44 protein-coding genes (1 of these 44 running past the window's edge) are annotated in these 57,671 nt (G+C 75.0%); 22 read left to right on the plus strand and 22 right to left on the minus strand.

The window, feature by feature from the left end:
• Positions 1–131: 131 nt before the first annotated feature.
• The 7 genes from ACFWEG_RS04025 to ACFWEG_RS04055 all read left to right on the plus strand — a co-directional run bounded on the left by ACFWEG_RS04025 (position 132) and on the right by ACFWEG_RS04055 (position 17,246).
• A complete protein-coding gene (locus tag ACFWEG_RS04025; RefSeq protein WP_387208902.1) occupies positions 132–764 on the plus strand; it encodes a TetR/AcrR family transcriptional regulator in 633 nt (210 codons plus the stop codon).
• Positions 765–787: 23 nt separating this feature from the next.
• Entirely contained in the window at positions 788–2,413 is a 1,626-nt protein-coding gene (locus ACFWEG_RS04030; protein ID WP_387208904.1) for an acyl-CoA dehydrogenase family protein, read from the plus strand.
• Positions 2,414–2,695: 282 nt separating this feature from the next.
• Entirely contained in the window at positions 2,696–5,260 is a 2,565-nt protein-coding gene (locus ACFWEG_RS04035; RefSeq protein ID WP_387208906.1) for a S8 family serine peptidase, read from the plus strand.
• Positions 5,257–8,208, plus strand: coding sequence for an FG-GAP repeat domain-containing protein (locus tag ACFWEG_RS04040; RefSeq protein ID WP_387208908.1), 2,952 nt, complete (start codon positions 5,257–5,259; stop codon positions 8,206–8,208). Before ACFWEG_RS04035 ends, ACFWEG_RS04040 begins: the two co-directional genes overlap by 4 nt.
• An 87-nt stretch (positions 8,209–8,295) precedes the next feature.
• A complete protein-coding gene (locus tag ACFWEG_RS04045) occupies positions 8,296–11,787 on the plus strand; it encodes an ATP-binding protein (protein ID WP_387208910.1) in 3,492 nt (1,163 codons plus the stop codon).
• A gap of 180 nt (positions 11,788–11,967) precedes the next feature.
• On the plus strand, positions 11,968–15,912 hold the full coding sequence (locus tag ACFWEG_RS04050) for a GEVED domain-containing protein (RefSeq protein ID WP_387208912.1): 3,945 nt from the start codon (positions 11,968–11,970) through the stop codon (positions 15,910–15,912).
• A 164-nt stretch (positions 15,913–16,076) separates the two neighbouring features.
• Entirely contained in the window at positions 16,077–17,246 is a 1,170-nt protein-coding gene (locus ACFWEG_RS04055; protein WP_387208914.1) for an SIS domain-containing protein, read from the plus strand.
• 27 nt (positions 17,247–17,273) lie between these two features.
• Here the strand turns inward: ACFWEG_RS04055 and ACFWEG_RS04060 are convergent, their stop codons facing one another.
• Positions 17,274–18,503, minus strand: coding sequence for a glycosyltransferase (locus ACFWEG_RS04060; RefSeq protein WP_387208916.1), 1,230 nt, complete (start codon positions 18,501–18,503; stop codon positions 17,274–17,276).
• Positions 18,490–18,747 (minus strand): hypothetical protein, encoded by a 258-nt coding sequence (locus tag ACFWEG_RS04065; RefSeq protein WP_387208918.1) that lies wholly within the window; start codon positions 18,745–18,747, stop codon positions 18,490–18,492. Before ACFWEG_RS04065 ends, ACFWEG_RS04060 begins: the two co-directional genes overlap by 14 nt.
• 121 nt (positions 18,748–18,868) lie before the next feature.
• On the opposite strand from ACFWEG_RS04065, the gene ACFWEG_RS04070 reads away from it, so the two are divergent.
• Genes ACFWEG_RS04070 through ACFWEG_RS04080 form a run of 3 tightly spaced genes read left to right on the plus strand, consistent with a single transcriptional unit; the run spans position 18,869 to position 20,208 of the window.
• Positions 18,869–19,309, plus strand: coding sequence for a DUF6325 family protein (locus ACFWEG_RS04070; protein ID WP_387208920.1), 441 nt, complete (start codon positions 18,869–18,871; stop codon positions 19,307–19,309).
• A 31-nt stretch (positions 19,310–19,340) separates the two neighbouring features.
• Positions 19,341–19,670 (plus strand): SHOCT domain-containing protein, encoded by a 330-nt coding sequence (locus ACFWEG_RS04075; RefSeq protein ID WP_387208922.1) that lies wholly within the window; start codon positions 19,341–19,343, stop codon positions 19,668–19,670.
• 31 nt (positions 19,671–19,701) lie between these two features.
• Positions 19,702–20,208: a DUF6069 family protein gene (locus ACFWEG_RS04080; RefSeq protein ID WP_387208924.1), complete on the plus strand. Its 507-nt coding sequence runs from the start codon at positions 19,702–19,704 to the stop codon at positions 20,206–20,208.
• Between the two features lie 47 nt (positions 20,209–20,255).
• Here the strand turns inward: ACFWEG_RS04080 and ACFWEG_RS04085 are convergent, their stop codons facing one another.
• The 14 genes from ACFWEG_RS04085 to ACFWEG_RS04150 form a co-directional block, all read right to left on the minus strand.
• The gene (locus ACFWEG_RS04085) at positions 20,256–21,509 is read right to left on the minus strand and encodes a cytochrome P450 (protein ID WP_387208926.1); all 1,254 of its coding nucleotides are present in this window, start codon (positions 21,507–21,509) and stop codon (positions 20,256–20,258) included.
• Complete coding sequence (locus tag ACFWEG_RS04090; RefSeq protein WP_387208928.1) at positions 21,506–22,912, minus strand: cytochrome P450; 1,407 nt, start codon at positions 22,910–22,912, stop codon at positions 21,506–21,508. The genes ACFWEG_RS04085 and ACFWEG_RS04090 overlap by 4 nt, the downstream gene beginning before the upstream one ends.
• On the minus strand, positions 22,909–23,586 hold the full coding sequence (locus ACFWEG_RS04095; protein WP_387208930.1) for an ATP/GTP-binding protein: 678 nt from the start codon (positions 23,584–23,586) through the stop codon (positions 22,909–22,911). The genes ACFWEG_RS04090 and ACFWEG_RS04095 overlap by 4 nt, the downstream gene beginning before the upstream one ends.
• Positions 23,564–23,887 carry a DUF742 domain-containing protein gene (locus tag ACFWEG_RS04100; RefSeq protein WP_387209005.1) on the minus strand — a complete coding sequence of 108 codons (324 nt, stop codon included), beginning with the start codon at positions 23,885–23,887 and terminating at the stop codon, positions 23,564–23,566. The genes ACFWEG_RS04095 and ACFWEG_RS04100 overlap by 23 nt, the downstream gene beginning before the upstream one ends.
• Before the next feature lie 322 nt (positions 23,888–24,209).
• Entirely contained in the window at positions 24,210–24,656 is a 447-nt protein-coding gene (locus ACFWEG_RS04105) for a roadblock/LC7 domain-containing protein (protein ID WP_387208932.1), read from the minus strand.
• Complete coding sequence (locus ACFWEG_RS04110) at positions 24,653–26,245, minus strand: ATP-binding protein (RefSeq protein WP_387208934.1); 1,593 nt, start codon at positions 26,243–26,245, stop codon at positions 24,653–24,655. Before ACFWEG_RS04110 ends, ACFWEG_RS04105 begins: the two co-directional genes overlap by 4 nt.
• Before the next feature lie 230 nt (positions 26,246–26,475).
• Entirely contained in the window at positions 26,476–27,462 is a 987-nt protein-coding gene (meaB, locus tag ACFWEG_RS04115) for a methylmalonyl Co-A mutase-associated GTPase MeaB (RefSeq protein WP_387208936.1), read from the minus strand.
• 5 nt (positions 27,463–27,467) lie between these two features.
• The gene (gene scpA / locus ACFWEG_RS04120) at positions 27,468–29,693 is read right to left on the minus strand and encodes a methylmalonyl-CoA mutase (RefSeq protein WP_387208938.1); all 2,226 of its coding nucleotides are present in this window, start codon (positions 29,691–29,693) and stop codon (positions 27,468–27,470) included.
• The gene (locus ACFWEG_RS04125) at positions 29,693–31,495 is read right to left on the minus strand and encodes a methylmalonyl-CoA mutase family protein (protein ID WP_387208940.1); all 1,803 of its coding nucleotides are present in this window, start codon (positions 31,493–31,495) and stop codon (positions 29,693–29,695) included. The genes scpA and ACFWEG_RS04125 overlap by 1 nt, the downstream gene beginning before the upstream one ends.
• A gap of 110 nt (positions 31,496–31,605) precedes the next feature.
• Positions 31,606–33,540 (minus strand): ABC transporter permease, encoded by a 1,935-nt coding sequence (locus ACFWEG_RS04130; protein WP_387208942.1) that lies wholly within the window; start codon positions 33,538–33,540, stop codon positions 31,606–31,608.
• Between the two features lie 318 nt (positions 33,541–33,858).
• Positions 33,859–34,665, minus strand: coding sequence for a molybdate ABC transporter substrate-binding protein (modA, locus tag ACFWEG_RS04135; RefSeq protein WP_387208944.1), 807 nt, complete (start codon positions 34,663–34,665; stop codon positions 33,859–33,861).
• A 71-nt stretch (positions 34,666–34,736) separates the two neighbouring features.
• Positions 34,737–35,132, minus strand: a complete 396-nt coding sequence (locus ACFWEG_RS04140) for a molybdopterin-binding protein (RefSeq protein WP_387208946.1) — start codon at positions 35,130–35,132, stop codon at positions 34,737–34,739.
• A 285-nt stretch (positions 35,133–35,417) separates the two neighbouring features.
• Positions 35,418–36,437 (minus strand): hemolysin family protein, encoded by a 1,020-nt coding sequence (locus ACFWEG_RS04145; protein ID WP_387208948.1) that lies wholly within the window; start codon positions 36,435–36,437, stop codon positions 35,418–35,420.
• Positions 36,434–37,819: a hemolysin family protein gene (locus ACFWEG_RS04150; protein WP_387208950.1), complete on the minus strand. Its 1,386-nt coding sequence runs from the start codon at positions 37,817–37,819 to the stop codon at positions 36,434–36,436. The genes ACFWEG_RS04145 and ACFWEG_RS04150 overlap by 4 nt, the downstream gene beginning before the upstream one ends.
• 284 nt (positions 37,820–38,103) lie before the next feature.
• On the opposite strand from ACFWEG_RS04150, the gene ACFWEG_RS04155 reads away from it, so the two are divergent.
• Positions 38,104–38,373: a GlsB/YeaQ/YmgE family stress response membrane protein gene (locus ACFWEG_RS04155; protein ID WP_387208952.1), complete on the plus strand. Its 270-nt coding sequence runs from the start codon at positions 38,104–38,106 to the stop codon at positions 38,371–38,373.
• A gap of 61 nt (positions 38,374–38,434) precedes the next feature.
• On the opposite strand, the gene ACFWEG_RS04160 is transcribed toward ACFWEG_RS04155, so the two are convergent.
• The gene (locus tag ACFWEG_RS04160) at positions 38,435–39,946 is read right to left on the minus strand and encodes a cryptochrome/photolyase family protein (protein ID WP_387208954.1); all 1,512 of its coding nucleotides are present in this window, start codon (positions 39,944–39,946) and stop codon (positions 38,435–38,437) included.
• A gap of 374 nt (positions 39,947–40,320) precedes the next feature.
• On the opposite strand from ACFWEG_RS04160, the gene ACFWEG_RS04165 reads away from it, so the two are divergent.
• A complete protein-coding gene (locus ACFWEG_RS04165; RefSeq protein WP_387208956.1) occupies positions 40,321–41,505 on the plus strand; it encodes a spore photoproduct lyase family protein in 1,185 nt (394 codons plus the stop codon).
• Positions 41,506–41,512: 7 nt separating this feature from the next.
• Here the strand turns inward: ACFWEG_RS04165 and ACFWEG_RS04170 are convergent, their stop codons facing one another.
• Complete coding sequence (locus ACFWEG_RS04170; protein WP_387209007.1) at positions 41,513–42,868, minus strand: diaminopimelate decarboxylase; 1,356 nt, start codon at positions 42,866–42,868, stop codon at positions 41,513–41,515.
• Between the two features lie 166 nt (positions 42,869–43,034).
• Positions 43,035–44,702, minus strand: a complete 1,668-nt coding sequence (locus ACFWEG_RS04175) for a helix-turn-helix domain-containing protein (RefSeq protein ID WP_387208958.1) — start codon at positions 44,700–44,702, stop codon at positions 43,035–43,037.
• 141 nt (positions 44,703–44,843) lie between these two features.
• Here ACFWEG_RS04175 and ACFWEG_RS04180 point away from each other — a divergent pair, with 141 nt between their 5' ends.
• From ACFWEG_RS04180 to ACFWEG_RS04210, 7 genes are all read left to right on the plus strand, one after another.
• The gene (locus ACFWEG_RS04180; RefSeq protein ID WP_387209009.1) at positions 44,844–45,251 is read left to right on the plus strand and encodes a cell division protein SepF; all 408 of its coding nucleotides are present in this window, start codon (positions 44,844–44,846) and stop codon (positions 45,249–45,251) included.
• Positions 45,252–45,270: 19 nt separating this feature from the next.
• On the plus strand, positions 45,271–45,624 hold the full coding sequence (locus tag ACFWEG_RS04185) for a nucleotide pyrophosphohydrolase (protein ID WP_387208960.1): 354 nt from the start codon (positions 45,271–45,273) through the stop codon (positions 45,622–45,624).
• A gap of 131 nt (positions 45,625–45,755) precedes the next feature.
• Positions 45,756–46,211, plus strand: coding sequence for a DUF6099 family protein (locus ACFWEG_RS04190; protein ID WP_387208962.1), 456 nt, complete (start codon positions 45,756–45,758; stop codon positions 46,209–46,211).
• Positions 46,212–46,310: 99 nt separating this feature from the next.
• Positions 46,311–47,234, plus strand: a complete 924-nt coding sequence (locus ACFWEG_RS04195) for an LLM class F420-dependent oxidoreductase (protein ID WP_387208964.1) — start codon at positions 46,311–46,313, stop codon at positions 47,232–47,234.
• A 648-nt stretch (positions 47,235–47,882) separates the two neighbouring features.
• Positions 47,883–49,112, plus strand: a complete 1,230-nt coding sequence (locus ACFWEG_RS04200) for an arginine deiminase (RefSeq protein WP_387208966.1) — start codon at positions 47,883–47,885, stop codon at positions 49,110–49,112.
• 152 nt (positions 49,113–49,264) lie between these two features.
• On the plus strand, positions 49,265–50,275 hold the full coding sequence (argF, locus tag ACFWEG_RS04205) for an ornithine carbamoyltransferase (protein ID WP_387208968.1): 1,011 nt from the start codon (positions 49,265–49,267) through the stop codon (positions 50,273–50,275).
• 186 nt (positions 50,276–50,461) lie between these two features.
• Positions 50,462–51,862 (plus strand): amino acid permease, encoded by a 1,401-nt coding sequence (locus tag ACFWEG_RS04210; protein WP_387208970.1) that lies wholly within the window; start codon positions 50,462–50,464, stop codon positions 51,860–51,862.
• 15 nt (positions 51,863–51,877) lie between these two features.
• On the opposite strand, the gene ACFWEG_RS04215 is transcribed toward ACFWEG_RS04210, so the two are convergent.
• Positions 51,878–52,318, minus strand: a complete 441-nt coding sequence (locus ACFWEG_RS04215; protein ID WP_387209011.1) for an ATP-binding protein — start codon at positions 52,316–52,318, stop codon at positions 51,878–51,880.
• Positions 52,319–52,642: 324 nt separating this feature from the next.
• Here ACFWEG_RS04215 and ACFWEG_RS04220 point away from each other — a divergent pair, with 324 nt between their 5' ends.
• Together ACFWEG_RS04220 and ACFWEG_RS04225 are read left to right on the plus strand one after the other, a co-directional pair.
• Positions 52,643–53,188, plus strand: coding sequence for a hypothetical protein (locus ACFWEG_RS04220; protein ID WP_387208972.1), 546 nt, complete (start codon positions 52,643–52,645; stop codon positions 53,186–53,188).
• Between the two features lie 764 nt (positions 53,189–53,952).
• Positions 53,953–54,891, plus strand: a complete 939-nt coding sequence (locus tag ACFWEG_RS04225) for a TauD/TfdA dioxygenase family protein (protein WP_387208974.1) — start codon at positions 53,953–53,955, stop codon at positions 54,889–54,891.
• Positions 54,892–54,985: 94 nt separating this feature from the next.
• Here the strand turns inward: ACFWEG_RS04225 and ACFWEG_RS04230 are convergent, their stop codons facing one another.
• Entirely contained in the window at positions 54,986–56,443 is a 1,458-nt protein-coding gene (locus ACFWEG_RS04230; RefSeq protein WP_387208976.1) for an MFS transporter, read from the minus strand.
• A 198-nt stretch (positions 56,444–56,641) separates the two neighbouring features.
• Between ACFWEG_RS04230 and ACFWEG_RS04235 the strand changes: the two genes are divergently transcribed.
• Positions 56,642–57,088 (plus strand): MarR family winged helix-turn-helix transcriptional regulator, encoded by a 447-nt coding sequence (locus ACFWEG_RS04235; RefSeq protein WP_387209013.1) that lies wholly within the window; start codon positions 56,642–56,644, stop codon positions 57,086–57,088.
• Positions 57,089–57,128: 40 nt separating this feature from the next.
• On the opposite strand, the gene ACFWEG_RS04240 is transcribed toward ACFWEG_RS04235, so the two are convergent.
• On the minus strand, positions 57,129–57,671 hold the end of the coding sequence (locus ACFWEG_RS04240; protein ID WP_387208977.1) for a UDP-N-acetylglucosamine 1-carboxyvinyltransferase. Its footprint extends 987 nt past the window's final position; the window shows 543 of its 1,530 coding nt (coding positions 988–1,530); its start codon lies beyond the right edge, outside the window; it ends in the stop codon at positions 57,129–57,131.

Below are 57,671 nucleotides of genomic sequence, written 5' to 3' on the forward strand. Positions count from 1 at the left end.
GGGCTGCCGCCCCGCACCCCCCGCTCACGGCTTCGTCGCGGAAACCTGCCTCTGGCCGGCGGCCTCAAGCGTCGGCGGGTCTTCGCACGATGCCTCTGGCGCGAACATCTGAACGATGGTTCACTGCTTCGATGGCATACCGCAAGACCCCCGCCGAACTCGGCCGGCTGGAAGCCGCACGCGAGCGTCTCGTCGTCTGTGCGACCGGGGTGGTCGCGGAGGTCGGGTGGGGGCAGGCGACGGTGGGTGCGGTGGCGGGCGCGGCGGGGATCGCGGCCGGGTCCGTCTACCAGCACTTTCCGTCGAAGGCCGCGCTGGCCGTGGAGGTGTTCCGGCGGGCGGCGGGGCGGGAGGTGGAGGTGCTGGGGGAGGTGCTGCGGGGGCCGGGGGAGCCGGTGGAGCGGCTGGCGCGGGGCGCGGAGGTGTTCGCGCGGCGGGCGCTGGAGAACCGCGGGCTGGCGTACGCGCTGCTCGCCGCGCCGGCGGACCCGGCGGTGGGTGAGGAGCGGCTCGCGCACCGGCGCCGGTACCGGGCCCTGTTCGCCGAGGTGGTCGGCGAGGGCGTCGCCACGGGACGACTGCCGCCGCAGAACGCCGAGATGACCGCCGCCGCCCTGACCGGGGCGATCGGCGAGGTCCTCGTCGACCCGCTCGCGGAGCCCGACGAGGCCGGGACGGAGGCCGTCGTCGCGGACCTCGTCGCCGTCGCGCTGCGCTGCGCGGGGGCCGCCGTACCGAAGCCGCAGCCGACGCCCGGACCGTAGCCCGACACCAGGAGGAACGCACCGTGTCCCGCACGCACGAAGTCACCAACCAGGCACCCCCGTTGATCGGCCACGACGCCGCCGACGACCCCGTACTCCTGGAGGGGGTCCGCCGGGAGGGCGCGGAGTGGGCGCTCGACGACCTGCACCGGATAGGCCGCCGCGCCACGGACGAGGACGTGCAGCGCTGGGCGGACCAGGCCAATCGCCACGAGCCGGAGCTGCGGACGCACGACCGGTACGGGAACCGGATCGACGAGGTCGAATTCCACCCCGCATACCACGCGCTGATGGAGGTCGCGATCGGCGAGGGGCTCGGCGGCAGCGCCTGGGCGGACCCGCGGCCGGGCGCGCACGTGGCACGGGCCGCGGGCTTCATGGTGTGGAGCGGTACGGAGGCGGGGCACGGCTGCCCGGTGTCGATGACGTACGCGGTCGTCCCCGCGCTGCGCCACGCGCCCGACCTCGCGAAGGCGTACGAGCCGCTGCTCACCAGCCGCGTCTACGACCCGGGCCTGCGCGCCCCCGCGGGCAAGCGCGGGCTGCTGGCCGGGATGGGGATGACGGAGAAGCAGGGCGGCTCCGACGTCCGCGCCAACACCACGACGGCGACCGAACAGGCCGACGGTTCCTGGCGGTTGCGCGGCCACAAGTGGTTCACCAGCGCCCCGATGAACGACCTGTTCCTCGTCCTCGCCCAGGCCCCCCGCGGCCTGTCGTGCTTCCTCGTGCCGCGCGTCCTGCCCGACGGCGGCCGCAACACCTTCCGCATCCAGCGGCTGAAGGACAAGCTCGGAAACCGCTCCAACGCCAGCAGCGAGCCGGAGTTCGACGAGACGGTGGCCTGGCTGGTCGGCGAGGAGGGGAAGGGCGTGCGGACCATCATCGACATGGTCACGATGACGCGCCTCGACTGCGTCCTCGGCTCCGCCGCCGGCATCCGCGCGGCGCTCGCCCAGGCGGCCCATCACGCCCGCCACCGCTCGGCGTTCGGCGCGAAGCTGATCGACCAACCGCTGATGCGCAACGTCCTCGCGGACCTCGCGCTGGAGTCCGAGGCGGCGACGACGCTCGCGCTGCGCCTCGCGGGCGCGGCCGACCGGGCGGTCCGCGGCGACGACGGCGAGCGCGCGCTGCTGAGGCTCGCGACGGCGGTCGGCAAGTACTGGGTGTGCAAGCGGCAGCCGGTCGCCGTCGCCGAGGCGCTGGAATGCCTCGGCGGCAACGGATATGACGAGGCGTCAGGTATGCCGCGCCTCTATCGCGACGCCCCGCTCAACGGCATCTGGGAGGGCTCGGGGAACGTCAACGCCCTGGACATGCTGCGGGCGTTGGCGCGCGAACCGCACTCTCTTCAGGCGTTCCGCGCGGAGGTCGACGCGGCCGCCGGAGCCGACCGGCGGCTCGACGCGGCCTGGCGCGAGCTGCAAGGGGAACTCGTCCTCACCGAGGACGCGCCCCTGCGCGCCCGCCGCGTCATCGAACGCGCCGCGCTCGTCCTGCAGGGCTCCCTCCTCGTCCGCCACGCGCCCGCCGCCGTCGCCGACGCCTTCTGCGCCTCCCGCCTCGCCGGCGACCGCGGCCTCGCCTTCGGCACCCTCCCGCCGGGCACCGACTTCGCCGGCCTGCTGGAGCGCCTGCCGGTCTGAGACCGGTTGCGGCGTGCGACGGACGCGGACAACGACGACCGGATCACCTTCGCCGGGTCTCCGCCGAGCTGGTCGACGGCCTCGGCGGCGAGCGCGGGACCTGCTCGCCTCGTCGACAGCCCCATGACCGCACGCGCCGTCCCGCCGGAGTAGCCGCGCGGCGGTCCCGCTCAGCAGGGCGCTGTCGGAGCTGCCCGCCTCGGGCCTCGCTCGTTGTAATGCCCATGTAACGGCCGCTCCCTAGCGTCCGTGCTCCCCGTTCCCGCCTGGAGGAGTACGTCGATGCAACTGGTCCGAGCGTCCCGGCGCAGAGGTGCCGTAGGGGTGGTGGTCGCGGTGGGTGCCGTGGCCGCGCTGATGGTGAGTCCGGGGCCCGCCGCGGCCGGGGAGGAGGGCGCGGCGAAGGTGGACGCCGGGCTGGCGCGCGCGGTTCAGGGCGATGGGCAGGCGTCGTTCTTCGTGGTGCTGAAGGACCGGGCCGACCTGTCGAAGGCGCGCAAGGGCAGGACGCACGCGGCGCGGGCGAAGGCCGCCGTGGGGGCGCTGCGGGCGGAGGCCGAGGAGAGCCAGCGGGGCCTGACGGCGTTCCTGGACCGGGAGAAGGTCGGCCACCGGGACTACTGGATCGCCAACGCGGTCCAGGTGACCGGGGACAAGGGCCTGGTGCAGAAGCTCGCCGCGCGCGACGACGTCGCCTCCGTCGTCCCGTCGCGGACCTACGCGCTCGACGACCTCACCGTCGGCGACGGCGGGCGGATCGCCAGGACCCGGACGGACGCGGCCGGCACGGACGCCGCCGACACCCCCGAGTGGGGGGTCGCCGACATCAAGGCCGACCAGGTCTGGTCGCAGTACGGCACCCGCGGCGAGGGCATCGTCATCGCCGACCTCGACTCCGGGGCGCAGTTCGACCACCCCGACCTCGTGAAGCAGTACCGCGGCAACAACGGCGACGGCACCTTCACCCACGACTACAACTTCTACGACCCGACCGGCCAGTGCGCTCCGGGCGGCGTCCCGTGCGACAACAACGGCCACGGCACCCACACCCTGGGCACGATGGTCGGCGCGAAGGGCGTCGGCGTCGCGCCGGGCGCGACCTGGATCGCGGCCAAGGGCTGCGAGACCTCGGCCTGTTCGGACGGGAACCTGCTCGCCGCCGGCCAGTGGATCCTCGCCCCGACCGACCGCAACGGGCAGAACCCGCGCCCCGACCTCGCGCCGAACATCGTCAACAACTCCTGGGGCGGCGGGAACACGACCTTCTACCAGGACATCGTCCAGGCGTGGAACGCCGCCGGCATCTTCGAGGCCTTCGCGGCCGGCAACGACGGCAACGGCACCCGCTGTTCGACCGCGCACGCCCCGGGAGCGCAGGCCCCCGCGTACGGCGTCGGAGCGTACGACGCCGCGGGGAGGATCGCCTCGTTCTCCGGGTTCGGCCCGTCCCTGGTCGACGGCTCCACGAAGCCGGACATCTCGGCGCCGGGCGTCGACATCCGCTCCACCTGGCCCGGTTCGGCGTACAAGGCGGAGTCGGGCACCTCGATGGCGACGCCGCACGTCTCCGGCGCGGTCGCGCTGCTCTGGTCGGCCTCCCCGTCGCTGATCGGGCAGATCGACGCCACCCGCGCGCTGCTCGACCAGGGCGCCCGGGACGTGGACGACACCCACTGCGGCGGCACGCCCGGCATGAACAACGTCTGGGGCGAGGGCAAGCTCGACATCCTCGCCTCCGTGGCCGCCGCCCCGCGCGACGCCGCGGCCGTCTCCGGCACCGTCACCGACAAGGCGACCGGCGCGAAGCTCCCCGGCGTCACCGTCACCGCGACCGGCGGGGCCGGCACCCGCTCCGTGCGCACCGGCGCCGACGGCACCTACCGGCTGTGGCTGCCGGCCGGCCGCTACGACTTCGCCTTCAGCGGCTACGGCTACGCCGACGGCTCCGCGAAGGCCGTCACGCTCACCGACGAGCAGGAGCTGACACAGGACGTGGCGCTGAGCCCCGTCGCCGCGCACCGCGTCACCGGAAGCGTCCTCGACGTGGCCGGCAAGCCGCTGGCCGGGGCGACCGTGGAGCTGACGGGCGCGCCCGTCCCGGCCGCCACCACCGACGCCACGGGCCGGTACACCCTGCCGCAGGTCGCCGAGGGCGCGTACCCGATGACGGTGACGCCCGCCGCGCCGACGCTGTGCAACGGCGTCTTCGAGGGCGAGCTGACCGTCGCCGGCGGCGACGCCGCCAAGGACGTCCGCACCCCGGCCCGCACCGACCGCTCGGGCAACAGCTGCGCGCCCGCCCCGTACGCGTGGATCGACGGCACGAAGAAGGTCGCGCTGAGCGGCGACGAGGACGCCGCGAGGATCACCCTGCCGTTCCCCGTGCGGCACTACGGCGTCTCGTACTCCAGCGCCTCGGTCACCACGAACGGCCTGGTCAACTTCCTGTCCTCGCGCGTCGGCGACTACCGCAACACCGCGCTGCCCACGAGCGGCCCGAACGGCGTCCGAGGCGTCGTCGCCCCGCTGTGGGACGACCTGACGCTCGGCAAGGGCGCGTCCGTGCAGACCGCCACGACCGGCGCCACGGGCGGCCGGAAGTTCGCGATCGTCTGGAACGACGCCGCCTACGCCGACGGGACCGCCGGCCGCGCCAGCTTCCAGGTCGTGTTCGACGAGGCGACCGGGGCGGCCACCTTCCAGTACCGGAAGGTCGCCGACCGGGGCGCCGGCGCCACCGTCGGCATCGCGGACCAGGCCGGCACCGACGCCCTGCAGTACTCCTACGACCAGCCCGTCCTCACCGACGGCACCGCGATCCGCTTCACCCAGGGAGCCACGTCATGAGACACCGTCAGCAGCGGCGGGCCCTGCGGCTCGCCTCCCTCCTGGTCGCGACCGGCCTGTGCGTCAGCGCGGCGCCGCAGGCGCTCGCCGAGGACGGCGGCACCGCCCTGCGGCTGAGCGCCGCCGAGGCGAGGACGCTCGCGGCGAACGTCGCGCTCGACCCGTACGGGAACGCCGACGGCGACCGGGACACCGTCAGCCCGCAGGCGCCGGACGCGCCGAAGGCGGTGGACGGGAGCCCGGGGAGCGGCGCTTCCGCGAGCGCGGCTTCCGGGGCCGACGCGCAGGCCGCCGTCGACCCCGCCACCAAGGTCACCCTGACCCCCACCGCCACCTTCGAGGGCGTGCGCGGCATGGGCGCGACCGTCCCGGTGGGGAAGAAGGGCGACTACTTCACCGTCCACAGCATGGGCTACGTCCAGCGCCATGCCGCCGACGGCAGCGAGACGTGGTCCCGCACCAGCTCGTCGTTCTACCCGGACTGGCAGGTCAAGCCGACCCAGGTGTGGCGGGTCGAGCCCTACCCCGCGCAGATCCTGATGGGCTACAACGCGGTCTCGCCGTTCGCCGCCACCTCCGACTCCGGCTACGCGACCGGGGACCTGTCCGGCGACGGGGTGCCCGACCTCGTGTTCTCCGCGCAGGTGGGCTCGCCGCCGTTCACCCGGCCGTTCACCGTGCCGGGCTCGCCGCTCAACACCGGCACCTTCGTGACCGTCCTGGACGGGTCCACCGGCCGGACGCTGTGGTCGAAGCTCTACAACCGGGCGTCGATGGTGAAGATCGCAGACGGCACGCTGCTCGTCGCCGACGCGCCCCGGCTCAGCGGCGACGCGAAGGTCCCGGCGACCGCGACCCTGACGCTGACCGGCATCCGCTTCGCGCCGGCGGACGGCAGGCTGACCCCGTCGTCCACCTGGACCTACGACAGCGGCGAGGCCCGGTACGCCAACTGGGGCGACGTCCAGGACCTCGGCAGGGGCAAGGTCGCCGCCTCCTGGAGCCTCCGCAAGGACACCGGGGTCACCCCCCGGGGCCGCACCCTCGTCCTCGACACGGCCGACGGCTCGGTGACCTGGCAGACCGACAGCCTGCTGTACGGCCGCAAGCTGCGCCTCGACGCGGGGCGCAAGCGGATCGTCGCCCTGGAGCAGGCCGACCCGACCGACGCGGTGCGCTACGAGATCACCGCGTACGACCTGGCCACCGGCCGGCGGGCGACCCTGGACGCGCGGGAGAACGTGGTGCCCACCGCGCTCATGGTCGGCGACGTCGCCGCGCGGGCGGGCGAGGAGTACGCCGTCGCCGAGTCCTCGCTGGACGAGAACCTGTTCGTCGCCGCGAGCACGGTCCGCGCCCTCGACGGGGCGGACCCGGGCCGGGCGGTGTGGTCGGCCACGGTCAAGCGGGACGCCGCCAACGGGCGTGACGCGGCGAGCATCTGGGGCCTCGCCGCCGCCGGCGGCCGCCTCGTCGCCTCCGCACAGGACGACCGCGCGATCGGCGGAGCCGAGAACCCCGGCGGCTCGCGGTTCGCGTCCCTGACCGTGTTCACGCCCAAGGGCGCCGTCGCCTGGCAGCACAAGGGCGTCACCGCCGCGCCGATGTACCAGGAGGTGTACACCAACGACGCCGGCGGCCACGTCCGGGTGGTCGACCAGTCGCAGAACATCCGGACCTACAAGCTGGCCAACGGCCGGTCCGAGAACGTCACTCCGCTCCAGGGCGACATCGGCGTCGCCGCGGCCGCCGACCTGGACCGGGACGGGCGCGACGACGTCGTCATGGCCGGCTCCTCCGACGGGGTGTGGGCGTACGCGGGCCCCTCGCTCGCCGGCGGCGCGCCGAAGCGGCTGTGGTGGGCCGCCGTGCCCGGCGCGGTCCACGACGTCCGCACCGGCGACGTGGACGGGGACGGGCGCCCGGAGGTCGTCGTGGCGGCCGACACCGCGACCGTCGTCCTCGACGGCCGTACGGGCAAGGTGCTGGCGACGATCGACGGCGGGGGCGCCTTCGTCCGCACGGTCGTGCTGGCCGACCTCGACGGCGACGGGGCGCAGGACCTCCTCGTCCCGACCGACGCCCTGCGCGCCTACCGCGGCGACGGCCACGCGCTGTGGACGTACGGCGCGCCGGAGGCGGCCGGCGAGGTGCGGTTCGCGGACCCGTCGGTGAACGACGGGACGGTGTACGCGTCGTACGCCTCGGTGAACGCGTTCGACCTTCAGGCCCCGGTGACCGCCGCCGTGGCGCTGAAGTCCCCGACGGGCGAGCAGCGCTGGTCCGCGGCGCCGGAGGCCCCCGCGGGCGCGGAGGGCGGTATCCGCACCGCGATCCCCGACGAGGGCGTCTTCGCCTCGAAGGAGATCCCCTACGCGGACGGGCACGCGGTGGCCTACCTGTGGGGGGTCCGCGCGCCGATCAAGAGGGACGGTACGACCGCGCTCAGCCCGCAGAACCACCTCGAGATCCGCGACGGCCGCACCGGCGAGGTGCTGCACTCCGGGCTCGCGGGCGGGCTGTGGACCCACAACGGCTTCTTCGCCGAGGACGGCGCGCTCTACCAGGCGGGCACGGCCGTGTACCGGCGGTACCTGGCCGACGGCGCGGACAAGAAGCAGGGCGTCACCCCCCAGTCCTACGGCGGTGCGTTCATGACCGGACCCGGCGGCCGCAAGCTGCTCGTGGGCGGGGCCGAGGCCGGACTCCACCTGTGGGACCCGAGCATCTTCGAGTCGGAGGACTCCTGGGCCCCCTCCGTCGGCAACGTGGTGCTCGGCGGGGCGCGCAACTTCCTCGCCGCGGACCTCGACGGCGACGGAGTGGACGAGGCGCTGTCCCTCAACGCCGACGACTACGGGCGGGACCGGTCGGCGGAGGAGTTCGGCGGCCGGTACCTGGTCACGGACAACGCGATCCACCAGGTGACGGTGTACAAGCTGTCCTGACCTGCGGCGATTCGCCCCTGGGTGCCACGGGCCCCCGGCTCTCCCGGCCGGGGGCCCGCTCCCGTGCTCGGCTAGAGTGCGTGCCTCATGAACGTAGATCCGCCGTCCGCCCCGCTGCTGAGGGTGTGTCTGCTCGGCGGCTTCCGGGTCAGCCGGGACGGCGGGCCCGAGGTCGCCGCGCGCTGGCCGAGGCCGAACGCGCGGGCGCTGGTGAAGCTGCTCGCCGTGACGCCGGGGCACCGGCTGCACCGGGAGCAGGTCATGGAGGCGTGCTGGCCCGACGCCGAACCGCGGGCCGCGGCGGGCCGGTTGCGGGTGGCGCTGCACGCCGCGCGGCACGCGCTGGAACCCGAACTGCCGCCGCGCGCCGCCTCGTCCTACCTGGTGTCCGACGGGGCGTTCCTGTTCCTGGACCCGGCCGTCGTACGGGTCGACGTGGACGAGGCGGAGGCCGCGGCGGAGGCGGCGCTGGTGACCGGGGACCGTGACGAACTGGGCCTTTCTGTGCGGGAGTTGCGCGGGGAGTTGCTGCCCGACGACCGGTACGTGTCCTGGGTGGAGGACCGGCGGGCCGGGCTCGTCCTGCTGCGGGAGCGGGTCCGGCTGCGGCTCGCGGCCGCTCACCTGGACCACGGGGCGCCGCGGGAGGCGGCAGCGGTCGCCGAGCAGATCCTGGAGGGCAGCCCCGCCGAGGAGCGGGCGCACCGGATCCTGCTCGACGCGGCCCTGCGGCAGGGGCGGCGGCGGGAGGCGGTCCGCGCCTACCACCGCTGCCGGGAGGCGCTCGCCGCGGAACTCGGTGTGGCCCCGGGGCCGGAGACGGAGCGGCTGCACCGGCTCGCCCTGGCCGCCGGGCCCGCCGCCGCGCCCGCGCCCGTCCTCCCCGCGCCGCTGCGCACCCGGCCCGCGACGCCGCTACGGGGGCGGGACGCCGAACTCGGCAGGCTGCTGGGGAGCGGCGGCCCGCCCGTCGTCCTGCTGACCGGCGAGGCCGGCGTCGGCAAGACCCGGCTCGCGGGGGAGGCGGCCCGGCGGGCGGCGGCGGAGGGGGCCGCGGTGCTGTGGGGCGGCGCGCGGGACGCGGAGGGCCGCACCCCGTACGGGGCGTTCGCCGAGGCGCTCGACGGGTGGCTCGCCGAACACGACGCGGCGGAGCGCGGGAGGGTCGGCGGGGAGTACCCGGAGCTGGCCGCGTTCCTGCCGTCCCTCGGGCAGGCCCGGGCCGGAGGCGGCCGCAGCCCCGAGGAGGAACGCGACCGGCTCTTCCGCGCGAGCACCGCCCTGCTCGGCGACCTCGCCGCGGCCCGGCCCGTGCGGATCGTCCTCGACGACCTGCACGCCGCCGACGCCGGCTCCTTCCAGCTCCTCGGCCACCTCGCCCGCCGCGCGGCCGAGCGCCGCCTGCCCCTGCGCTTCCTCGTCACCTACCGCGACGAGGAGCTGCCCCCGGACGACCCCCGCCGCTGGTCCCTGACCGCGCTGGTCCGCCAGGGCCTCGCGACGGAGGAGCCGGTCGCCCGCCTCGGCGAGCAGGCGTGCCTGGCCCTCGCGCGGGACGCGCTGGGGAGGGATCCACGGTCGCGGGCCGCGCAGGACCCCGGCCCGGGCGGTCGCGCCCCGGCGGCCGGGCAGGCGCCGAGCCGGGGCGCGGCGGCCACGGACGTGCCGGGTCCGGCCGGGGCGGATCGTGCCGGTGCGCGCGTGGCTCCCGCGGCCGCGGACGGGGTGGAGCCGGCCGCGGCGGAGGCGCGGTTGCGGCGGGTGTGGCGGTTGTCGCTCGGCAATCCGCTGTTCGCGCTCGAACTGGCGCGCGCGGACGACGCGTCCGCGGGCGAGGCGGGGGCGCCGACGGGGGTGCGGCAGCTGGTGGGGGAGCGGCTGGTGCGGCTCCCGCCCGACGCGCGGCGGCTCGTGGAGGCGCTGGCCGTCGCCGGCGGGCACGCCGCGCTGGGCGAGCTGCTCGACGTCGCCGAGCGCGGGCTCGTCCCGTCGCTCGGCCCGGCGGCCGCCGCCGACGCCGTGGAGGACGCGATCGGCGCGTCGCTGATCGAGGAGCGGCGGATCGTCGCGGCCGGCCGCAGCGAGGACGGGCTCGCCTTCCGGCACCCGCTGGTCCGCCTCACCTGCTACGAGCAGCTCACGACGGCCCGACGCCGTCAGCTCCACGGCGCGTTCGGCCGCGCGGTGCTGCGCCGCCGCCCCGACGCCGTCGACACGCTCGCCCTGCACTTCGCCCGCGCCGACGACCCCTCCGCTGCCGACCACCTGCGCCGCGCGGCCGAGCGCGCCGCGACCCTGTACGCCAACGACGCCGCCGACCGCTACTACCGCGAGCTGGTCGCCCGGCTCGACGTCGACGCCGCCCGCGCGCGGCTCGCCCACGGCCAGGTGCTGGCTCGGATGGGCCGGTTCGCCCAGGCCGCCGACGTGCTGCGGCCGGCCCTCGCGGAGTTCGCGCGGCGCGGCGAACGGGACGCCGGCGTCCTCGCCGCCGCCCGGCTCGCCGACGCCCTCGTCAAGGCCGGCGCCCCGGACGCCGCCGACGACGTGCTGCGCCGCCACCCCGCCCGCGGGACCGACGCCCCCGCCCCGCTGACCGCCCACCACCTCGCCCTGTCCGCCATCCGCTGGTTCCAGGGCCGCTACGACGACGGGCACGCGGCCGCGGGCCGGGCGCTGGCGGCCGCCCGGCGGGTGCCCGAGGCCGCGGGGCAGAGCCTGGTCGCCCGGGCGCACGTCCTGCAGGCCACCAACCTCGGTCTCGCGGGACGCTTCGGGCCGGCCTGCGCCGCGGCGGACCGTGCGCTGGCCCCGGCGGAGGCCTCCGGCGACCCGACGCTGCTCGGATCGGTCCTGTCCACCCTGCGGGAGAACGCCCGCCGGGCCGGCCGGCTGCACGAGGCGCAGGAGATCGGCCGGCGGGCGCTCGACCTCGCCGAACGCTCGGGCGCCGTGACCTCCGCCGCGTTCGAACGGGCCAACCTGGCCGAACTGTGGCTGCTGCTCGGCGACCCGGAGACCGCCCGCGGCTACGCCGAGGCCGCGGTGGAGGGCGCGGACTGGGAGGGCGCGAGCAGCCTGCCGTACACGCTGGCCGCCCTCGCCCGGGTCCGGTGGGAGGCGGGCGAGCGGACGGCGGCCGTGACGGCGCTGGACCGCGCGGAGGCCTGCGCCGCCGCGCGCGGCGACCGCCAGGCCGACGACGTCGTCTCCCGCGTCCGCGCCGAGTTCGCCCTCCTCGACGGGGACGCCGAGACCGCCCTCCGCGCCCTCGACGCGGCCGCCCTCGGCGCGCCCGTGCTGACCGCCTGGGCCGAACTCCTCGCCGGGCGGACCGAGTCGGCCCGCCTGCTCGCCGCCGCCGAGGCCGCCCGCGCGGCCCGCACCGGCGAGCGGCTCGCCGAGGCCGACGCGGGCGTGGTGCACGCCGCCGCCCTCGCCCGGCTCGGCGCGACCGCCGACGCCGACCGCACGCTGTCCCGAGCCGAGGAACTGTGCCGGGCCCTGCCGTACCCGGCGGGGACCCGACGGGTGGCCCGGGCACGCGAACGGCTGCACGAGGGGTGGGCGGGGCGCTGACGGGGCCGACGCGGCGCCGAGCGATCGACGCGGCGCTGAGCTGACCGGGCGGCGGGACACCCGGACGGGCGGAGCCATGCAGGTGCACCTGCGCGGCTCGTCACTGTTCGAACTCGATCATGACGGAGCGTCATGTCAGGCTGACGGAGTCCTGCCCGCCCCGCACGAAAGTGGCCCTGCATGACAGAACACGCGCGCCGAGGGGGACCCCGGCGCCGTCCCCCGCTCGCGCTGATGCTCGGCACCGCCCTGACGGTCGTCGCCCTGGCCTCCGCGCTGCCGGAACCGGTCAGCGCCGACGCACCCGAGCGCACGGAGGCCGCGGCCCGCGCCGCCGCGCCCGGGGTGCCCGCGGAGCCGACGGTCGTGTACCAGGAGGACTTCGAGGCCGGCGGCGACGCCCCGGTCCTGCTCACCGGCTACACCGGCGCAGCTCCGACGTCGATGACGTACACCGCCGATCCGAAGTGGCTCAGCGGCTGCAACGGCTGGGTGATCGACTACGCCAACTCGGCGAAGCACCAGCCCGGCATCAAGTCCTGCACGCAGGAGACCTTCTGGAACGACTCCCGGGCCCTCGTCCGGGACATCGGCCGCTACAAGAACCCCGGCGCGCCGGACGGCAACACCGGCGTCACCGCGTTCACCTACGGGCCCCCCGGCGCGAACAAGGTGCAGTTCGCGACGGAGAGGCCGATCCCGCTGCCGGCGAAGAACCGGTTCCTGACGTTCGCGGTCACCACGGCTGCCCGCAACTGCTTCGCGGCCGCCCCGCTCATGAAGTTCTCGCTGGTGAACGGCTCGGAGCGGATCTCCACGTCCACCAAGCCGCTCAACCCCTGCACGGACTCCAGGGCCGTCACCCCGCAGGGCGGCTCCTCCCGGGTGCTCGACGCCGCCGCCGACACTCCCTACCTGTTCACGGGCGACCAGCTCGGCATCGAAATGGTCAACGCGCAGGGTACCGACGCGGGCAACGACCATGCCTTCGACGACATCCGCGTCCTCGACGTCACCCCGCAGGTCGACAAGGCGTTCGCCGACGAGGCCGTGCCGTCCGGCGGCACCACCCGGCTGACGTTCACCGTCACCAACACCTCCGACCTGCTGGTCAAGAAGGGCTGGTCGTTCACCGACACCCTGCCCGCCGGCATGACCGTCGCGACCGCGCCCGACGCGCGGACGACCTGTGCGAACGGGGCCGTCACCGCGACGCCCGGCGGGACGTCCGTCCGGCTCAAGGGCGACCTGGACGCCGGGCAGACCTCCTGCACGCTGAGCGTGGACGTCACCGCTCCGCGGGGCGAGTACGAGAACTGCGCGGAGAACGTCGGGGAGCTCGTGGGCGTCAACGCCCCGGGCTGCGCCACCGTGCGGTTCGCCGACCCGCGCTACACCATCACCAAGACCTCGTCCCCGGCCGACGGTGAGCCGGTCGCGCTGGGCGCCGCGGTCGACTACACCGTCGTCGTGGAGAACCCCGGCGACGTACCCGTCCGGGCGACCGTCTCCGACGACCTCACCGCCGTCCTGGACGACGCCGACTACAACGCCGACGCGAAGGCCGACACCGGAACCGTCGCCTACGCCCGTCCGAAGCTCGACTGGTCGGGGACGCTCGCGCCCGGCGCGAAGGCCCGGATCACCTACTCGGTGACCACGAAGCAGTCCGGCGGCGACCGGCTCCTGACGAACACCGTCACCGGCTCCCCGCAGTCCAACTGCCCCACCGGTACGGAGACCGGCTGCACGACCAGCGTCGGGACGCCGAGCCTGGAGATCGTCAAGACCGCCGACCGTGCGAACGCGAAACCGGGCGAGAAGGTGACCTACACCGTGGTCGCCACCAACGCCGGCAAGGGCGCCTACCGCGACGCGCGCATCACCGACGACCTCACCGAGGTCCTGGACGACGCCGCGTACGGGGAGGACGCCGGAGCGACCTCGGGCGAAGTGGCCTATGCGGAGCCGGAGTTGACCTGGAGGGGCGACATCGCGGCGGGCGGGAGGGTCACGCTCACGTACTCCGTCACCGTCAAGGCCCCCGACGCCGGAGACCAGGAGCTCGCGAACGCCGTCACCGGCCCGCCCGGCTCCAACTGCGTTGCGGGCAGTGCCGATCCGGACTGCTCCACCACCGTCGGGATCCCGACGTTCGACGTCGCCAAGACCGTCGACCGGACGGCCGCGAAGTCGGGCGACAAGGTCGCCTACACCCTCACCGTCACCAACACCGGCAAGGGCACGTACACCGGCGCCCGGTTCACCGACGACCTGGGCGGGGTGCTCGACGACGCCGCCTACAACGACGACGCCACGGCGACGTCGGGTGAAGTGGCTTACAGCGAGCCGAAGTTGTCGTGGAAGGGCGACATCCCGGAGAAGGGGGCCGTCACCGTCCGCTACTCCGTCGACGTCGACGACCCGGCCGCCGGCGACCGGACGCTGGGCAACACCGTCACCACGGACGTCCCCGGCGGCCCCTGCCCCGCGGGCGGCACCGACCCCGACTGCGGGACCACGACGGACCTCCCCGCCCTGAAGATCGAGAAGACGGCCGACACGGCGCGGCCCCGACCCGGCGACACCGTCACCTACACGGTGACCGTCGAGAACGACGGCAAGGCCGCCTACCCCGGCGCCACCTTCACCGACGACCTCTCCGCGCTCCTCGACGACGCCGAGTACCAGGGCGACGCCGCCGCGACCTCGGGCGAAGTCGCCTACGCCGACCGGAAGCTGACGTGGGAGGGCGACCTCGCCGAGGGCGCCGTCGCCCTCGTCACCTACTCCGTCAAGGTGAAGGCCCTCGCCGATCGGACGGGCGACGGGAAGCTGGACAACCAGGTCGTCGGCGGCCCCGGGTCGAACTGCCCCGCGGACTCGACCGACCCCGACTGCCGGGTCGACCTGCCGTCCCGCGTCTTCGACTTCGGTGACGCGCCCGACAGCTACGGCACCACCCTGCGCGAGCGCGGCGCCCACCACGAGATCGTCCCCGGCCTCCACCTGGGTGCGGCGGTCGAGGCGGACGACGACGGCCAGCCCGACGCCGACACCGGACGGGACACCGCCGAGGACGCCCTGCCGCCCGTGGTCACCCACCAGCAGCACGCGGCCGGCCTCACCCGCACGATCCCGGTGACCAACACCACCGGTGAGCCCGCCGTCCTCGCCGGCTGGATCGACGTCGACGGCGACGGCGCCTTCGAGGCCACCGAGGCCGCCCGGGCGGCGGTCGCCGACGGCGCGACCGAGGCCCGGCTCAGCTGGGACGGCCTCGCGGACATGAAGCCGGGCACGAGCTACCTGCGGCTGCGGCTCTTCGGGGACGAGGCGGCCGCCCCGGCCCGCCGCGCCACCGCCGACATCCAGCCGACCGGCCTCGGCGGCCCCGGCGAGGTCGAGGACCACCGGCTCCTCGTCGAGGAGACGCACCTGAGCATGACCAAGACCGCCGCCCCGGCCTCGGTGGAGCCCGGCGGCACGGTGACCTACACCGTCGCCGTCACCAGCGACAGCACCGCCGAGTACACCGGCGCCACGTTCACCGACGACCTCACCGAGGTTCTCGACGACGCCGACTACAACGCCGACGCGGAGGCGTCGGCGGGCACGGTGACCTACGCCGAGCCGGAGCTGACCTGGAACGGCACGGTGCCGGCGGGCGGGACGGTGACGGTCACCTACTCGGTGGCGGTGGCCTCGCCGCTGCGGGGCGACGGGGAGCTGGTGAACGCGGTCACCGGGCCCGGCGGGTCCACGTGCGCGGCCGGATCGGGTGACACCCGGTGTGCGACGACGGTGGACGTGGTGCCGCCGGCGTCCCCCTCGCCGACCCCGACCCCCACCCCGACGCCTTCCGACCCCGCGCCCTCTCCGACGCCGACGCCGTCGCCGTCGCCTTCGTCCCCGTCCCCCGGATCCCCGACCCCGACCGCGCGCGACGCGTCGGACAACCCCCGCCGCCCCTCCGCTGCCGCTGACCCGTCCCCGCACGCCCGGCACGCGCTGCCCGACACCGGCTCCTCCTCCGCCCCCTGGTGGGCGGCGGCCGGCGCCGTGCTCGCCCTGACGGCCGGCGGCCTGCTGACGGCCGCCGCCCGCCGACGGCACCGCGACTAGCGCCCCGTCTCCTCCCACCCACGAACGCGGGCCGGTGTCCTCCGGGGCACCGGCCCGCGGTGCGTCGGCGCGGAAGAGGCCTGCGCCACCGGCCGGTTACGGTGGGCGCGTGCCGGTCAGTAGGGTGACGGCCGACGCCCCTGACACGTCCCCGAGGAGTACGCGTGACCACCGTCCCCGAGACGAGCGCCCCGCCCGCCGTGCCCTTCGGTGCGGAGCACACCGACCGCGAGATCCGCCAACAGCCGCGTGTGTGGGCGGAGATGCGGGAGCGGGTGCGCGAACAGCGCGACGCGCTCGACGCGTTCCTCGCGCCGCTGCTCGCCGAGCCGGGGCTGCGCGTGGTGCTCACCGGAGCCGGGACCTCCGCCTACGCCGGAGGCGTCGTCCGCTCGGCGCTCGCCGCCGTGCTCGGCGTCACCGTGGAGGCGGTGGCCACGACCGACATCGTCGCGGAGCCGGCCGGCTGCTTCGAGGACCGGGCGCGGCCCACGCTCCTCGTCTCGTTCGCCCGCTCGGGGCAGAGCCCGGAGAGCCTCGCCGCCACGGAGATCGCCGACCGGCTCCTCGACCGGTGCGCGCACCTCGTGATCACCTGCAACGCCGGCGGCGCGCTCGCCGTCGCCCACCGCGACCGCGCGGGCTCCCACGTCCTGCTGACCCCGTCCGAGGCGGAGGACCGCGGCTTCGCGATGACGTCCAGCCTCACCTGCATGCTCCTGGGCGCGCTCGACGCGCTGGGCCGCGGCCGGGTTCGCGGACTCGGCGCGGCGGCGCAGGCGGCGGCCGCCGTCCTCACCCCGGACTCCACCGCCCGGATCACCGCGTTCGCCCGCCGCGACCTGGACCGTTTCGTCCACCTCGGGAGCGGGCCGCTGAAGGCGCTGGCGGGCGAGTCGGCGCTCAAGCTGCTCGAGCTGACCGGCGGCAGGGTCGGCTCGCTGCCCGAGACGTCGCTCGGCTTCCGGCACGGCCCCAAGGCGTTCCTGACCCCCCGCACCGGCGTGCTGCTCTTCGTCTCGAACGACCCGCACACCCGCCGCTACGACCTCGACATCCTGCGCGAACTGGCCGGCGCGCTCCCCGCCGGGCAGGTCGTCGCCGTGGCCGGACGGGCCGACGGCCTCGCCGAGGCCGCACCCGCGGCGGAGGCCTGGTTGCTGCCGGGCATGTCGGAGGCCGACGACGCGGCGCTCGCGCTGCCCGCGGTGGTCTGCGCCCAGCTCGTGGCGCTGCACGCCTCGCTCCGGCTCGGCATCACCCCCGACAACCCCTTCCCGGCGGGCGAGGTCAACCGCGTGGTCCAGGGGGTCACCATCCACCCCCTGGACTGAGCGGACGCTCCCGGCACGCAGGCGCGGCTACGGCGGCGGTGCCGCCCGCTCCAGGTCCCACACCACCCGCTTCCTGCGCGGCCCCCGCACCAGCGCCGATGTCTCGGAGACGAAGGCCGCGGCGGCGTTGATGAACCAGTACGCGAAGGGGTACAGGGGCAGGAGCAGGCAGGCGTACCCAAGCCGGGGGTCGAGGCGGCGTTCGACGACGACGGCGACGGTGATCTGCAGGACGGCGACGACGGCGATGCCGACGCCCCACGCGATCATCCAGCGGAACTTCGTCTCCTCGTCGAACACCAGCCACTGGAATAGTGTCCAGGCGCCGACGCAGACCATCGCTAGGACCCAGAGGTAGGACAGCAGCGCCTCCAGGGCGACCGGCCAGAGGGGCGCGTTGCGGGAGCGCAGCAGGGTGCGGGCGTGGGTGCGCAGGACCTCGCCCTGGCCGCGGGCCCAGCGGGTGCGCTGCCGCCAGATGGTCCGCAGCGTCTGCGGGACCTCCATGCCGACGAGCGCGCGGGGCTCGTAGCCCGTCAGGTACCCGGCCTCCAGGAGGCGCCAGGTCAGGTCGATGTCCTCGGTCGCCATCCGCGGGTCGTAGCCGCCGACGGCGAGCACCGCGTCGCGGCGGAAGAGGCCGAGGACGCCCGCGACGACCCCGACCCGTCCGGCCAGCGCGTGCGTGCGGCGCATCAGGCCGATCGACGCGGCCGACTCCAGCACCTGCATGGCGGTGATCAGGCGTTCGCGGTTGGTGACCCGCGGACTGCCGGCCACCGCGGCGTAGCGCGGGGAGCGCCCGATCCGTGCGACCAGGTAGCGGACGGCGGTCGGGTGCAGATGGGTGTCCGCGTCCGTCACCAGGACGAGGTCGTGGCGGGCGCGGCGCATGCCGGCGTTGAGCCTGTCGGCCTTGCCCGTGTTGACGGGGTCGGCGACGACGTCCACCCGCGGGTCGTCCCCGGCGGCGGCGAGGGCCGCGGCCGCGGTGCCGTCGGTGGAGCCGTCGTCCAGGACCAGGATCTCCAGGCGCGGGTAGTCCACCAGGCGCAGCGCCTCGACGCACTGGGCGATCACCCGCGACTCGTTGAACGCGGGGACGAGCACGGTCACCCCCGGCCAGCCGCCGGGCGGGGCGACGGGAGTGGCGCGCTCGTGCAGGACGCGGAAGGCGATCCCGCCGACGATCCACGCCGCGGCCGTCACCACCGGGTAGAAGGCGACGTAGACGAGCAGCACGTCAAGGAAGGTCACGGCGCTCCCCCCGGCGGCGCAGCAGGATCCCCCAGGTGACGACGACCGCGAAGACGGCCAGGGAGACCGCGAACACGAGCAGCAGTCGGACCATGATGTCGGTGCGGTCGAGGAGGGCCACCACGAGCCAGCCGGCCGCCACCCAGATCAGCGCGCCGCCCAGGAACGCCCACACCCGGCGCTGCCGGGAGGCGGGGCGGGAGGGGGAGAAGGCGAGGCGGACCCGCGGCGGTGGCGTGGTCATGGCGTTCCCTCCGTGGCGCGACGGGCACGGCCCGCGCGCCTGCGACGGCGCGCGCACTCCTTCGCTGTCACCTTATGCTGCGTTTTGTCCGCATTGCACTTCAGGGGAAGGTGGTCCACCCGTGCCCAGTGGCCTGAACTCCGACCTCGTCGGTCCGGTCGACGTCGCGGTGATCGCGTTCGAAGGGAACCGCTTCAACGGCGACGTCGCCCCCGCGCTGCGCGAGCTCCAGCAGAGCGGGACCGTCCGCATCCTCGACCTCAGCTTCGTCCGCAAGGGCGTCGACGGCACCGTCGACGTCGTGGAGCTCGCCGACGAGGAGGTCGCGAGCGCGTTCGAGGCCACGGTCGGCGACCGGTTCGACCTGCTCAGCGACGAGGACCTGCAGACCGTCGCGGACGAGCTGCCCGCGAACTGCTCCGCGCTGGTCGTGGCCTGGGAGAACACCTGGGCGGCGCGGCTGGCGACGGCGATCGGCGCGTCCCACGGCGAGCTGCGGCTGCTCGAACGCGTCCCGAGGGACGTCGTCCTCACGGCCGTCGCCGCGCTCGACGCCGCCTGAGCCCCGTACGACGACAGGAAGGAACCCCACCATGCCCCAGCGATTCGGACGGCCCGGTCTGCTCGGCACCATGGCCCGCACCGCGGTCATCTCCGGCACCGCGAGCGCCGTCTCCAACCGGGTGAACCGCGGGATGGCCGAGCGGGAGATGCGCCGCGAGCAGCAGGCCGCGTGGGGCGCCCAGCCCCCGCCGCCGCCCGCCCCCGCGGCACCGGCGCCCGCCCCCGCCGCGCCCGACCCCGGCGCCGCGCAGGTCTCCGACCGCGTCGCGCAGCTGACCCAGCTCGCCGACCTCAAGGCCCAAGGGCTGCTGACGGAAGAGGAGTTCGCCGCCGAGAAGGCGCGCGTCCTCAACTCCTGACCCCCGTACCCCCGGAAAGGACCAGCCCGACGTGAGTGCCCCGAACAGCCCCTACGGACCGCCCAATCCGCAGTACCGCATCCCGCAGCCCTCCCCGGAGCCGCCCCTCGCGCCGGCCCGGCCGCGCGTCGACGCCGGACGGCTGTGGGCGGGCGGGGTGATGACCGCGCTGGTCGCCGCGCTCACCGCCGTCGTCGCGCTGCTCCTCGTCCGCGGGGTGCTCGGCATCCCCGTCTTCGCGCCCGAGGGCGACGGCGCGATGGGCAACGCCACCACCGGCGCGCTCGCCGGCGGGGCCGCGCTCGCCGCGCTCGCCGCGACGGGCCTGCTGCACCTCCTCGTCGCGGCCACCCCCCGGCCCGAGCGCTTCCTCGCCTGGATCGTCGCACTGGTCACCGCGGTGCTGGTCCTCCTGCCCTTCACCACCGACCTCTCCCTGGAGGCCTCGATCGGCACCGCGGTCGTCTACCTCCTGATCGGCACCGCCATCGGCACCCTGCTGTCGTCGGTGGCGCGGAGCGCGGTGCGCGGGGACTGACCCCGGGGCCGGCCGTCCCGCGACGGGCCGGTCGGCCCCCGTCCGCCTCACGCCCGCGGGCGGATCCGCACCGGCAGCTTGTGCACGCTGTTGCCCACGAAGCTGGCGTGGCGCGGCAGTTCGGCCTCCGTGACGGCGAGGTCGAGGTCGGGGAAGCGGGTGAACAGCCGCTCCAGGGCGACGGTCGCCTCCATCCGGGCCAGCGGCGCGCCCAGGCAGAAGTGGGCGCCGTGGCCGAGCGAGAGGTGGCGCGCGCGGCCCGGTCGGGTGACGTCGAAGACGTCCGCGTCCTCGCCGTGCGCGGCGGTGTCGCGGCCGGCGGCCGAGTACCCGGCGAGGACGGGCGTGCCCTGCGGGATGACCGTCCCGCCGATCTCCAGGTCGCGCTTGGGGTAGCGGAAGGGGAAGAAGCTGACCGGCGCGTCCCAGCGCAGCGTCTCCTCCACCACGTCCGCCCAGCTCGCCGCGCCCGAGCGGACCAGCTCCAGCTGGTCCCGGTGCGCGCACAGTGCCCGGACCGCGTTGGTGATCAGGTTCAGGGTCGTCTCGTGCCCGGCGACGATCATCAGCAGCAGGGTGCCGATCAGCTCCAGCTGACTGAGCCGGTCGCCGTCCGCCTCCCGCGCCGCGATCAGCGTGCTCGTCAGGTCCTCGCCCGGCTGCGCCGTCCGGGCGGCGACGACCCCGGCCAGGGTGGCCACCAGCTCCTTGTTCGCGGCCATCGCGTCCGCCGGGGCGATGTCGGTGGAGACGACCTGGTTCGACAGGTGGTGCAGCTTCTCGTGGTGCTCGGGGTCGACGCCGAGCAGCTCGCAGATGACGCCCATCGGCAGCGGCAGCGCGAAGTGCCTCCGCAGGTCGGCGACCCCGTCACCGGCCTCGAACGCGGCCGCCAGGTCGTCGAGCAGCTCGGCGGTCAGCGCCTCCACCCGGGGGCGCAGCGCCTCCACCCGGCGGGGGGTGAACCCCTTGCCCGCGAGCCCCCGCAGCCGCTTGTGGTCGTCGTCGTCCGCGGTCGTCATGCCTTGGACGGTGGCGAAGGTCCGCAGCGGCCAGCCGTCCGGTATCCGCCCCTCCTGCAGCGCGGTGAAGTGCGCGGCGTTCTTGGCGACGTCGGGATGGGCGAGGAACTCGCGCAGCGCGTCGTGGCCGAGGACGGCCATGCCGGCGACGTCACCCGGCAGGGTGACCGCGGCGACGGCCCCCTCGGCGAGCAGCTTCGCGTTCGCGGCGTGCGGGCAGCCGCCGGTCGGGTCGAGCCGGTGCGGGGCGCCGGGGGCGGGGGCGGGCGTGGTGGTCAACGGGGTCCTCCTGACTGCTGCCGCGCGGTGTGCGGAAGCGGCTGGTGCGGTGGTGGTGCGTACGGCGGCCGGGCGGGCGAGGGCGGTACGGGCCCGGACGGCGTCTGCGCGGCCCGGTCCTGCGCGGGGGGTGCGTGCGAGAGCTGCGGCTCGGTGAAGCGGACGGGCAGCGCCGCGAGCCCCTTGCTCCAGGGCGACTTGACCCACGCCAGCTCGTTCTCCGGCACGGCCAGCTCCAGGTCGGGCAGCCGGTGCCGGATGGTGTCCACCGCCGTACGGGTGATCAGCCGCGCCGGGTCCTGCGCGGGGCACGTGTGCGGGCCCGCGCCGAACGCCAGGTGCGAGCGGTTGCCGACGACCGGGCTGCCGTCGCCCGGCAGCACCTCAGGGTCGGCGTTCGCCCCCGCGAGCCCGAGCACGAGCATGTCCCCGGCCCGGATGTGCTGCCCTCCGAACTCCAGGTCGCGGGTCGCGTACCGGGCGGGGAAGTTCTGCGTCGGCGGGAACCGCCAGAGCACCAGGTCGAGCGCGTCGTCGACGCTCAGCCGGCCGCCGCTCAGCGAGGACCGGAAGGCGGGGTCGCAGAGCAGGATCCGCAGGGTGGTGGCGATCCAGTTGACGGTCGTCTGGTTGCCGGCGACGAACATCACCACCAGGTTGTGCAGCACCTCCTCGTCGGTGAGCCGGGCGGGGTGCTGGAGCAGCGCGCTGGTGACGTCCTGGCCCGGACGGGCGCGCTTCTCCTCGATCAGCGCGGTCAGGATGGAGCCCATCCGCGCCGCCGCGTTGGCCGAGTCGGCGTTCGCGGCGACGGTGCCGGCGATGGCGAGCACCAGCTGCTGGCCGGTGCGGTCGTCGAGCCCGAGGAGCCCGGTGATCACCTGCATGGGCAGCTTGCGGGCGTAGTGCGGGACCAGGTCGGCCTCCCGCCGCCCGGCGAAGTCCGCGATCAGCCGCTCGGCCGCCGCCCGCACGCTGCGCCGCAGCTCGTGGCCGTTGATCCGGGCCAGCGCGTCCGAGACCGCCGCGCGCATCCGCCGGTGCTGCCGGCCGTCGGCGAACAGCAGCGCGGGCCGCCAGCCGACCATCGGCAGGATCGGCGAGTCGGCCGGGACGCGGCCCTCGCGCAGCAGGCTCCAGCGGCGCGGGTCGTGGCTGAAGTCCTGCTCCTCGCGGGTCAGCCGCAGCAGCTCGCGGTGGCCGAGCACGAGCCAGGCGCTGATGCCCGGCGCCACGGTCACCGGGGCCACCGGGCCGTGCTCCTCGCGCAGCCGCTCGTAGAGGGCCGGCATCCCGTCGCCGTCCAGCTGCTCCCCGTAGAGCGGGGTGGCCGCGGGGCAGCGGCCGCCGTAGCCGAAGCCGTCGGCGAAGGCGTGGGGCGGTATCGCGGGCGGAGAGGTCATCGGGGCTCCGGGGCGGTGGCGGTCGTCGGGGAGGTGACGGTACGGATCAGGTGGCGGACCAGCGCGATCAGCGCCTCGACGGACGAGCGCTCGTCCCGGGCGTCGCACGCCACCAGCGGGGTGTCGGGCAACAGGTCCAGGGACGCGCGCAGTTGCTCCTCGGAGTGGTGCGGGCTGCCGGGGAAGACGTTGACGGCGACGGCGAACGGCAGGTCCAGGTCCTCCAGATGCCCGAGCGCGTCGAACGACGCGCCCAGGTCGCGCGCGTCGACCAGCGCCAGCGCCCCGAGCGCGCCCCGGGCGAGGTCGCGCCAGGCGGGCAGGAACCGCTGCTGCCCGGGCGTCCCGAACAGGTAGAGCACCAGCTCCCCGTCGAGCGTCATCCGCCCGAAGTCCAGCGCGACGGTCGTGGTCCGCTTCCCCGACGGGCCAGCCGGGTGGTCCACCCGCGCGCCCGCCTGCGTCATCACCGCCTCCGTCGACAGCGGCGCGATCTCCGACACCGTGCCGATCAGCGTCGTCTTGCCCACCCCGAGCGGCCCCACCACCATGATCTTCGCCGCGCCCGCGACCCCGTCGGCCAGGTACTTCCCGCCCGCGCCGGACGCGCTCGCGGGAGCGCTTCCCGGACGCGCCGCGGCGACGGCGGGGTCAGAGGCGGCTTTCGAGGCCATGGAGGACCTTTCTCAGCATGGTCACGTCGGCGTGTTCGGCCGGCGGGATCGGCGGACGGGTGAGGATCAGTCCCCAGTCCACGAGGTCGGACAGCAACACCTGCACCACGGACGGCGGTTGGCCGAGGTGCGCGGCCACCTCGGCGACGGAGAGCAGGCCCTGGCAGTGCGCCAGGATCATCCGGTACTCCGGCTGCAGCGCCGCCGGCACCGGCACGGCGGCCGCGACCACCAGCGACTCCCAGTGCAGCGGCTCCGCGCCCGTCCCGGCCCGCCCCCCGGTGATCACGTACGGCCGCACCGCGGACGTGGTCCGGTCACCGGGTCCTGCCCGGACGGTGCCGGAGGGGCCCGGGGCCGGGCCGGGCGGGGGGTCCGCCGGCGGGCGCACCCCGGCCGCGCCGGGGGCGGGTGCCGGCGGCCCGGGGGGCGTCGGCGTGCCCCCGGCCCCGGCGAAGCCGCCCCGTGCCGCGGGGTAGGCGTCCGACGCGTGCGGCGGATGGCCCGACGCGCGGTCGGCGGCGTCCGAGCCGCCCGCGTGCTCCGCCGGGCGCGGACGGGCGCGCGGGCCCGGCGGGCCGCCGTCGGCCCGGCCGGCGGGCTCCGTCATGACGGCCCGTCCGTCATGACGAGGGGGCCGCCTGGTCCCGCGGGTGGCTGGCCAGGTGGCCGCCGATCTTCACGACGAGCAGCTGCATCTGCTGCGCGACGAGGCCGACGTCGGCGCCCGTGTCGGTGGCGACGCCGAGATGCGCCCCCACCCCCGCCGCGGTGAAGAGCACGAACCCTTGGTCGGACTCCAGCATCAGCTGCCGCATCCCCGCGTTCCCGCCGAAGAGCAGCCCGATCGTCGACCGGCTGGTCATCGTCAGCGCGGCGGACGCGGCGGAGAGCGACTCGGCCTCGGCGACGCTGAGTTCGGACACCCGCCCCTTCACGTTCAGCGCGGACGCGTGCCCGAGCCGCAGCCCGTCCTCGGACACCACCACCGCGTGGCGCACGCCGGGGATGTCGGTCAGCGGGCGCAGCATCCAGCCCAGGTCGGGGAGTCTGGATATCGTTCCGGTCACTGCCGGCCTCCGTCGTGTCGTCCGTGTGGTGCGGGTGGTGCGGGTGGTGCGCTGTCGGTGTCCCGCGCGGCCTCCCGGCCCCGCCGCGCCCCGGACAGCACGCTCGCGACCGACGCGCGGGCCTCCTCGGGCGTCCAGTCGGGATCGGGCCCCGCGGCGGGCCGGGGGGCGGGGCGCGCCGCGGGCCGGTCTCCCGTCCCGCCGGTGCGGCGGCGGCTGCGGCGCCGGGGCAGCGCGTCGGGCCCGCCGCCGTCGCCCGCGGACGCGTGCTCGGCGGACACCGCGTGCTCGGCGGTCACTGCGGGCGAGGTGGTCACCGCGGGCGCAGGGGGAGGCGCGGGCGCAGGGGGAGGCACGGGCGCGGGGGGAGGCACGGGCGCGGTACGGGGCATCGGCGCGGCGGGCGGCATCGGCTGCGTCGCCGGTACCTCCACGACGGGCGCCGCCGCCACCCCCACGGCGGGCGCCGCGTACGCCCCGGCCCCCGGCACGTCGGCCGCGTACGACGCCGTGTCCGCCTCGAAGTGCGACAACGGCTCCGTGAGCAGCCGGTGCGGCACGAACGTCACCGCCCGCGTCCCGCCGTACGCCGACGCGCCCGTCAGCTCCACAGTGAAGCCCAGCTCCCGCGTCCAGCGGCCGACGCAGGCGAGCCCGAGCCGGGGGACCGCGCCGAGCCGGGTGAGGTCCAGGTCGTCCCGCAGCTGGGACGCCGCCCGGTGGAGCACGTCCGGCGGCATCCCGAGCCCCGCGTCGTCGATCTCGAGCACCGCACCGGCCCCGACCTCGCGGATCGTGACCACGACCTGGGTGCGCGAGGGGGAGAACACCGTCGCGTTCTCCAGGAGTTCGGCGATCGCGTGCATCAGGCCCTCGACGGCGGCCGGCACGACGAACAGCGTCTGCCCGCCGTGCACCTCCACCCGCCCGAACTCCACGATCCGCGACTGCGCCCCGCGCACGCAGTCGTACAGCGACACCGGCCGCACCTCGCGCCGGGCCGGCCAGATCCCGCACATCACCAGCAGGGTCTGCGCCTTGCGGGTCATCTGCGCGGCGGCGTGGTCCGCCCTCATCACCTGCGCCATCGGACCGGCGTCGGTCAGGGAGTGACCCACCTGGTCGAGGACCTGCTGCTGCACGGTGGCCATCGCGTGCATGGTGCGCGCCACGGACTCGAACGCCGCCTGCACCGAGTCGCGCATCCCGCGCTCGCGCCGGACCGCCTCGTCGGAGCCGAGCGCCGCGACCACCGCGGCCATCGCCCGTGCGAACTCCTCGCCCGCGTCGCCCTCCGCGGCGGCCGGCCCCGGCACCCCGTCGAGCCGCCGCCCGGTCCGCACCCGCTCGGCGATCGCCGGCAACCGGACCTCGGCCAGGTGCGCGAGCGCCTCCCCGCGGGCCGCCGCGAGCCGCTGCTCCGCGGCGCGCCCGGCCCGTTCGGCGGCCAGCCGCCGCCGCAGCGCGAGCACCCGGGCGGCGAGCAGCACGGCGAGCGCCGCACAGCCTCCGGCCAGCACCTGCCGCCACTCCTCGACGGCCGCGAGTCCGACGAGCACGGCGGCGGTCGCGGCGACGAGCAACGCCACGGACCACCTCAGGGCGGACGAGCGCACGACGACCACGAAGACCGGGCCCCTTCCAGGACGCGTCGGACTCCCGGAGCGGAATGATCGGGAGTATGCCGATCCTACGATCAACCCGTGCCTTTGTGACGCCAGTTGGCCAACTCGGTCCGCGAACATCTGGCCACGACAGGGAAGTTGCGTGCGCAACCATCCTTCGGTTCGGCAGGTAACGCCAGCTCGCGGCCCCCGGCTCAGCGCCGCCCGACGCCGAACGCCGCCAGGATCCGCTCAGCGGCCGAGGTCGCCGTCAACTCGCCGTCCCGCACCTGCCGTTCGAGATCCGGGGCGAGGGCCCGGACGGACGGGTCCGCGTGCAGCCGGCCGAGCAGCTCGTCCCGCACCATCGTCCACGTCCAGTCCACCTGCTGGGCGCGCCGCCGTTCCGCCAGCCGTCCCGTGGAGTCGAGGAGCGCGCGGTGCTGCTCCAGCCGCTCCCACAGGGTGTCCAGTCCGGTCGCGTCCCGCGCGCTGCAACTCAGCACCGGCGGTGTCCAGGCGGCGTCCACCGGATGCATCAGCCGCAGCGCACCGGCGAGTTCGCGCGCGGCCGCCCGCGCGTCCCGCTCGTGCGGCCCGTCGGCCTTGTTGACGGCGATGACGTCCGCCAGTTCGAGGACGCCCTTCTTGATGCCCTGGAGCTGGTCCCCGGTCCGGGCGAGGGTGAGCAGCAGGAAGGTGTCGACCATATTCGCGACCGCCGTCTCCGACTGCCCGACGCCGACCGTCTCCACGAGCACGACGTCGTACCCCGCCGCCTCCATCACCACGATCGACTCGCGGGTCGCCTTCGCGACCCCGCCGAGCGTTCCCGCGGTGGGGGAGGGGCGCACGAACGCCGCCGGGTCGACCGACAGCCGGTCCATACGGGTCTTGTCGCCGAGGATCGACCCGCCGGTCCGGCTGGAGGACGGGTCGACGGCGAGCACCGCGACCCGGTGGCCGAGCGAGGTGAGCAGGGTGCCGAAGGCGTCGATGAACGTCGACTTGCCCACCCCCGGCACCCCGCTGACGCCGATCCGCCGGGCCCGGCCGCTGTGCGGGAGCAGCGCGGTGAGCAGTTCCTGGGCCAGCGCCCGGTGGTCGGGCCGGGTGGACTCCACGAGCGTGATCGCCCGGGCCACCACGGCCCGCCGCCCGTCGAGCACGCCCTTCGCGTAGGCGTCGAGGTCGATCGCCATCCGGGTCAGCGACCGGGCTCGGTGTCGGCCGCCGCGGACTGCAACTCCGCCGCCGGGTGGCCGAGTTGCTCGCCGAGCCGGGTCACCAGGTCGTACGCCGCGTCCGGGATCACCGTCCCCGGCGGGAAGACCGCCGCCGCGCCCATCTCCAGGAGCCGGGGCACGTCCTGCGGCGGGATGACCCCGCCGACCACGACCATGATGTCCTCCCGGCCCTCCTCGGCCAGCTGCTCCCGCAGCGCCGGCACCAGGGTGAGGTGCCCGGCGGCCAGCGAGGACACCCCGACGATGTGCACGTCCGCCTCGACGGCCTGCCGCGCCACCTCGCCCGGGGTCTGGAACAGCGGGCCCACGTCGGCGTCGAAGCCGAGGTCGGCGAAGGCAGTGGCGATCACCTTCTGGCCGCGGTCGTGGCCGTCCTGGCCCATCTTGGCGACCAGCATGCGGGGGCGGCGGCCCTCGGCCTCCTCGAAGGAGGCCACCAGGGCGCGCGTCCGGTCGATGGACGGGGACTCGCCGGCTTCGTTGCGGTACACACCGGAGATCGTACGGATCTGGCCCGCGTGCCGCCCGTACACCTTCTCCAGCGCGTCCGAGATCTCCCCCACGGTCGCCTTCGCCCGCGCCGCGTCCACGGCGAGTTCCAGCAGGTTGCCGGTGCCCGCGGCGGTCCGGGTCAGCGCGTCGAGCGCGTCCTGGCAGGCCCGCTCGTCGCGCTCCGCGCGCAGCCGGCGCAGCTTCTCGATCTGCTGGGCGCGCACCGCGGAGTTGTCGACGGAGCGGACGTCGATCCGCTCGTCGGTCTCCACCCGGTACTTGTTGACCCCGATGACCGGCTGCCGCCCGGAGTCGATGCGCGCCTGCGTGCGGGCCGCGGCCTCCTCCACGCGCAGCTTCGGAATGCCCGCGTCGATGGCCTGCGCCATGCCGCCGGCCGCCTCGACCTCCTGGATGTGGCTCCACGCCCGCCGCGCCAGGTCGTAGGTGAGCCGCTCGACGTACGCGCTGCCGCCCCACGGGTCGATGGTCCGGGTGGTGCCCGACTCCTGCTGGATGAGCAGCTGGGTGTTGCGGGCGATCCGCGCGGAGAAGTCGGTGGGCAGCGCGAGCGCCTCGTCGAGTGCGTTGGTGTGCAGCGACTGGGTGTGCCCCTGGGTCGCCGCCATCGCCTCGACGCACGTCCGCGTCACGTTGTTGAACACGTCCTGCGCGGTGAGCGACCAGCCCGAGGTCTGCGAATGGGTGCGCAGGGAGAGGGACTTGGCGTTCTGCGGGTCGAACTCCCTGACCAGCTTGGCCCACAGGAGCCGCGCCGCCCGCATCTTGGCGATCTCCATGAAGAAGTTCATGCCGATCGCCCAGAAGAACGACAGCCGCGGCGCGAACGCGTCCACGTCCATCCCCGCCGCCCGCCCGGCCCGGATGTACTCCACCCCGTCGGCCAGCGTGTACGCCAGCTCCAGGTCGGCCGTTGCCCCCGCCTCCTGGATGTGGTACCCGGAGATCGAGATCGAGTTGTACCGGGGCATCCGCTGCGAGGTGTACGCGAAGATGTCGGAGATGATCCGCATCGACGGCTTCGGCGGGTAGATGTAGGTGTTGCGGACCATGAACTCCTTGAGGATGTCGTTCTGGATGGTCCCCGCCAGCTTCTCGGGCGGCACCCCCTGCTCCTCGGCCGCGACGATGTACAGCGCGAGCACGGGGAGCACGGCCCCGTTCATCGTCATCGAGACGGTCATCCGGTCCAGCGGGATGCCGTCGAAGAGCTGCCGCATGTCGTAGATCGAGTCGATCGCGACGCCCGCCATGCCGACGTCACCGGTCACCCGCGGGTGGTCGCTGTCGTACCCGCGGTGGGTTGGCAGGTCGAAGGCGACCGACAGGCCCTTCTGACCGGCCGCCAGGTTGCGCCGGTAGAACGCGTTGGACTCCTCCGCGGTCGAGAAGCCGGCGTACTGGCGGATCGTCCACGGCTGGTTGACGTACATCGTCGGGTACGGGCCGCGCAGGTAGGGGGCGGCGCCGGGGTAGGTGGCGAGGAAGTCCAGGCCCTCGGTGTCCCGCCCGGTGTACAGCGGCTTGACGGCGATGCCCTCGGGCGTCTCCCACAGCAGGTCGTCCCCGCCGGCCGCCTGCTTCACCGCGTCGGCCCACTCCTCCGCGCCGCCGGCCGCCTTCGGCGTGCCGAGCTCGATCCCGGAAAAGTCCGGGATTCCCTGCGTGGCCATCAGGACACTCCCAAGCGGTCGAGGGTGGCGGCGAGCACGGCGACGGCGTCGCAGCCCGCGAAGACATGGGCGTCGACGCCCGGGTGGTCCCCGGGGCGGCCCGCGAGGAACACGTGCCGGGCACCGGCCGCCCGCAGGTCGGCCGCCGCACCGGCGGCCTGCTCCTCGTAGACGGCGTCGCTGGAGCACAGGCACGCCTCGGTGGCCCCGCTCTCCGCGAACGTGCCCTGCGTGACGGTCTCGATCCCACCGGCCTGGAACAGGTTCGCGGCGAACGACAGACGCGCGGTGTGCGCGCCGGCCGGGCCGAGCGCGGCGAGGAAGACCCGCGGCCGGGTGCCGGTCGCGGCGAGGTGCCGGTCGGAGCGCTCGCGCAGCTCCTCGAACGCCTCGTCCCGCCGGACCCGCGGCAGCCCCCCGATCGGGGGTGCGGGGTGGGGGGCGCGGACGACCTCGGGCTCGTCCAGGAGCGGGAACTCGCTGACCCCGGTGACCGGTTCGCGCCGGGTGGCGAGCTTCGCGCGGCGCGCCCGCCACGTCTCCGCGAGGTCGCCGGCGAGCGTTCCGGACCGCAAAGCGGAGGCCAGGCCGCCCTGTTGCTCGATGCGCCGGAAGAACTCCCAGCCCGCATGGGCGAGTTCGTCCGTCAGTCGCTCCACGTACCAGGAGCCGCCCGCCGGGTCGATCACCCGGGCCAGGTGCGACTCCTCGACCAGGATCGTCGAGGTGTTCCGCGCGATCCGGCGCGCGAAGGCGTCGGGGAGCCCCAGCGCGTGGTCGAACGGCAGCACGGTGACGGAGTCCGCGCCGCCCACCCCCGCCGCGAGCGTCGCGACGGTCGTCCGCAGCATGTTCACCCACGGGTCGCGGCGCGACATCATCACCGGCGAGGTCACCGCGTGCTGCACCTGCCGCCCCGGCGCCCCGCACACCTCCGCGACCCGCGCCCACAGCCGGCGCGCGGCCCTCAGCTTCGCGATCGTCAGGAACTGGTCGGCGGTGGCCGCGTACCGGAACTCCAGCTGCCCGGCGGCCTGTTCGGCGCTCAGCCCGGTCGCGGTCAGCTCGCGCAGGTACGCGACGCCGGTCGCGAGCGACGCGCCCAGCTCCTGCGCCGCCGAGCCGCCGGCCTCGTGGTACGGCAGCGCGTCGACCGTCAGCGCGCGCAGACCCGGGTAGCCCCCGGCGCACGTCCGCGCGAGGGCGGCGGCGGGGGCGGGGTCGAGCCGCTCGCCCGTCCGGGCCTCGAAGCCCAGCGGGTCGGCCCCCAGGTTGCCGCGCACGGCGTCCGGCGCGAGCCCGCGCTCCTCGTACAGCCGCAGCAGCGCGGCGGCGGCCGCCTCGGTCTCGCGCCCCGCGTCGAGCACGACCGGCGCGAGGTCGAGGTACACGCCGTCGAGCACCCGGCCGAGCTCCGCCACCGGGATCCCGTGCTCCCCGAGCACCAGCCACAGCGACGTGACCCCGTTCTCGAGGTCCGCGAGCACCTTCTCGCCGTCGGCCGCCGTGTGCTGCTGCCGTACGCCCCACCCGCCGAGCGTGCTGCCCTCGGGGCGCCCGCCCCGTACGAAGGGGGCGAAGCCGGGCAGCCCGGCGTCGGGCACCGGCTCGCTCGCGGTGTACAGCGGACGGGCCCTCAGCCCGTCCTCCAGCGGCGTGGACAGGGCGTCCTCCGCTGCGGCCCCCGAGACGTCCTTCCCCGCTCTGCGCAGCACGCCCTCGACCAGGCGTTGCCACTGCTCATGGGTCGCGTCCGGGAACTCGGCAGCCAGCGAGAGCGCGTCGTCAGGCAGGACTGTCATGCTCGGATGCTAGGACAGCGCGACAGCTGAGCAGCAGAGGCCACGGCTGTGACCTTGCCCTCGCCGGGAGTGACTTGATCTTCCGCCCCGCCGAAGCTACGCGCGGGTAACTACAGCGCCACGACCGTCGTCTCGGTCGCCTTGATGCTCGTCCAGACCTCCACCCCGTCCGCGAGGCCGAGGTCGGCCGCGGCCTGCGGGGTGATCTCCGCGACGACGTCGGGGCCGTCCGCCGAGGTGACGAGCACGCGCAGCCGGCTGCCGGTGCCGGTGAGCTCGCGGACGACGCCGGGCCGGACGTTGCGCGGGCTGCCGCCGGGCCGCTCCCGGTGCAGGGCGACGGCCTCGGGGGCGACGACGGCGAGGGCCGGGGTGCCGGCGGGCAGGCCGTCGGCGGTGTGGAGCAGCCCCCCGTCGTCGAGCCGCAGTCCGGTCTCCTCCGCCACGCCCGGCCACGCGTTGCGCCCGAGCATCCGCGCGACCCACGGCGACCGCGGATGGCGGGTGACCTCGGCGGGGGCCGCGTCCTGCACCGCGCGCCCGTCGTCGAGGACGAGGACGCGGTCGGCGAGCGAGACGGCCTCGACGGGGTCGTGCGTGACGAGCAGGCAGACCCCGCCGAAGCCGGCGAGGTGCGTCCGCAGGGTGTGCCGGACGTGCGCCCGGGTGGTCTGGTCGAGCGCGGCGAGCGGCTCGTCCAGGAGCAGCAGCCGGGGGCGCGCGGCCAGCGCGCGGGCGAGCGCGACCCGCTGGGCCTGGCCGCCGGACAGCTGCGCGGGCCGGCGGCCCGCGAGGTGGCCGACGCCCAGTCGGTCGAGCCACTCGCGCGCCTCCCGCCGCGCCTCGCCGCGCGGCACCCCGTGCGCGCGCAGCCCGTACGCGGTGTTCGCCAGCGCGGTCAGGTGCGGGAACAGCGCCCCGTCCTGCGGCACCCAGGCGACCCCGCGGCGGTGCGGCGGGAGAGCGGTCACGTCGAGGTCGCCCAGCCGCAGCGCGGCGTGCGACCGGGGGGTGAGGCCGAGCAGCGCCCGCAGCAGCGTCGTCTTGCCCGCCCCGTTCGGGCCGACGACGGCGACGGTGGTGCCCGCGTCGGCGCTGAGGGTGAGCTCGTCGAAGCCGGTGACGTCCGCGTGCAGCGGCCACCGCTCGGCCGGCGGGGCCGGGACGCCGACCGCCGCGGGCCGCGGACCGTCGTCCGGCTCCTCCACCCCGACCGCCGGCTCCGCGCGGGCGACCCGCGGCGTCCCCGTCCACCGCCCCCGCAGCGCGACCAGGACGACCATCGCGATCGCGAGCAGCAGCAGCGAGACCGAGGTGGCCGCCTCCGGACTGTCCTGGAGCAGCAGGTACACCTGCAGCGGCAGCGTCTGCGTGGTCCCCGGGAGGTTGCCGGCGAACGTGATCGTCGCCCCGAACTCGCCCAGCGCCCGCGCCCAGGTCAGCGCCGCGCCCGCGGCGAGACCGGGCGCGACCATCGGCAGCGTCACGGTGAGGAACACCCGCAGTGGCGACGCTCCGAGCGACGCCGCGGTCTCCTCGTACCGGGGCCGCAGCCCGCCGAGCGCGCCCTCCAGGCTGATGACCAGGAACGGCATCGCGACGAACGTCGCCGCGAGCACCGCGCCGGAGGTGTGGAACGGCAGCGTGAGCCCGAAGGTGTCCTCCAGCCACGGCCCGAGCAGCCCCCGCCGCCCGAACGCGAGCAGCAGCGCGACCCCGCCCACCGTCGGCGGCAGCACCATCGGCAGCAGCACGAGGGACCGTACGAACGCCTTCCCCGGGAACTCCACCCGCGCGAGCAACCACGCCAGCGGCACCCCGAGCACCACCGAGACCGCCAGCGCCCACCCCGACACGACCAGCGACAACGTCAACGCCTGCGTCGTCTCCGGACGCGTCAGATGCCCTCCGAGCTCCCCCCACGACGTCCGCGCGAGGATCCCGACCAGCGGCAGCAACAGGAACGCGACGGCGAGCAGCGCGGGAACGGTGAGCGCGAGCGGCGCGCGGGGCCCGGTGGTGCGGCGGTTGCGGAGACGGTTCATCGGGCTTCCCGGAGCTGGTCGGACGACTGCGCGGCCCTGGGGCGGGAGGCCGCGCACGGTGGGACGGCCCGCCCGCGGCCGGGCGGGCGTCCCGGGCGGGGGCGCGGGAGCCGTCCGCTCGGCTGCCTGCAGATTACGGCGGAGTGCCGGGGTGAGGTGGCAGGGCGGACCCGGCGGCCGGGGAACGCGGCGGCGGGGCGCGCCCGGCCGCCACGAGTGCCCGGTCGCGGGCGCGCGGTGCGTCGCATCCGCGGCCCTGTGCGCCCGGCCCGCACCCGGTCGCCGCCCCTGCGTCGCGCCGCGCCGACCGCTCCCTCCCTACGGCTGCTGGAAGCCCGCGTCGGTGAGGATCTTCTGGGCCTCGGGGGTGGAGAGCCACTTCACGAACGCGTCCGCCGCCTCGCTGTTCTCCGACGACTTCAGCGTCGCGGCCGGGTAGGAGGCGATCGCGTTCTGGTCGTCGGGGATGGCGACGGCCTCGACCTCGTCCGTCGCGGTGGCCGCGTCCGTCCTGTAGACGAGACCCGCGTCCGCCTCGCCCAGCTCGACCTTGCTGAGCACGGCCCGCACGTTCGGCTCCTGCGAGACGGGCTTCACGGTGATCTTCTGCGCGTCGAGGATCTGCTTGCTGTACCGCCCCACCGGCACCTCGGGCGCGGCGAGGACCACCTTCAGCTCCGGGTCCGCGAGGTCCTTGAGGTTCTCGACGCCCTCCGGGTTGCCCTTGCCGGTCGCGATGACCAGCCGGTTCCTCGCGATGACGGTCGGCGTGCCGGTCTCCCCGCCCAGCCCGTCCATCGTCCTGGTGTCCGCGGTGACCAGGGCGTCCGCCGGCGCCCCCTGCTTCACCTGCGCGGCCAGCTCCTGCGACCCGGCGAAGGAGAACGTCAGCTTCGTCCCCGGGTTCTCCGCCTCGTACGCGGCCCCGGCGGTCTTGAACACGTCGGTGAGCGACGACGCGGCGAGGACGGTCAGGTCCGCGTCCGGCGCACCCGACGCGGAGGCGGACGGCGACTCCGCCGCGTCGGACCCCCCGTCGTCACCCCCGCACGCGCTGAGCGGGAACAGCAGGCCGCCGGCGACGAGCGCGGCGGCGGTACGGCGGCGGACTGGACTGAGCGGCATGACGGGCCCTCCCTGGGCGCGAGCAGTTGACGGTGTGCCGCGCCGGGACGGCGACGCGCGAGGAGGCCGGTTCAGGTCCGGTCGATGTGCACGCTGGTCGACTTCACCCGCGCGGTGGCCTGCATCCCGACCTCCAGGCCGAGTTCCTCCACCGCCTCCCGGGTGAGCAGCGACACCAGCCGGTGCGGCCCCGCCTGGATCTCGACCTGCGCGGCGACGTCGCCGAGCTTCACGGCCGTGACGATCCCGGGGAACGCGTTGCGCGCCGAGGTGTACGGCTCCTCCGCCTCGGCCGCCGCCCCCTGCGCGACCTCGACCGAGAACGCCGCGAGGTCGCGGCCGTCGATCATCCGCCGCCCGCCCTCCTCGCGGTGCGTGGCGACCCGCCCGGCATCCGCCCAGCGGCGCGCGGTATCCGGACTGACGCCGAGCAGACGCGCGGCCTGACCGATGGTGTAGGACTGCATGTGCGACACCATAGGGTCCTTTACCTCGCATCTACAAGGTTTTGTACGATTCCCCATAGCAGATGCGAGTAGGCTGGAGAATCCTCCGACCGCCACGCAGTTGTCACCGGCGAGGCGTCACGCCCGGGCCTCTGCGGCTCGTAATCGAGGAGGGGCGGTCGACCCGCCCTCGCCACCGTCCCCTGACACGCCGGCGGCCCGGCGCACGACCGAGGGGTAGTGCGCCGGGCCGCCGTGGTGTCGCGCGGTCCTGCCGCGGTCGGCCGGGGGCCGTACCGCCGTGGGTCAGGCGGCCAGTGCCGGGCCTACCAGTTCCTCGAGGACGTCCTCCATCGTGACGAACCCGATGACCGTGCCCTTGTCACCGGTGACCGCGGCCAGGTGCGTGCCCGCGGCCCGCATCACGGTCATCGCGTCGTCGAGCGGCGTGTCGATCGCGACCCGGACGACGCGGTGCAGCGCGCCGGGGTGGAACGGCGCGGAGCGGTCCGCGACGCCGAGCGCGTCCTTGATGTGCAGGTAGCCGAGGATCTCCCCGCCCGCACCGGTGACCGGCAGCCGCGAGAACCCGGAGGCCGCCGCGGCCTTCTCCAACTGCCGCGCGGTGGTGGACGCGTCGACCGTGACCATCCGCCCGCGCGGCACCATGACCTCGCCGACCGGCCGCGTCCCGAGCTCCAGCGCGTCCCGCAGCCGCTCGCCGTCGGCCGGGTCGAGCAGCCCCGCCTCGCTGGAGTCCTCGACGAGCCGGGCGAGCTCGTCGTCGGTGAAGACCGCCGCGACCTCGTCCTTCGGCTCGACCCGCAGCAGGCGGAGCAGCGTGTTGGCGAACGCGTTGATCCCGAAGATGACCGGGCGCAGCGCCCGGGTCAGCGCGACCAGCGGCGGGCCGAGGAGCAGCGCGGTCGGCGCCGGGGCGGCGAGCGCGATGTTCTTGGGGATCATCTCGCCGATCAGCATGTGCAGGTACGTGGCCGCCGACAGGGCGATCACGAACGCGATCGGGTGGACGAGCCCGTCCGGCACCCCGATCGCCGCGAACGGCGGCTCCAGGAGGTGCGCGATCGCCGGCTCGGCGACCGCGCCGAGCACCAGCGAGGAGATGGTGATCCCGAGCTGCGCGGTCGCCATCACCGCGGAGAGGTGCTCCAGACCCCACAGCGTGTTCTTCGCCCGCCGGTCGCCCTTGAGCGCCGCGGGCTCGATCTGGCTGCGCCGCGCGGAGATCAGCGCGAACTCCGCGCCGACGAAGAACGCGTTGGTGAGCAGGGTCAGCGCTCCGATCAGCAACTGCACGGTGGTCATCGGGCGCTCTCCTGGGCGAGGGTCTTGTCGTGGGTGACGGGGGCGGCCCCGATGACGGTTCTCAGGGACAGCGGTTCGGCCGCGGGCCCGGTGACCCGCACGCGGTCCGCGCGGTGGTGCGCGACGTGCAGGACGGCGAACTGCCAGCCGTCCACGTCGAGCCGGTCCCCGGGGGCGGGGATGCGGGCGAGCCGGGTGGCGAGCAGGCCGGCGAGGGTCTCGTAGGGGCCCTCGGGCGCCTCGAAGCCGATCTCCGCCAGCTGGTCGAGCCGGACGCCGCCCTCGGCCTCCCACACCGCGCGGCCGTCGGGGGACGGCTCGGCGGCGGCGAGGTCGGGGACCTCCCCCTTGTCGTACTCGTCGTGGACCTCGCCCACGACCTCCTCCACGATGTCCTCCAGGGTCGCGACCCCGGCCGTGCCGCCGTACTCGTCGACGATCACGGCCATCGCGCGGTGCTCGCGCAGCCGGCCGAGGAGCCGGTCGACGGTCAGCGAGTCGGGGACGAGCAGCGGCTCGGTGGCGATCTCGGTGACGGGCGTGCGGTGGCGCACCGCCTCGTCGAGGGCGAGCACGTCGCGGATGTGGACGGTGCCGATCACCGCGTCGAGGCTGTCGCGGTAGACCGGGAAGCGGGAGAGGCCGGTGGCCAGCGTCAGGTTCGCCGCGTCGGCGGCGGTGGCCTGCGCGTCCAGCGCCTTGACGTCGACCCGCGGGGTCATCACGTTCTGCGCGGTCAGCTCGCCCAGGTGCAGGGTGCGGACGAACAGCTCGGCGGAGTCCTGCTCGATCGCGCCCTCGCGGGCGGAGTGCTGGACCAGCGCGACCAGCTCGTCGGGGGTGCGGGCCGAGGCCAGCTCCTCCTGCGGCTCCAGGCCGAAGCGGCGCACGGCGCGGTTGGCGGTGTTGTTCAGGTGCCGGATCAGCGGGGCGAAGGCGGCGGTGAAGCCGCGCTGCGGTCCGGCGACGACCTTCGCGACCGCGAGCGGCCGGGAGATCGCCCAGTTCTTCGGGACCAGCTCGCCGACGACCATCAGGACGACGGTGGAGAGCGCGACGCCGAGCACGGCGGCGACACCCGTCACCGCGCCGTCGGACAGGCCCGTGGCGCTCAGCGGCCCGCGCAGCAGCGCGGAGATCGACGGCTCGGCCAGCATGCCGATCACCAGGGAGGTGACGGTGATGCCCAGCTGGGCGCCGGAGAGCTGGAACGTCAGCCGCTTGACGGCGGCGAGGGCGCCGGCGGCGCCGCGCTCACCGGCCTCGGCGGCCTTGACGACGTCCGCGCGTTCCAGCGTGGTGAGGGAGAACTCGGCGGCGACGAACACCGCGCAGGCCAGCGTCAGGCCCAGGGCGAGGAGCAGGAGCAGCACTTCGGTCACCGTGCCACCTCCTGTCCCTGGCGCGCGGGGCGCGGGCGGACGGCGGCACGGCTCGTACTGGGAGGCTCACCCATGACGGGTCGCTCACTCCTTCTCAGGCTGTCGTCCGGCGGGGACGCGCGGACGGGAAAGGACAGTGTCACACGGGGAAAGGTAAAGAGATAGTAAACGAGCCGGTGCGAAATCGGCGGTCGTGGTCCGGTCGTGCGCCCGCGCGGGTGAACAGGTGTGCCCCGGGGGCAGGGGGGCACCCGTCGGTCACAACCTGACCCAAGGGGGCCGATGTGGAAGTCAACGGCATCATCAGCGCGATCCTGATCGGCATCGTCATCGGCATCCTGGGGCGCCTGCTCCTGCCGGGCCGGCAGCGGATCGGCATCCTGTGGACCATCCTGGTCGGCATCGCGGCCGCCCTGCTCGGCTCGGCGATCGCCGCGGCCTTCGGCGTCGACGAGACCGACGGCCCCGACTGGATCGAGTGGCTGATCCAGCTGGCCCTCGCCGCCGTCGGGGTCGGCATCCTCGACCGGGCCAAGTCCGGCCGCCGCCGCTGACCCGGCCGCCTCCGGCACGGGCATCCTCCGGGAAGCCCTCCGCGGGAGGCGGAGGACGACGTCACGGCGCCGCGTCGCCGCGCCGTGACGTCTCCTTCAGCAGCTCCTCCAGATCCTTCAGCCGGTCCAGCCCCTGCACCGCCCGCGCCATCCGGTGGTTGCCCGCCAGCGCGGTCCGGTGCCGGTGCAGGAAGGCCCAGTACCCGGCGGTGTACGGGCAGGCCCGCTCGCCCGTCCGCTCGGTCGGCCGGTACGCGCACGGCCCGCACAGGTCGCTCATCCTGTTGATGTACGCCCCGCCCGACGTGTACGGCTTGGTCGTCATCCGGCCGCCGTCCGCGTACTGCGACATGCCGACGACGTTCGGCAGCATCACCCAGTCGTAGCCGTCGACGAAGCACCGGTGGAACCAGTCGGTCACCGCCGCCGGGTCCCAGCCGTCCTGCAGCGCCCGGCTGCCGAGCACCATCAGGCGCGGGATGTGGTGCGTCCATCCGGTGTCGCGCACCTGGGCGAGGACGGTGGACAGGCAGTTCGCGGTCACCGCGTCGGCGTCCAGCTCCAGGAACCACTCCGGCAGGGGGGTGGTGTGCTTCAGCGCGTTGCGCTCGCGGTAGTCCTCGCCAAAGTGCCAGTAGAGGTGCCAGACGTACTCGCGCCAACCGGCGATCTGCCGGACGAAGCCCTCGACGCTGTTCAGCGGCGCGTCGCCGTCCCGCCACGCCTTCTCCGCGCGCTCCACGCACTCCAGCGGGTCGAGCAGGCCGAGGTTGAGCGACGCGGACAGCAGGCTGTGGCTCATCACCGGGTCCGCGGCGAGCATCGCGTCCTCGTACGGGCCGAAGTCCGTCAGCCGGTACTCGACGAACCGGCGCAGCGCGGCGAGCGCCTGGCGTCGGGTGGCGGGGAACCGCCGGGGGCCGTCGCGGCCGACGAACGAGACGTCGCCGTCCTTCTCCCACCGGTCGAGGTCGCGGCGGACCTCCTCGTCGATCTCGTCCTCGCGCGGCTCCCACGGGCCCTCGACGTCGAGCCGCTCCCTGCCGCGCGGCGGGGGTTCGCGGTTGTCGTGGTCCAGGTTCCAGGTGCCGCCGGCCGGGTTCTCCCCGTCCATCAGCAGGTCGTGGCCCGTCCGCACCCAGCGGTAGAAGTTCTCCATCCGCAGGGTCGGCTTCTCCGTACGCCCCGCCCACGCCGCGAAGTCCTTCCGCGGCACCAGGAAGCCCTTCGCCGGGAGCACCTCCACCCCGTCCAGCGACCGCACGAACTCCAGCGCGGGCCGCGAGGTGGGGTGGCACACGGTCAGCTCCCGCCGCTTGCCGAGCGCCTTCTCCAACCCCTCCCGATACGTCTCCGCCCGCACGTACGTCACCCGATCACCCAGCTCCGCCGCCCGGTGCCGCATCGCCGACAGCACCAGATGCGCCTTCGCCCGGTGGAACCGCCGCCGCCTGAACACCGACCGCGCCTCCACCATCACCACCGGCGCCTGGACGTCCGGCCCCCCGTGCCGCGGATCGACGAAGTGCGGACCGAGCTGGTCCCCGAACAGCCAGTGCGGGCGGGATGTCATGGTGGCTGCCTCTCGCCGTGGAACCGGTCCGTGGCGATGCTGCCAGCCCGGCACGCGCCCCGCATGCCGACGCTCCGGGCAAGAGAATCCAACCCGGCCGGTGTGTGAGGCCACCGGGCGGAGCCGCGAGCCGGTGCGTGCCGAGCCGTAAAAACTCTCAGCCCGGCCGGCGTTTGAGGCCGCGCGGGCGCAGCCCGTGCATCCGCGGCGCAGCCGCGAACCCCGTTGCCGCCGCCCAAGGCCCCCGCGTGCCCCGCCCGCCGAGACCGCAGGTCGCACGTACCATTCCGCGGGCGGGCCCCACCCCGTTCATCCGTCCCGCCGCATGCGCAGCCCCCCGCATCCGCGACCCCCCGACGACCGGAACCCGTACCGTGACCCCACCGCCGTCCCCGCCCCCCACCGGATCGAAGCCGGGAGAGTTCGAACAGCAGGCGCTGTTCGGCTGGGAGGAGACCGCCGCACCCCCACCCCGCGGCGGGTTCCGCGACAGCGCACAGGCCCGGCGCATGCTGGACGTCCGCGAGGTCTACGCGCAGCCGGAAGCCCTGGAATCCCCCCGCGGGCAGCAGATCCTCGCCCGCCTTCCCGGCGTGCCCGTGACGGAGGTCCCGGGCCACTGGAACATCCCGTCCCTGCACGGCAACGACGGCAACATCAACCGCTGGGCCCGCATCAAGACCGAGACCCTCGTCCTCGGTGTGAAACGCACCCTCGCCACCCGCTTCAACGGCCGCTCCGCCGACTGGATCGCCCCCGGCGCCTCCAACGGCTGCGCGATGGCCTGCGCGTACTGCTACGTCCCGCGCCGCAAGGGCTTCGCGAACCCGATCACATTGTTCACGAACATCGACCAGATCGCCGCCCACCTGCGCCGCCACGTCCGCGAGCAGGGCCCGAAGACGGAGCCCAACCAGTGCGACCCCGAGGCCTGGGTCTACGACATCGGCGAGAACGGCGACTGCTCGGTGGACGCGCTGGTCTGCGACAACACCGCCGACCTGATCGCCCTCTTCCGCGAACTCCCGACCGCCAAGGCCTCGTTCGCGACGAAGTTCGTCAACCCCGACCTCCTGGAGCTCGATCCGCGGGGCCGCACCCGCATCCGCTTCTCGGTGATGCCCCCCGCCGACTCCCGGCTCCTCGACATCCGCACGACGCCGGTCCCCGAACGCATCGCCGCCGCGGCCGACTTCCTCGACGCCGGCTACGAGGTCCACTTCAACCTCTCCCCGGTCGTGCTCCGCCCCGGCTGGGAGCGCGACTGGGCCGATCTCCTGCGCCACCTCGACGACGTGCTCCCCGCCCGGGTCAAGGCGCAGGCCGCCGCCGAGGTCATCATGCTGACGCACAACAAGGAGCTGCACGAGGTCAACCTCGGCTGGCACCCGCGCGCCGAGGACGTGCTGTGGCACCCCGCCGCCCAGGAGACCAAGCGCTCGGAGAACGGCGCGCTCAACGTCCGCTACGCACGCGGGATCAAGCGCGACGCGCTCGACCGCCTGCACGCCCTGATCGAGGCCAACGCCCCATGGCTGCGCGTCCGTTACGCGTTCTGACGGACTGTCAGGCGAGTCCCGCCAGCCCGTCCCGGTGCCGCGCCCCGCTCTCCGCGGCGATCTCGTCGAGCGTCTGCGCGTCCCGCACGACGGTGAGCCGCACCCCGCCGTCCGCCCCGACGGCGAACCCGTGCACCCCCACCCGCGGCAGGCTGTTGTACGCCCACGGCGTCGAGAAGTAGTACGCGCCCGTGTCGTACAGGACGACGTGGTCGCCCTCGTCGAGCAGCGGCAGCTCGCGGTCCTCCGCGACGACGTCCCCGGCGAAGCAGCACGGCCCGGCCACGTCCTGCGCGACCTGCGGCCCGTCCTTCGGCCGCCCGGCCGCGTCGAACGCGCCGACCCGCAGCGGCCAGGAGCCGGGCATCAGGACGGTACGGGTCGCGGTCTGGGCGCCCGCGTGGGTGACCGCGATCCGGCGGCCGCCGGCCTCCTTCGCGTACTCCACGCGCGCCGCGATGAAGCCGTTCTTCGCGAGGATCGAGCGGCCGAACTCGGTGACCAGGCCGTAGCGCCCGTCGAACAGACCGGGCGCGGCCGCCCGCAGCGCGGCGGTGTAGTCGCGGAACGTGGGGCGCGTCTCGTCGTCGGAGAAGTTGACGGGCAGTCCGCCGCCGATGTCCAGGCTGGTGACCTGCTGTCGGCCGGCCGCCGCGTTGATCTCCTCGGCCAGCCGGTACGTCTCCGCGATGCCCTCCGCGATCAGCTCCAGCGGGCAGCCCTGCGAGCCGACGTGGGCGTGCAGCCGGGTCAGCCAGGGCCGCCGCACGAACGCCTCGACGACCCGCTCCCGGCTCCCGGGGTCGCGCAGCGCGACGCCGAACTTCGAGGTGGGGGTGGCCGTGCTCATCGCCCCGATCGCCCCGCCGCCGACCTGCGGGTTCACCCGCAGGCCGACCACGGACGCGCAGCCCTCGGGCCGCAGCGCGTCGATCCGGTCCAGCTCGGCGAGGTTGTCCGCGTTGAGCGCGATGCCCAGGTCCAGGGCCTCGGCGATCTCGTCCCAGGTCTTCGCGGGGGAGTCGAGCACGATCCGCCCGGGCGCGAAGCCGGCCTCCCGCGCCAGCCGCAGCTCGCCCGGGCTCGCCACCTCGCACCCCATGCCGAGCCCGGCAAGGAGCCGCAGCACCGGCACCAGGGACGACGCCTTCGCCGCGAAGGTGTGCAGCACGTCCGGCACCCCGTCGAAGGCGGCGTGCAGCTCGCCGACCGAGCGGCGGACCCCCTCGACGTCCACGAACCCGGCGACGGGCAGCCCGCCGTCCAGCAGCCCGTCCTCGATCGCCCGCCGCAGCACGGCGCCCACCCGCTCGGCGGTGCGGGGTGCGACGGACGGGGTGCGCGGGTCGACGTGCCGCAGCACGTCAGGGGTGGCGGTCACGGGCCTGCCTTCGGGTCGGGTGCGGACGAGCGGGATGCTGGCTCACCGTCAAGCCTCCGCCGGGCGCGGCGTCGGGGTCACCGTGCCCCACGACAAAAGACGGCCCGCTTTTCGTCCCCGCCGCCAAACCCCGACCCGGCGGGCGCTCTCACGGCTCCCCGGCACCCGGCCCCGTCGAGCCCGCCAGGCGCACCGCGAGTCCGGCCACGAGGCGGGTGTCCGGGTCGTCGAGGTCGATGCCGAAGCGCTCGCGGACCCGGCGGAGGCGGTAGCGGAGGGTGTTGGGGTGCAGGACGAGGCGGCGGGCCGCGCGGGTGACGTCGCCGGCCGCGTCGAGGTAGGCGCCGACCGACCGTGCGAGGTCGCCGCCGGACTCGCGGTCGGCGGCCAGGAGCGCGTCGAGCGGGCCGCCGTGGCGCTCCCAGAGCGGGCCGACGGCGTCGAGGACGCGGAGTACGTCGACGGCGTGCCCGAGGTCGCCCGGCCCCGCGTGCCGCAGGGGCGGCCGCCCGTCGTCGCCGCCCCGCGCCTCCCGCTCGCGCAGGGCCCGGACGACCAGCAGCGCCTCGCCGTAGGAGTCGGCCGCGCCCGGCGCCGGGGGACCCGCCCCGACCCGGACCGCCGGCGCGTCCGCGGTCCCCGCGGCGAGCGCGGCGAGCCGGCGCGCGAGCGCCGCCGCGTCCCGCCCGTCGTCGTCTTCGGGCACGGGGACCAGGACCGTCAGCCGGTGCTCCTCGCGCAGCACGCGGACGGTGGCGCGATGGGCCGCCGCCTGCAGCGCGAGCGCCTCCAGGACGCGGTCCGCGGCGCCTTCGCGCCCGCCCTCCGCCGCGCTCTCGGCGACGACGACGGCGATCCGCCCGTCGGGCGCGAGCCCGAGCGACCACAGGTGCGCGCGGGTGTCGCCGACACCGTCCCGCAGGCTCCGCACGGCGTGGTCCCGCCGCGCCTGCCCCGCGCTCGCCCGCAGCCGGTGCTCCAGGAGGTACGGCACGGCCGTCTCCGCGGCCCGCCGCAGCACGTCCGCCGCGTCGGGGGAGAGGCGCCGGCCGTCCGCCGCCGCCCAGATCGAACCGAGCACCTCCCCGCCGCTGCGGACGGCGACGACCAGCCGCTCCGGTCCGTCGCCCGCGGCGGGGCGGTGGATCACGTCCCGGGACGTCCACAGCGCCCGCAGCAGCCCGCTGTCGCGCAGCTCCGCGACCCGCCACTCGGGCACCCGCCCGCCCAGGATCGTCGACTGCCGCAGCCCGTCCGCGTCCGCCGTCGTCGCCGAGTGGGCGAGGACCCGGAAGCGGGTGTCCTCCACGGTGATCGACGCCCCGCACTGCCGCGCCACCACCGACGCGAGCGAGGCGAGGTCGCCGCCGGCCCGCCCGCCCCGCCCGTCGCCCGCGCCCGCCGCGTCGAACGCGAGCGCCGCCCGGACCAGCGCGACGACGTCGTCCCAGGCCGCCCATCCGGCGCGCCCCAGCAGCGCGATCCCGCCCTCGCGGGCCGCCTCGCGCACCGCCGCGGGCGGCTCGCCGTGGCCGTCGCCGTCGCCGTCGCCTTCGCCTTCGCCTTCGCGGAGCACCACCGCGACCGCCCCGCGCCGCGCGGCCTCCCTTACGGCCCGCTCCTCGTCCGCGCGCGGCCCCGTGGCGAGCACCACGCGGCCCGCGTACGACCGCGCGGGGTCCTCGTCGCCGATGACCACCCCGCGCACGGCGGCGTCCGGCCCGGCGGGCGCGAGCACGAGCCGCAGGACGCCGTCCTCGTCGAACGCAAGGAGCCGCCGCAGGCCGACACCGGTCGGATCGGGGGATGCACGCATGTCCCGAGCCTACGGAGCCGGTGGCGCGACGGGCGCGGGCGGTGGACCCCGGCCGGCGGGGTCAGGGTCGCGGCCCCTCCGAACTCGCCCGTGTCGCTGATGGGCCGAACGGGTGAGGCGCGGGACAATCGCCGGATGCAGATGAACAGCCGCTACGGACACGACGCCACCGACGAACAGTGGGAAGGGCTCGCCCAGGTCGTGCCGCTGCGCAGCCGCGACGAGTGGCCGTCCTGGCCGGGCCACCCCACGATGCCCGCGGACGGTCCCGGACCCGAGGAGGCGTACGAGGAGAAGCGGCAGTTCGTCGTCGTGCGCGCGCAGGTCTTCGCCGACGCGCGCGAGGTCGCCCAGTACCTCATGGCCGGCGTCCCGGTCCTGCTCGACCTCACCGGCGCCGAGGGCGACATCGGGCGGCGCATCCTCGACTTCAGCAGCGGCGTCGTCTTCGGCCACGGCAGCGGGATGCACCGCGTCGACCGCAACGTCTTCCTGCTCTCCCCGGCGGGCACGCAGGTGCAGGGCGTCGAGGCGGAGCAGCTGCCCTGACGGTGCTACACCTGGCCGCATGACCGAACCCGACGTCCGTGCGCTCCAGCGCCGACTGGCCGAATTCGCCGCCGCCCGCGACTGGCAGCCCTTCCACACGCCCAAGAACCTCGCCGCGGCGCTCAGTGTGGAGGCGGCCGAACTCCTCGAGATCTTCCAGTGGTCGACCCCCGAGCAGGCCGCGCGCGTCATGGACGAGCCGGGGTCCGCGGCCCGGGTCACGGACGAGGTCGCCGACGTGCTCGCCTACCTCCTGCAGTTCTGCGAGGTCCTCGGCATCGACGTGCTCGCCGCGCTCGCGGCCAAGATCGAGCGGAACGAGTCCCGCTTCCCGATCGGCGACGCTTCACGCGGTGGTCACTCTTCGGAGTGATCGAGTTGTTCACAAGTGAATTCGTGTCCAGAGAATTCCGCTTTCCTCTGGCTTTTCCGGGCCGACGCGCTCACTCTAGGTAGTGGGCAAGGGAGTTGCGAGAAGGCGCGGGACCGGACGGGGGGCGGTACATGGACGCGGTACGGCTGATCGGGGCGAGCCGGCGTGCGCTGGCGCAGTGCAGCGAGGCGGCGGACGTCATGGCGGAGGCCTGCCGGGCGCAGGCCCTCGCCCAGGCCGTCGGCGGCTACCTCGCCGCCACCGGCCCGCCCGCACTCCGCGGCGAGGCGGAGAGCCTCGCGGAGGTCAGCAGCCGGGGCATCGGCCCACCCGACGCCCCCGGCCACGCCGCCCGCCTCACCACGGTCGGCGACCTCCGCACCACCCTCCTCGCCCTCTCCGCGCTCCTCGGCGAGGTCGCCACCGCGCTGGTCGGCGTCGTCTGCGACGCGGACGACCACGGCCTGTACTGGCGCTGCGTCGAGTCCATGGACGCGGCCGACGAATCCGCGGACCGCGTCCACGAACTGCTCCGCCGCGTCGAACTCGGCGAACCAGGCCTGCCGCGCGCTGCGGGCCACGTATGACCGGCAGCAATCGTCGGCCCGTCCGGCGATCGAGACCGCCGGACGAAGGCCCCGTCAGCTCGCACGCACCCGCGCCGGAAGGGGGTGCAGGATGGTGCCATGGACCTCCGGATCTTCACCGAGCCCCAGCAGGGCGCCACGTACGACACGCTCCTCACCGTCGCCAAAGCCACCGAGACCCTCGGCTTCGACGCCTTCTTCCGCTCCGACCACTACCTCAAGATGGGCGACGCGACCGGCCTGCCCGGCCCGACCGACGCCTGGATCACCCTCGCCGGCCTCGCCCGCGAGACCCAGCGCATCCGCCTCGGCACCCTGATGACCGCCGCCACCTTCCGCCTCCCCGGACCGCTCGCCATCCAGGTCGCCCAGGTCGACCAGATGTCCGGCGGCCGCGTCGAACTCGGCCTCGGCGCGGGCTGGTACGAGGACGAGCACACCGCGTACGGCATCCCCTTCCCGAAGGAGAAGTTCGCGCGCCTGGAGGAGCAGCTCGCGATCGTCACCGGCCTGTGGGCCACCGACCCCGGCAAGACGTTCACCCACACCGGCGCCCACTACCGGCTGACCGACTCGCCCGCCCTCCCCAAGCCCGCCCAGCCGAGGCCCCCGATCCTCATCGGCGGCCACGGCGCGACCCGCACCCCCCGCCTCGCCGCGCAGTACGCGGACGAGTTCAACGCGCCGTTCGTCTCGGTCGCCGACACCGAGACCCTGTTCGGCCGTGTCCGCGCCGCCGCGGAGAAGGCCGGCCGCCGGGCCGACGACCTCGTCTACTCCAACGCCCTCGTCGCCTGCGTCGGCCGCGACGACGCCGAGGTCGCCCGCCGCGCCGCCGCGATCGGCCGGGACGTCGAAGAGCTCAAGGAGAACGGCCTCGCGGGCACCCCCGCCGAGGTCGTCGAGAAGCTCGGCCGCTACGGCGCCGTCGGCTCGACCCGCGTCTACCTCCAGATCCTCGACCTCGACGACCTGGACCACCTGGAGCTGATCTCCGCCGAGGTCATGCGCCAACTGCCCTGACACCCCACCGCCCCGAACCCGCGGCCGAAGCGGGCGGCGCGAACCCCGCGCTGCCCGCCCGCCACGCCGCCCGCCCGCCGCGCCCGCCCGGCCGCCGCCCGCCACGCCGCCCGCCCGCCACGCCGCACTCGCCCGCTCACCGCGCCGACCCGTTGCGCCGGCCCCTTGGGCATTCCGCGCTCGCCCGCCCACTTTCCGCGTCGCGCCGCGCCCGCCCACTGCGCCGCCCATCCGGCCGCTTGCCGCGCCGACCCGTTGCGCCGCCCCCTGGGTATTCCGCGCTCGCCCGCCCACGTTCCGCGCCGCGCCCGCCCACTGCGCCGCCCATCCGGCCGCTTGCCGCGCCGACCCGTTGCGCCGGCCCCGGCATTCCGCGCTGGCCCGCCCACGTTCCGCGTCGCGCCGCGCCCGCCCACTGCGCCGCCCATCCGGCCGCTTGCCGCGCCGACCCGTTGCGCCGCCCCCTGGGTATTCCGCGCTCGCCCGCCCACGTTCCGCGCCGCGCCCACCCGTTGCGCCGCCCATCCGGCCGCTTGCCGCGCCGACCCGTTGCGCCAGCCCCCGGCATTCCGCGCTGGCGCGACCGCCGCGCCCACCCCCCTCGCGCCGTGATGCGCACCCCCCGCCTCCCCGGGGAAGGATGACCGCATGGGATTCCACGTCGACTCCGAGGCCGGCCGCCTGCGCCGCGTCATCCTGCACCGCCCCGACCTCGAACTGAAGCGGCTCACGCCCGGCAACAAGGACGAGCTGCTCTTCGACGACGTCCTGTGGGTGCGCCGGGCGCGGCAGGAGCACGACGGCTTCGCGGACGTGCTGCGCGACCGCGGCGTCGAGGTGCACCTCTTCGGCGACCTGCTGAGCGAGACCCTCCGCGTCCCCGCGGCCAAGCGCCTCGTCCTGGACCGGGTCTTCGACGAGAAGGCCTACGGCCCGCTCGCCACCGACCACCTGCGCGCCGCCTTCGAGGAGTTGGACACCGGCGAGCTGGCCCAGGCGCTGATCGGCGGCATGACCAAGCGCGAGTTCCTCCAGCGGTACCCCGAGCCCGCCTCCGTCCGCTTCCACGTGATGGCCCCGGACGACTTCCTGCTCGGCCCGCTCCCCAACCACCTCTTCACCCGCGACACCTCCGCGTGGATCTACGACGGGGTCGCCATCAACGCCATGCGCTGGCCGGCCCGGCAGCGCGAGACCGTCCACTTCGAGGCCATCTACGCCCACCACCCGCTCTTCGCCGACCCGTCGCGGCCCTTCCACGTCTGGTCCGAGGGGCAGGCCGCCTACCCCTCCACCATCGAGGGCGGCGACGTCCTCGTCATCGGCAACGGGGCGGTCCTCGTCGGGATGAGCGAGCGGACCACCCCGCAGGCCGTCGAGATGCTCGCCCACAAGCTCTTCGCGGCCGGCTCCGCGACCACCATCGTCGCCCTCGACATGCCCAAGCGCCGGGCGCTGATGCACCTGGACACCGCCATGACGATGGTCGACGGCGACACCTTCACCCAGTACGCCGGCCTCGGCATGCTGCCGTCGTACACGATCGAGCCCGGCACCGGGGACCGCGACCTGAAGGTCACCGACCACGCCCCGGAGCACATGCACCGGGCCATCGCCGCCGCGCTCGCCCTCGACCGGATCCGCGTCCTGACCGCCACCCAGGACGTGCACGCGGCGCAGCGCGAGCAGTGGGACGACGGCTGCAACGTGCTGGCCGTCGAGCCGGGCGTCGTGGTCGCCTACGAGCGGAACGTCACCACCAACACCTACCTGCGCAAGCAGGGCATCGAGGTCATCGAGATCCCCGGCAGCGAGCTGGGCCGGGGCCGGGGCGGCCCGCGCTGCATGAGCTGCCCGGTGGAGCGCGACCCGGCCTGAGCGACCGTGTCCCCCGGTCGGGTGGCCCGACCCAGGGGCGCATGGCAATGCGGAACTTTGCATATCGATGCGGCCGCTCGTATAGTATGCGGCTTCCGACCACGGGCCCGACCACCCGTCCGACCACCCTCGCAGACCCAGGAGCCGCACCCATGCCCAAGGCCCCCGACCTCGCAGGCCGCCACTTCGTCAAGGAGCTGGACCTCACGGCGGAGGAGTTCCGCGGCCTCGTGGACCTGGCGGCGGAGCTCAAGGCGGCGAAGCGGGCGGGCACCGAGGAGCAGACCCTCAAGGGCCGGAACATCGCCCTGATCTTCGAGAAGACCTCCACCCGCACCCGCTGCGCCTTCGAGGTCGCCGCCGCCGACCAGGGCGCGTCCACCACCTACCTGGACCCGTCCGGCTCCCAGATCGGGCACAAGGAGTCCGCCAAGGACACCGCCCGCGTCCTCGGCCGGATGTTCGACGCGATCGAGTACCGGGGCGACGCGCAGGAGACCGTCGAGACCCTCGCCGCGCACGCCGGCGTGCCCGTCTACAACGGCCTCACCGACGACTGGCACCCCACCCAGATGCTCGCCGACGTGCTCACCATGACCGAGCACTGCGCGAAGCCGCTCGGCGGGATCGCGTTCGCCTACCTCGGCGACGCGCGGTTCAACATGGGCAACTCCTACCTGGTCACCGCCGCCCTGCTCGGCATGGACGTCCGGATCGTCGCCCCCCGCGCCTACTGGCCCGCGGAGGAGGTCGTCGCCACCGCCCGCGGTCTCGCCGAGGCCTCGGGCGCGCGGATCACGCTCACCGAGGAGGTGGCCGACGGCGTGCGCGGCGCGGACTTCGTCGTCACCGACGTGTGGGTCTCCATGGGCGAGCCCAAGGAGGTCTGGGCCGAGCGCATCGCCGCGCTCGCCCCCTACGCCGTCACCTCGGCCGTCATGGCGGCGACCGGGAACCCCGACGTGAAGTTCCTGCACTGCCTGCCCGCCTTCCACGACCTCGGCACGAAGGTGGGCCGCGAGATCCACGCCGCCCACGGCCTGACCGAGCTCGAGGTCACCGACGAGGTCTTCGAGTCGCCCGCCTCCGTCGTCTTCGACCAGGCCGAGAATCGGCTGCACACGATCAAGGCGGTTATGGTGGCCACGCTCGCCCGGCCGTGAACACGGCCCTGAGCCCGGCCGTGCGCAGGCCCGCCCCGTAGGAGCGGTCGCGCGCCGTCCGCCCGATCGCCCCAGCACCCGAACCAGCACACACTGGCGGGATCCGGACCACCACCCCCGGTCCCCTCCCGCCCGCGGCCCGACCCGAGCGCCGCGCCCGCACCACCAGAGATGAGAACCACCCCCATGCCCCCCACCGGCCTGCGCGTCAAGTCCCCCGAGAAGCTCATCGCGGAATCGGGGGCCGACCTCGAAGGGCACGGCCTCCGGCGGACCATGGGCCTGTTCCAGCTGGTCTGCTTCGGCGTCGGCGCGATCGTCGGCACCGGTATCTTCGTCGGCCTCTCCGACTCGGTCGCCGAAGCCGGCCCCGCCGTCGTGATCTCGTTCCTCCTGGCCGCGCTGACCTGCGTCTTCACCGCCTTCTCGTTCGCCGAACTGGGCGGCGCGATCCCGGTCTCCGGCTCGTCGTACTCCTTCGCCTACGCGACGCTCGGCGAGCGCAGCGCGTTCCTCGTCGGCTGGTGCCTGCTCCTGGAGTACGGCGTCTCCGTCTCCGCGGTCGCCGTCGGCTGGGGGCAGTACCTCAACAGCCTGCTGAACAGCGTGTTCGGGTTCGAGCTGCCCGCCGCGCTCTCGCACGCGCCCGGCGACGGGGGAGTGGTCAACCTGCCCGCCGTCGTGGTCATCCTGCTCGCCGCCACCCTGCTGGTGCGGGGCATCCGCGAGTCCGCGCGGGCCACCGCCGTGATGGCGGTCGTCAAGATCGCCGTCCTGGCCCTGTTCTGCGCGTTGGCGTTCTCCGCGTTCGAGTCCGGCAACCTCGACGGCTTCGCGGCCGCCGGATTCGCCGGAATCACCTCCGGCGCCTCGGTCGCCTTCTTCTCCTTCATCGGCTTCGACGCGATCACCACCGCCGGCGAGGAGGTCGAGAACCCGCGCCGGAACATCCCGCTCGCGATCATGATCTGCATGGGTGTGGTGGCGCTGCTCTACTGCACGGTCGCCCTCGCGGCCATCGGCGCGGTCGGATCCGACCAGGTGGCGCAGCAGGAGGCGGCCCTCGCCGTCGTCGTCGACGACGTCACGCACTCCACCGCCGGCGGCACCGTCATCGCCTTCGGCGCGGTCGTCGCCATCGCGTCCGTGGTGCTCGCGGTGATGTACGGGCAGACCCGCATCCTGATGTCGATGTCCCGCGACGGGCTCGTCCCCCAGGTCTTCGAGCGCGTGGACCCCAGGACGTCCACGCCGGTCGCCAACACCTGGATCGTCGCCTGCGTCTTCGCCGTGCCCGCCGCGTTCTCGACGCTCGACGTCGTCCTCGACCTCACCACCATCGGCACCCTCGGCGCCATGGTCGCGGTCAACCTCGCCGTGCTCCGGCTCCGGGCCACCCACCCCGACCTGGAGCGCAGCTTCCGCGTCCCGCTCCTGCCGGTCACCCCGCTGCTCGGCATCGCGATGTGCGTCTACCTGATGTACGGCACGGGCCCGGGGACCTGGCTGCAGTTCGCGGTCTTCCTCGCCGCCGGGGCGCTGGTCTACCAGTTCTACGGCCGCCGGAACTCCCGCCTCACCTCCTGAGCGGCCGGGGAGCGCCTACAGCGTGAACCACACCGCCTTGCCCTGCGCGGTCGGGCGGTGGCCGCACGCCGTGCTGAGCGTGCGGATGAGCAGCAGTCCCCGGCCGTCCTCGGCCAGCGCGAACGGGTCCGGTTCCGGCACCGGGCCGGCCAGGTCGGCGGGCGGCTGCGGGTCGTCGTCGTGCACCTCGAACTGCCAGCCGTTCGGCAGCAGCTCGATGACCAGCTCGATCGGGGCGTCGCCCGGGGTGTGCTCGACCGCGTTGGCCACCAGCTCCGCGGTGAGCAGCTCGGCGGTGTCCCCGGTGTCGGGGTCCCGCACGGCGGGCGCCTGCGACGCGGCCGAGATGTCGGCGAGCGCGGTCCGCACCAGCGCGCGGGCGATCGGCACGGCCGCCGCGGTGTGGGGCAGCTCGATCCGCCACGAGGACGGGGCGGCGGGCACCGTGGCGGTCAGGGGGGCGGGGGACGGGTCGGATGCGTCACGCAACGTCGGGGGTCCGTTCGGGGGCGGTGAGGTTCTCGGTTCAACCATACGAACTCGGCCACGGCACAGACAGGGTCGCCCGCCGCCGACCACTGGGACCTGTGACACACCGGCGGCGGGACGTACGGCTGCGCGGGACGCACGACCTCAGGGGGCGCGCGGCGAACGAGGGGGCGCGCGACGCCCTCCTGCGCGCCTCGCGCGGAGTCGATCGCGACTCTGCGTGAGTTCATGGCAACCGCTGGGTATGCGTACTGCGTCGACGCAGCTGCCTGCCGGAAGGAATGTGTTGCCATGTGGCACGACGCACCGCGCGAGCTGGCTCGAACCGTACCCGTCCAGACCGTGGTCACCTTCGTACTGGTCGCCGCCCTGATACGGCTGGCCCGCCCCGACCGGCCCGTGGCCTGGTGGCTGGCCGAGAGCGCCGTGGTGACGGCCGTCGCCGTGACCGTCCACCTCTCCCGGCGGCGTGGTGACAGCCGGGCCGTCGAGGTGACCGAGCGTGAACTCCCGCCGTTGGAGCGCGCGTTGCGCCAGGGCGCCGTGCCGGACACGGCGGCCGGCCGGCACGCCATGCGGCGGCTGGTGCGGCACCGCTCGGCGCAGCTGGAGCGCACCGCCTGGCTGCTCCCGGTCTTCCTCTGTTTCCTCGCCTTCGCCCCCGTCATCTACGCCTTCGACGGCTCCTGGCTCCGCGCCGCGGCGGCGCTCGTCCTCGTGACGGCCTTCGGCTGGTTCCTCGTGGCCATGCGCCGCCGCAACCACGCGCTCCTGCGCCGCATGATGGAACAGCTCGACGACCGGGCCCGCGGCCTGACCCGCAGCGCGTCGAACTGACCCGCGGCGCGTCCAGCCGACCGGGCGCGGTGCACGGCGAGTTGAGGGCCCGGTCCCGCGTACCACCGGCGTCCGCCGCGCCGCGCGTCCCTCAGGGGTCCGCCGTGCCGCGCGTCCCTCCGGTGCCCGCCGTGCCGCGCGTCCCTCCGGTGCCCGCCGCGCCGCGCGTCCCTCCGGAGTCCGCCGCGCCGCGCGTCCCTCCGGAGTCCGCCGCGCCGCGGCGGGCACCGCGCGGCCCCGCGCCCCGCGCCCGGTGCCGCCCCGCGCCCCGTGCCGGGCCGCCGGATTGCGGCCGTGTGAAATCCCAGAGGCCCCGTGCCACCCTGCCCCGCCGCCCGCCCGCGCTCCCGTCACGGTGCCGAATGCCCTGGTCAGCGCCCGGTTCGAGGGCGCGTGAGGTGCCGCCGCCCGATCACCCGGACGGGGAGCCCGTCGCCGGGGCACGCGGTTGACGGCGCCCCTCACCGCTGCGAGTCTCCGACGCATGTTCGCGACGGTCGCCCCCGCCCCGCGGCCCGCTCGTCCCGGCCGCGCCGACACGCCCACGGCGTGTCCGGCCTCCTGTACCGGCGCCTGAGCCGCGCCGAGGCCCGCGCCCCGCTCCGTCGCCGTACGCCGTGCGACGGCCCGCGACCGCCCGCCCCGCCTCCCCTCGACGGCCGCGCGCCCGCGCCCGACGGCAGCCGCAGCCGCCGACGGACCCGGGCCCCCGCGACGGCCGCCCGCGTCCCGCCCGCCCGCCACCGCACCCCGAAGGAGAACCCATGTCCACGTCGACCACCGCCCCCACCCTCACCGTCCAGCAGCTCGGCGGCCGGATCGGCGCCGTCGTCTCCGGCGTCCGGCTCGGCGGCGACCTCGACGCTGCCACCGTCGAGGCGATCCGCGGGACCCTCCTCGCCCACAAGGTGATCTTCTTCCGCGGCCAGGACCACCTCGACGAGGAGAGCCACGAGGCGTTCGGCCGGCTCCTCGGCACGCCGGTCGCGCATCCCACCGTCCCCTCCTCCGACGGCCGCTACTCGCTCGGCATCGACTCCGACCACGGCGGCCGGGCCAACGCCTGGCACACCGACGTCACCTTCGTCCCCGCCTACCCGGCCTTCTCGATCCTGCGCGCGATCGTCATCCCGCCCTACGGCGGCAACACCCTCTGGGCCAACACCGCCACCGCCTACACCGAGCTCCCGGAGCCGCTGCGCGTCCTCGCCGACCGCCTCCGGGCCGTCCACTCCAACGAGTACGACTACGCCGGCGTGCGCCCCAGCGCGTCCCGCGAGCTCCTCGCGAAGTACCGCGAGGTGTTCACCTCGACGAAGTTCCTCACCGAGCACCCCGTCGTCCGCGTCCACCCCGAGACCGGCGAACGCACGCTGCTCCTCGGCCAGTTCGTCAAGCGCATCAGCGGTCTGACCGGTGCCGACTCCCGCGCCCTGATCGACCTCTTCCAGTCGCACATCGAGCGCCCCGAGAACACCGTCCGCTGGTCCTGGCAGCCCGGCGACGTCGCCGTCTGGGACAACCGTGCCACCCAGCACTACGGCGTCGACGACTCCGACGACCACGACCGCAGGCTCCGCCGCGTCACCGTCGACGGCGACGTCCCCCTCGGCCCCGACGGCCGCCCCTCCACCCTCCTCACCCCCGACTCCGTCCCCGCCCCCTCCTACGGCATCCCCTCCGGCGCCTCGACGGCCCCCTGACCGCGTGCACGCGGACGCCCCCCGCCGGTGAGCGGGGGGCGTCGTGTCCCGTGCCCCGCCCGGCCGGTCGCCGAGCGCGGGGGCGGGGTGCGGGTCAGGCGCGGCTCGCGACCGGGCGGCCGGGTGCGGCCTCCTCGTCGGCGGCCGCCGACTCCCCGCCCGCCCGCACCGCGGGGATCAGGCAGGCGACCGCGGCCGACACCAGCGCCACCCCGCAGCCGATCAGCAGCCCGGTGCGGAACCCGTCCTCCGAGGCGAACGTGTGGCCGCCCATGGTCACGGTCATCTGGGCCAGGACGACGCCGATGACGGCCGAGCCCACGGTCGTGCCGAGCGAGCGCATCAGGGCGTTGAAGCCGTTGGCCGCCGCCGTCTCCGACAGCGGGACGGCGCTCATGATCAGGGCTGGCATGGCACCGTAGGCGAGGGCGACCCCGCTGTTGATCACGATGCCGGCGACCATCAGGCCCCAGGCGGTGCCCATGAGGGGCAGGGCGACGCCGTAGCCGACCGCGATGACCACCGCGCCGAGGACGAGTGCGGTCTTGGGGCCGCGCGCGTTGATGAGCTTTCCGCCGAGCGGCGAGACGAGCATCATCATGACGCCGCCCGGCGCCAGGTACAGGCCGGCCGCGAGCATCGACTGCCCCAGGCCGTAGCCGGTCGCCTCGGGGAACTGCAGCAGCTGCGGGGCGATCAGCATGTAGGCGTACATGCCGACGCCGATGAGGACCGACGAGGCGTTGGTGAGCAGGACCCGCGGGCGGGCGGTGGTGCGCAGGTCGACCAGGGGGTCGCGGGTGCGCAGCTCGTACCGGCCCCACAGGCCGAGCGAGACGACGGCGAGCGCGAGCAGGCCGAGGACGCTGCCCGAACCCCAGCCCCAGTCGCCGCCCTTGGAGACGGCGAGCAGCAGGGAGACCAGGCCGACGGCGAGACCCACGGCGCCGGGCGCGTCGAAGCGCTGGCCCTTGGCCCCGGCCGGCACGTCGGGCACCACCCACCAGATCAGGGCGCCGATCAGCAGGGCGAGCCCGGCCGCGCCCCAGAACAGGATCCGCCAGTTCGCGTACTGGGCGACGGCGGCGGCGAGCGGCAGGCCGAGCGCGCCGCCGATGCCCATGGAGGCGCTGACGAGGGCGATGGACCCGCTCAGCCGCTCCGCCGGGACGACGTCCCTCAGCAGGGCGATGCCGAGCGGCACCATGCCCATGCCCATTCCCTGGAGACCGCGTCCCACGATCATGGGGACGACGGACGAGGAGAGCGCGCAGACCACCGAGCCCACCACCAGCGGCACGGCGCAGACCAGCAGCATCCGCCGCTTGCCCAGCAGGTCGCCGAGCCGGCCGGAGACCGGGACGCACACCCCCGCGACGAGCAGGGTGACGGTGACCACCCAGGCGGCGTTCGACGCGCTGGTGTCGAGGATCCGCGGCATGTCCGCGATCAGCGGGGTCACCAGCGTCTGCATGATCGCGGCGACGGTGCCGGCCAGGGCGAGCGTGGCGACGACGCCGCCCGGTCGGGCCGGCGGCTGGGGGCCGTGCATGGTGATGCTCCTTGTCGAGGCAGGAGAGGAGACGGCATCACCCGGGATGCCGTGTGCATCATACATACAAAGTGTATGGGCCATATCGTGTGCGGGTTGCATACGATGGCGGACGGGGGTGTGACACCACGCGGTGACGGAGAAGAGGGCACGTTGGACAGCGCGGACGGGGCCACGGCCCGGGTCGAGTTCGAGCAGATGCTGCTCGGCCGCTACATGCATCTCCACAAGAGCAGGGGGCGCCGGGCCGAGAGCCTGCTGGACCGCAGCGCCTACATCATGCTCAGCCGCATCCGCGTCCAGGGCCCGATGTCGATCGGGCAGCTCGGGGACGCCTTCGGCCTGGACGCCTCCACGCTGAACCGGCAGACCGCGGCGGCGGTGCGCGCGGGGCTCGTCGAGCGCATCCCCGACCCCGAGGGGGGCATGGCGCGCAAGTTCCGCATCACCGACGAGGGCGAGCGGCGACTGGAGGAGGAGCGCACGGGCATCGTGGCGAGTCTCGACCGGATCATGGCCGACTGGCCGGAGCGGGACGTCGCCGCCTTCGCCGACTACCTCCAGCGCTTCAACGCGAGCATCGAGCAGCTCCACGGGATGCCCTGGCCGCGCACGGAGCCCCCGGCCGGACCCCACGCGCGCTGACGCCCGCGCCCCGCCCGGCCGAGGACCCGGAGCCGGGAACTCAGATGTCCCGGAAGATCTCGATCTGGGCGCCGACGGAGTTGAGGCGTTCCGCCAGCTCCTCGTAACCGCGGTTGATGACGTAGACGTTGCGCAGGACGGACGTGCCGGTCGCGGCCATCATCGCGAGGAGGACGACGACGGCGGGGCGCAGGGCGGGCGGGCACATCATCTCGGCGGCGCGCCAGCGGGTGGGGCCCTCGACCAGGACGCGGTGCGGGTCGAGGAGCTTGACGTCCGCGCCGAGGCGGGTCAGGTCGGTGAGGTAGATGGCGCGGTTGTCGTAGACCCAGTCGTGGATGAGCGTCGAGCCCTGGGCGGTGGACGCGATGGCCGCGAAGAACGGCACGTTGTCGATGTTCAGCCCCGGGAACGGCATCGGGTGGATCTTGTCGATCGGCGCCTTGAGCTTGGACGGGCGGATCGTGAGGTCGACGAGCCGGGTGCGGCCGTTGTCCGCCGGGTACTCGGGGCCGCGGGTGTTGTCCAGGCCCATCTCCTCCAGGACGGCGAGCTCGATCTCCAGGAACTCGATCGGCACCCG

This window comes from Streptomyces sp. NPDC060194 (assembly GCF_042728285.1).
Classification (GTDB): Bacteria; Actinomycetota; Actinomycetes; order Streptomycetales; family Streptomycetaceae; genus Streptomyces.

Excerpts from the sequence above, each read along its gene's own strand:
- ACFWEG_RS04025 (WP_387208902.1), top strand. The coding sequence starts at position 132 with ATGGCATACCGCAAGACCCCCGCCGAACTCGGCCGGCTGGAAGCCGCA.
- ACFWEG_RS04035 (WP_387208906.1), top strand. The coding sequence starts at position 2,696 with ATGCAACTGGTCCGAGCGTCCCGGCGCAGAGGTGCCGTAGGGGTGGTG.
- ACFWEG_RS04040 (WP_387208908.1), top strand. The coding sequence starts at position 5,257 with ATGAGACACCGTCAGCAGCGGCGGGCCCTGCGGCTCGCCTCCCTCCTG.
- ACFWEG_RS04045 (WP_387208910.1), top strand. The coding sequence starts at position 8,296 with ATGAACGTAGATCCGCCGTCCGCCCCGCTGCTGAGGGTGTGTCTGCTC.
- ACFWEG_RS04050 (WP_387208912.1), top strand. The coding sequence starts at position 11,968 with ATGACAGAACACGCGCGCCGAGGGGGACCCCGGCGCCGTCCCCCGCTC.
- ACFWEG_RS04065 (WP_387208918.1), bottom strand. The coding sequence starts at position 18,747 with ATGACCACGCCACCGCCGCGGGTCCGCCTCGCCTTCTCCCCCTCCCGC.
- ACFWEG_RS04075 (WP_387208922.1), top strand. The coding sequence starts at position 19,341 with ATGCCCCAGCGATTCGGACGGCCCGGTCTGCTCGGCACCATGGCCCGC.
- ACFWEG_RS04090 (WP_387208928.1), bottom strand. The coding sequence starts at position 22,912 with ATGACCTCTCCGCCCGCGATACCGCCCCACGCCTTCGCCGACGGCTTC.
- ACFWEG_RS04095 (WP_387208930.1), bottom strand. The coding sequence starts at position 23,586 with ATGGCCTCGAAAGCCGCCTCTGACCCCGCCGTCGCCGCGGCGCGTCCG.
- meaB (WP_387208936.1), bottom strand. The coding sequence starts at position 27,462 with ATGGCGATCGACCTCGACGCCTACGCGAAGGGCGTGCTCGACGGGCGG.
- scpA (WP_387208938.1), bottom strand. The coding sequence starts at position 29,693 with ATGGCCACGCAGGGAATCCCGGACTTTTCCGGGATCGAGCTCGGCACG.
- ACFWEG_RS04125 (WP_387208940.1), bottom strand. The coding sequence starts at position 31,495 with ATGACAGTCCTGCCTGACGACGCGCTCTCGCTGGCTGCCGAGTTCCCG.
- ACFWEG_RS04130 (WP_387208942.1), bottom strand. The coding sequence starts at position 33,540 with ATGAACCGTCTCCGCAACCGCCGCACCACCGGGCCCCGCGCGCCGCTC.
- modA (WP_387208944.1), bottom strand. The coding sequence starts at position 34,665 with ATGCCGCTCAGTCCAGTCCGCCGCCGTACCGCCGCCGCGCTCGTCGCC.
- ACFWEG_RS04140 (WP_387208946.1), bottom strand. The coding sequence starts at position 35,132 with ATGCAGTCCTACACCATCGGTCAGGCCGCGCGTCTGCTCGGCGTCAGT.
- ACFWEG_RS04145 (WP_387208948.1), bottom strand. The coding sequence starts at position 36,437 with ATGACCACCGTGCAGTTGCTGATCGGAGCGCTGACCCTGCTCACCAAC.
- ACFWEG_RS04160 (WP_387208954.1), bottom strand. The coding sequence starts at position 39,946 with ATGACATCCCGCCCGCACTGGCTGTTCGGGGACCAGCTCGGTCCGCAC.
- ACFWEG_RS04175 (WP_387208958.1), bottom strand. The coding sequence starts at position 44,702 with ATGCGTGCATCCCCCGATCCGACCGGTGTCGGCCTGCGGCGGCTCCTT.
- ACFWEG_RS04180 (WP_387209009.1), top strand. The coding sequence starts at position 44,844 with ATGAACAGCCGCTACGGACACGACGCCACCGACGAACAGTGGGAAGGG.
- ACFWEG_RS04185 (WP_387208960.1), top strand. The coding sequence starts at position 45,271 with ATGACCGAACCCGACGTCCGTGCGCTCCAGCGCCGACTGGCCGAATTC.
- ACFWEG_RS04190 (WP_387208962.1), top strand. The coding sequence starts at position 45,756 with ATGGACGCGGTACGGCTGATCGGGGCGAGCCGGCGTGCGCTGGCGCAG.
- ACFWEG_RS04195 (WP_387208964.1), top strand. The coding sequence starts at position 46,311 with ATGGACCTCCGGATCTTCACCGAGCCCCAGCAGGGCGCCACGTACGAC.
- ACFWEG_RS04200 (WP_387208966.1), top strand. The coding sequence starts at position 47,883 with ATGGGATTCCACGTCGACTCCGAGGCCGGCCGCCTGCGCCGCGTCATC.
- argF (WP_387208968.1), top strand. The coding sequence starts at position 49,265 with ATGCCCAAGGCCCCCGACCTCGCAGGCCGCCACTTCGTCAAGGAGCTG.
- ACFWEG_RS04210 (WP_387208970.1), top strand. The coding sequence starts at position 50,462 with ATGCCCCCCACCGGCCTGCGCGTCAAGTCCCCCGAGAAGCTCATCGCG.
- ACFWEG_RS04220 (WP_387208972.1), top strand. The coding sequence starts at position 52,643 with ATGTGGCACGACGCACCGCGCGAGCTGGCTCGAACCGTACCCGTCCAG.
- ACFWEG_RS04225 (WP_387208974.1), top strand. The coding sequence starts at position 53,953 with ATGTCCACGTCGACCACCGCCCCCACCCTCACCGTCCAGCAGCTCGGC.
- ACFWEG_RS04230 (WP_387208976.1), bottom strand. The coding sequence starts at position 56,443 with ATGCACGGCCCCCAGCCGCCGGCCCGACCGGGCGGCGTCGTCGCCACG.
- ACFWEG_RS04235 (WP_387209013.1), top strand. The coding sequence starts at position 56,642 with ATGCTGCTCGGCCGCTACATGCATCTCCACAAGAGCAGGGGGCGCCGG.